Below are 57,671 nucleotides of genomic sequence, written 5' to 3' on the forward strand. Positions count from 1 at the left end.
TTCGGCAGCCGTCAACGACACCTTGTATTTCTCCTATCTAGGATTCAAACCACAGAAAGTAAGGGTCACTAACGATATGTTCAAGTTTAAGGATACCAAGATATCCCTTACCGAGTTGGCCTATGCGCTGGAGGAAGTCATCGTTACGCCTTACCAGCTCACGGGATATTTGGAAATCGATGTAAAAAATCTACCCATGAACGATTCCTATCAATACAGTATATCCGGACTTTCGGTAGGTTACGAGGCAGGCAATAAAAGTCCAAGTGCCGTAACCAAGGTATTAGGGGCCATTTTAAATCCTGCCGATTTGCTCCGAAACTTGTTCGGAAAACAGCCGAACCAGATGAAAAAATTACGAAAAATAAAGGAGGAGGATGAGATACGGGACCTTTTGGCTACTAAGTTCGACCGGGTTGTCCTAATGGAACTTCTTCAGATAGAAAAGGTCGATATCGAAGATATTCTCAATAACTGCAACTATTCCAAGTCGTTCATCACGACCGCCAACGACCTTCAGATATTGGACGCCATCAGTAGTTGTTACGAAGAGTTCAAGGTACTGAACCGGGAAAAATAAATTTTCTATTTCCCTACGCATTTTATAGCTTTAGGCAAAATTATCGAATGTGCTCTCGGCACGTTTCCCCTTTACCAGAACAAAGCCTGTATTCCATGACGAAAACCTTCATTGCCATTTCCCTCTTTTTTCTATTTTTTGCCTGTAAGGAAGAAAATAAGGAATCAACAAAACAACCATTGACGGTCGCCGATACGATTCCTACGACACCAAAAAAAGAGGTGCCTTTCGTTTGGGATGGGGCAAATATTTACTTTTTATTGACGGACCGCTTCAATAATGGAAATCCCGATAATGATGTAAACTTTGAACGTACGGATTCTACTGGAGTCTTGCGCGGGTTTATGGGGGGCGATATCGCAGGAATTACGCAGAAAGTAAATGAGGGTTATTTCACCGATCTTGGTGTCAATGCTATCTGGTTCACCCCAGTGGTAGAGCAAATACACGGCGCTACCGATGAAAGCACCGGAAATACCTACGGCTATCACGGCTATTGGGCAAAGGATTGGACAGCTCTTGATCCCAATTTTGGCACCAAAAAGGAGTTGGAAACCTTGGTTAAAACAGCTCATGCACAAGGAATACGGGTTTTGATGGACGTTGTTCTGAACCATACGGGGCCCGTCACCGATAGCGATCCGGTTTGGCCTTCGGAATGGGTAAGGACCAATCCTACCTGTCAGTTTACCACCTACGAAAACACCACGGCCTGTACGTTGGTAGACAATCTGCCCGACATCCTCACGGAATCCGATGCACCGGTCGAACTTCCGGATGCCCTATTGGCAAAATGGAAGGAAGAAGGTCGATTAAGCAACGAGCTGGATGAGCTACAATTATTTTTTGAGCGTACCGGATATCCTAGGGCCCCGAGATTTTACATCATTAAATGGCTCGCCGATTATGTAAACGATTTTGGCATTGATGGGTTTAGGGTCGATACGGTCAAGCATGCCGACGAAAAGGCTTGGGCAGAATTATACAAAGAAGCCTCCCATGCCTTTGAAACCTGGAAAAAAAGAAACCCGGACAGCGTACTCGACGACAATGTCTTCTTCATGGTTGGCGAGGTATACAACTATGGTATTTCAGGGGGAAGGGAATTTGACTTTGGCGATAAGAAGGTGGACTTCTTCGATTATGGGTTTCATAGTCTTATCAATTTCGAACTGAAACAGGATGCCCAGAAACCATACGATGAGATTTTTGCCAAATACAATACCCTTCTGCATACGAAGTTAAAAGATAAAAGTGTGTTGAATTACCTCACTTCCCATGATGATGGTGCCCCTTTTGACAAAGAAAGGAAAGACCCTATCAGAGCCGCTAATGTATTGTTACTCACCCCAGGGGCCTCTCAAATATACTATGGTGACGAAACAGCGCGAAGCTTGACAATCGAAGGTACACAAGGTGATGCTACCCTGAGATCTTTCATGAATTGGGATGAACTCGACAGTGTACCTGAACTCAAAAAAGTGCATGAACATTGGAAGAAACTGGGAAAATTTAGGAGCGACCACCCTGCTGTCGGTGCCGGAAGGCACAAGCGTTTGGCCAAAAAGCCCTATGTGTTTAGCCGCACGTATGTCGATGGCGATTTTAAAGACAAGGTGGTGGTCGGTTTGGAGCTTCCTAAAGGAAAAAAATCCCTCTGGGTCAAAGGTTTCTTCGGGGATGGCACCAAATTATTCGACACGTATTCGCAGACCCCGGTAGTAGTTCAAAATGGCAAAGTGGTGCTTGATAATGAGTACGATATTACCCTATTGGAATTAGCCCAATAAAAAGTTTATTGGTTTGAGTGCAGCGCAATTCGGTTGCCCTCACTATCCTTCATCAGGGCCATAAACCCATGACCGTCCCCTATTTGCGTCTTTCCCTGCATGATGGTACCTCCGGCGGCCTCTACCCTACCCAACTCATTCGCCACATCAAGACAGGAAAAATAGATAACCACCCCATGGGTAGCGCTTGGGATGTAAGAATCATGTTGCACCAAAGAGCCGGTAGCGCCTATTTTATCCGGATGCATCGGAAACCACCCCATTTTAAATTCACCCAAGTCATGAAGGGAAATAGAAATATCAAAAACTTCCTCATAGAACTTTTTTGCCCGATTCATATCGGTAACTGGTATTTCAAACCAACCTACCACGTTGTTACGTTCCATATCGTTGTCTTTTAAAAGGTGTAAAGAAGAATGCCAATAAATGAAAATTTTAAAAGCGATTGATTCAATTTCAAAGAGGGAGGGCTATAGGTGGATGTCAAGTCTTTTTCATCAATGCCTCCTCGCCGCCACTTATTACAGTCATTTCTCCATTACCGTTTTCAAATTGACCAAACCCTCTTCAAAATCCTTTCCAACCATTTTATCCATACTTACAAAAAGGCCAAATATGCTCATAGGAAATTTATTCTTTCCAGCGAATCCCCAAGTAACCCTGGTTTTTCCGTCTCCGGCATCAGCTACGTCGATGTAACAATCAGAGGTGGATTTCCATGGTTTTAAAAATCGGAGTTCCGACTCGATTCTTTCTCCGTCGACAATCTTAGTGATTTCCTGTTCTCCCTCACCCACATCTTTATTACCGTTCCAATAGCTTATAGCACCAACTTCCCCATCGGTCCCGGTGAATTTCTTTTCCATGTTCGGATCTTTTTTAGCCCAAGGTGACCATTCATCCATTTTTTTCAACGATTTTAAATACTCAAAAACCTCGGGTTGTGGTCTTGATATTTCCGCCGATCTAAATACGTGATAGCTTTTTGGGGCGATGAGGGCCAATAACACGATTAACCCGATTATCCCCACAAGAATGTAGAGTAATGTAGTCATTTGTTTATCAATTAGTTAGTTGTTACTACAAGATAACCAAAAAATCAATCCGTACCGTTAAATCGGCCCAAAATATCGTCGATACTTTTAATTGATTTCTTGGTCCAATCCAGTTGCTTTTCCAATTTCTCAGTCAGCGATAAACGCCAGGGCAGCTCTGTAATCCGGAGCTTTGCCGTAATATCATGAAGAATAATGGCCGCGGAGACCGAAATATTGAGGCTTTCGGTAAAGCCCGCCATGGGTATTTTAAGGTATCCATCCGCCTCCTCAAGCACTTCTTGGCTCAACCCTTCCTTTTCGGTTCCAAAAAACAGGGCTGTCTTATCAATGATTTCGAAATCGTGCAATAGGCAAGAATCATTGTGAGGGGTAGTCGCGATAATACGATAGCCCTGTTTCCTCAACGTTTGGATGCACTCTTTCGAACTTTCGTAGCGATGCACATCTACCCATTGTTGCGCTCCCATAGCGATGTTCTTATCCAATCGTTTTCCAAAACGCCCCTCGATGACATGGGCTTCCTGAAGACCAAAGACCTCGCAACTACGTATCACTGCACTGGTATTGTGCATTTGAAAGACATCTTCGATGGCAACGGTTACAAATTTGGTACGCCTCTCCAAGACCTCTTCAAAACGGCGTTTGCGTTTCGGAGTTATAAAACGCTCCAAATAGGACAAAAGTTCTTGGTCTGTCATGAATCTAAAGTAATAAAAAGTCTATTTTTAAGGGTATTATGTGCAAAAGATGAAAAGAATAGTTGTTTTAACAGGAGCTGGTGTAAGTGCCGAAAGCGGTATTAAAACCTTTAGGGATGCCGGAGGATTATGGGAAGGACATGATGTAATGGAAGTAGCCTCTCCCCAAGGATTCGCCAGAAATCCGGAATTGGTACTCGAGTTTTACAATCAAAGAAGAAAACAATTACTGACCGTTGAACCAAACCCCGCGCACAAGGCATTGGTTCGACTGGAGGCATCCTATGATACCCAGATCATCACCCAAAATATCGATGACCTACACGAACGTGCAGGAAGTAGCCAAGTACTTCATTTACATGGTGAACTGTTTAAAGTGAGAAGCACGCGAAACGAACACACCGTTATGGATTGGAAAAAGGACCTTCACCTGGGGGACCTTTGTCCGGAAGGGTATCAGTTGCGACCTCATATTGTCTGGTTCGGTGAAATGGTTCCACTTTTGGAAACAGCTGCACAGCAGGTTCAGTGCGCCGACATCATCCTTATTATCGGAACCTCGATGCAAGTCTACCCAGCGGCCGGCCTTATCGATTATGCACCTAGGCATGCCGCTATTTATTTCATAGACCCAAAACCGAGCGTATCCCAACAAGCATATGCCAACCTGACCGTAATTCCCGAGACTGCGGCAAGGGGAGTACCTACGGTAGTTGAAAACTTACTTCACGAGGTCTACTAGTGTCTTCGGGCGATTCGCTGTATTCCCGCGTGACGGGCATTAACCATTGGTTTTCACTAGCATCCTCTTCCCTCTTCGAGACTATGATTGGCCATTCCCATATGATATCCCATGCTTTCGGGCCACCGTTTTGTAGCTGGCAACGTTCGCCATCCCCGACGACCATTCCCGAAACCTTATTTTTCAAATGCCCCGGTGTTATCCTCGCCCCGAGGCCATCTGGTGCATCGAATCATTTTTAGTACTTTCATGCTCTGATTTTAACCTAAAAATAAAGCACGATTTGTGGACAAAAGCGAGTTATACCATTCTCTAAATTACGTCGACCATTCTAGACGAAAAAGGATGGAAATGGCCCAGCTGGTCGTTCAAGATCCCGAGCTGGTAGACCCGTTGCTGGAAATTGCTTTTGAAGTTGATGACCCTATATCTAGCCGAGCATGCTGGGTGCTTGAGTTCACCGCGAAGGAACATCTTTTCTACATTTTTCCCTACTTGGATTCGTTTGTGCGGAAACTGGGGCTGGTACACCTAGACTCCTCTGTGAGGCCCATTGCCAAGATATGTGAGTATTTGGTGAAATCTTATTTCTCAAAAACAGATAACGGTATCCGGTCGGCACTTAAGGAACATCATCTGGAACATATAGCCACTGCCTGTTTTGATTGGTTGATAAGCGAACAAAAAGTGGCCGCGCAGGCGTATTCAATGACCTGCCTGTTGTTGCTGGGTCGAAAATTTGATTGGATCCATCCCGAGTTGAAAATGATTTTGCTGCAAAACTATGCTTCCGGAAGTGCAGCCTACCAGGCCCGTGCACGATTGACGTTGAAAAAACTGAAGTGACCAGGGGACTTTCGGATGATGATGGTCAGGGTTTTAAAATGTCAATCCCATAAACCATGCGTATTGAACCATCGATATAATAGCGTAAAACAATCCGCCCATCAAACTTTTAAACTCTACTTGTAATAAGTATCTTTGGGCCGTTCAAAAACAACCAAATTTTAGATACATGTCCCTGACTCCATTAAACGCCATCTCGCCCATCGACGGGAGGTATCGCAATAAAACCGTCGGTTTGGCTCCTTATTTCTCCGAAGAGGCGTTGATAAAGTATCGGGTAAGGGTTGAAATAGACTATTTTATCGCGCTCTGCGAAATTCCATTGCCGCAATTAGCAACATTTGATTCCTCAAAATTCGATGCACTTCGTACCATATATAACTCCTTCAAACCTGAAGACGCACATGCTATAAAGGAAATAGAAAAAACGACCAACCACGATGTAAAGGCAGTAGAGTATTTTATCAAAAAACAATTCGATTCGCTAGGGTTGCAAGCGTATAAGGAATTCATCCATTTTGGCCTAACCTCCCAGGATATCAACAATACGGCCATCCCATTATCATTAAAGGAGGCAATGAACGAGGTCTACGTTCCGCATTACTTCGAATTGTTGGATACATTAAAGCAACTGGCAGCGGATTGGGCAGCCATACCAATGTTGGCGCGGACCCATGGGCAGCCCGCCTCCCCTACACGATTAGGTAAGGAAATCGATGTTTTCGTAGAACGATTCAAGGAACAGTTCAATCTATTGAACGATATTCCCAGTGCCGCAAAATTTGGTGGCGCTACCGGAAACTACAATGCCCACAAAGTTGCCTATCCCGATATCGACTGGAAAGCGTTCGGACAACAATTCGTACAGGAAAAACTCGGCCTGCACCACTCGTTCCCCACCACCCAAATAGAACACTACGACCATATGGCCGCCCTTTTCGATACCTTAAAACGTATCAATACTATTCTACTGGATTTGAATAGGGATTTCTGGACCTATGTTTCTATGGATTATTTTAAACAAAAAATCAAAAGGGGCGAAGTAGGATCCTCGGCCATGCCCCATAAGGTCAATCCCATAGATTTTGAGAATTCTGAGGGAAACCTCGGCATTGCCAACGCAATTTTTGAACACCTATCGGGTAAGCTACCGGTGTCAAGGCTACAGCGAGATTTAACCGACAGTACCGTTTTAAGAAATGTGGGGGTACCTTTTGCACATACCCTTATTGCATTTCAGTCTACCTTAAAGGGACTCAACAAACTATTGCTCAACAAAGAGAAGTTTGAACAAGATCTGGAAAACAATTGGGCGGTGGTCGCCGAAGCCATACAGACCATCCTAAGACGCGAAGGATACCCGAATCCGTATGAGGCCTTAAAGGGACTCACCCGCACCAACAAGGTAATCGACCAAGCTTCGATTGCCAATTTTATAGACACCTTGACAGTATCGGAAGCAATTAAAGACGAGTTGAAGAAAATTTCACCGGATAATTATACCGGAATCTAAGGGAAGTCTGTGGAACGATAAAAAAAAGACCTTTTTCCAAAGGTCTTTTTTTACTGCAAGTTTGATTAACCTTTTTTCTGAATTTCCACTTGATGTGGGTACGGAATTTCAATACCCGCTTTATCCAGCGCCAGTTTGCAACCTTCCAAGGTTCCAAAGTAGACATCCCAATAATCTTCCGGTTTGCAAAACGGACGCACGGCAAAATTTACGGAGCTATCCGCTAACTCGGATACGTTCACCGAAGGGGCGGGATCGTTCAGTACCTTGGGGTTCGAAGTAAGCACCTCGAGCAGTACCTCCTTGGCCTTTTTAATGTCTTCCCCGTACCCGATGCCTATCGTCGTATCGACACGCATTTTGCCCTCGGCCGTATAATTGATAATATTACCGTTTGCCATGGCGCCATTCGGTATGATGGCTAATTTGTTTTGAGGAGTGGTGAGTTTAGTGGTAAAAATCTCAATTTCCTTTACCACACCCAGAACGCCTTGGGCTTCTATCAAATCACCAATCTTATAAGGCTTAAAGATAATGATGAGAACACCTCCTGCAAAGTTAGACAGGGAGCCTTGCAGCGCCAATCCAATGGCCAAACCTGCCGCAGCGATAACAGCCGCAAGACTTGTTGTCTCCACTCCCAAAGTGGAAATCACCATGATTATCAGGAAAATCCGTAAGGTCCATGAAAAGAGGTTAAGCAGAAACTTTTGAAGGGATTCGTCGTAGTGTCTTGCGAGCATTACCTTTTTTAAAACCCCCACAATCTTTTTAATGACCCATGAGCCAATGAGGTAAATGAGAATGGCCCCTAAAATCTTTGGGCCATATTCGGTGATGAAATCAATACCTTTGTTCATCCAAATTTGAGCGTCTTCCATGTCAGTATTTTTTAGGTTAGTACCTTGTTTATAGTATTCTAGCGAATATATGAATTCGTTCCTGAAACAAAAAAACTATAGTTCGGTTTGCGATGCTGCTGCTCTATCTAACCAAAAAAACTCCCGTACCTTAAAACAAGTACGGGAGTTTTTATAATGATTCTTTTTTGTTTACCCACGGATAAACTCACCAAGTTCCCCAAGGCCTTCGCCTTTGTAATCGGATTTTTGAACTGCCTTTATAAACTGCGCCAAATGGGCAGGATTCATATCGTTTCCCAAAACCCTTACCAATAAAAATCCTTTATCATCACTATCGCCATAGATGACGACCTCATCGACTGCATCGTCATCGCCAAGATACTTTATCGTAGCTCTCCCATATTGGGTATTCATGCGCATTAGTTCATTGAACTTTTCGTCTTTCAGAATGGCCTTTACCTTCGTTTTCTCAGCCTTGTATTCGGCATCGTTGGAACCGTTCTTCTTGAAGGCCAACACGTTAAGCTTTCTCAAAGATTCCAAAGCTGCCCTTTCCTCCGTTGTTAGATCGGCTTCTTCCAAATTAAGCAAGCTTACAGGAAGATCCAACGATAAAAAGTTGGGATTTTCCGTACTATCCACATAGTACTCTTGCAGACTTTGGGTCGAAGAACAAGCTCCGAACAACACTAGAAACGCGAGGCTCAAAATTGATACTACTGTTCTCATATTTCGCAATTTAACCGGATAATTTTGTCCAAACCATCCGTTTATTTATTATTAGTTATTGTTTCAGCCTACTCTCCTTTTTCAGCTTTGTTCAGCTCTTTTGGAAGATTCATTTTCTCGGTCAATGAGCCAATTTTTCTCAAATCGATATCTCCGGTCAGGGTAACCAAAACCGTTTCCAATTTTCTCCCGTTGATGTCCAGGTCGGTATTTTTAATTCCTGACACAAACATGAGAAGCTCGGTCACATGATTGTCATCTTTCCCGTTTTTTACATAAAACTTTACGTTGACATCCTTATCTTTTACCCGCATCAGTTCTTCCAGGTCGGCTGATTTAAGGTATTTTTTAACAGTTGCCCGCATATCCGCGGAAACCCCTTTATCCTCGGTAATAAATACCTTTATGCCGTTAAGGCCCTTAGCCAATTCGATGAACTCTTCCGTTTCTTGGTCGCCTTCCACTTCAACGGAGCTAACAAGATTTATAAGACCTTTGTTGATAGTAACGGCCGCTACATGATCCATTTCGCCGTACTTGTCAAAAACTGATTGGGAAAATCCTGCGAGGGGAAAAATGGCTATTAAAAATACTACAAATATTTTTTTCATGACTGTTGTTTTTTGTTTGAAACCCCCTAGTTATCCTTTATGGAGGTCCGAAGATTAATTTCTAGATTGATTGATGATGGTTTCTTTGTCAATTTCGGTTACCAAGTGCTTCATAGAACTTGGCAACCGCCAATCGACCTTTGATTACTAATTATCCTTTATTTTTTTCTCCTGCCTTACCCAATTGCTCGCCTCCGGGCAAATCCATTTTTTGGGTCAATTTTGAAATATTCCGAAGGTTGATGTCACCGGTAAGGGACAATAAAACCGTTTCCAACTTTCTACCATTGACCTCGATATTCTGATCCTTCATGCCGGTCACGAACATCAAAAGTTCCTTTACGTGATCATCATCCTTTCCTTCCTTCACATAGAACTTTACGTTCGAATCACCATCGCGTACCCGCATCAATTCCTCAAAAGAAGAACTTTTCAAACGGGTAGTCACCCAACTACTTACATCTTTTGAAATAGCAGCATCCTCGGTAGTGATTACCTTAAAACTTGTTATCGAATTCACGAGGTCAAAAAACTCCTTTGCTTCCGGGTCATCCGAACTTACGCTCATTTTACCAAGCATTTGGAACATTTTGGGCTGCATCGCCACAAAGGTGACCTTGTCGTTATCCTCATACTTGTCAAAAATATCCTGACCGTAGGAGAGGATCGGGGAAACGGCCAAAAGGATGACTAAAATTATTTTTTTCATGATTTTTTTATTCTTTAGTTAAAAATTTGTTTGTGGTTTTCTCGAATTCTTCCAAGTGGGACAGCTGTGCGGTGCCCTTTTGGAAATTCACTCCGAGCATGGCCAGGGCCTCCTGGGCAGACTCGATTTCCGCTTGGGTGTACACCTCTGCCAAATCGGTGGGATCCGAAGATTTTGAGGGTTGGCCAAAATAAAGACCTATTAAAAGAACCCCTACAGCAGCTACAGAAACCCATTTGATATAGTTTCTTCTAGGTTTTAATGGGACCTGTTTGGTGAAGCGTTCTTCCTTGGCATTGGAAAAATATTGAAACATGGGGGCATACTGCTCTAGATGTGTTGGCACACTTTCCTGGGAGAAATATGTTCGTAAGGTTTCCTCTTCGGCGACCGTGGTGGCGGCCTCAAAATACTTTTCCAATAATTTTTCGATGTTATCCAATTCCATAGCGATGTTTTTGTAATAGTTTGTCTCTTACTAATTTTCTTGCCCTCGACAAGGCCACGCGAACAGCGGTGGGTTTCATATCGAGCATTTCTCCTATCTCGTCATAATCGTACTGCTCCACATCCCTTAACTGCAATACTAATTTTTGTTGTTCGGGCAGTTCCTCCATAATTTTCTGTACCCAGTCGACACTATCCCTTGCCTCTATTTGTTTTTGCAAGCCCGAGCTTTCCTCGGCATAGTTACTATGAACCAATTTCAAGTTGCCGGCTTGTTTTGACTTTAGTCGGTCCAAACAAAAATTTTTGGTCATCGTCATGGCAAAAGCTTCAACATTATTATACGACTCCATCATTTTCTTCTTGGACCAAAGTTTCAGCAATATTTCCTGAGTGGCATCCTCAGCTTCTTCAGTAGAGACCAGCAAACGCTTTGCCAATCTGTAGAGCTTATCCTTAAAAGGCATGACCACATTTAAAAATTCTGACTGCTGCATTCTGGTTGGGTTGTTTTCAAAACCATTATTAGCGGTTTACACAATCAAGACGACCGATAACTAATTTTGTTACAAAAAATTTTTTATTCCTATTTATGTAAGTAATTTAGGCCTTTGTTTACTAATTTTTCGGCTTTTCGACGGATACTATGATAACTTCCTTTCCCCGTTTATCAAAAATGGTAGGGTTTTTGTTCGATGGGTTGTTATTCAAAGAAAATCAAATAGTCCGTTTGGCTGAAAAATTCGTATGTAAATTCTAGTGGGAATCACTTAGACACGATTCCCAAGAAATGAGACGGAAATGACCCTTTTGCAAAACCTATCCGTTATAAAAGGCGAATTACATGAACCCCCTAAAATTAAATTAAGACGCATGAAAAAGTTTTTAGTATTGTTCTTGGCCTCCGGCCTTTTGTTTACCAGTTGTAATAAGGATGATGATGGCGATATCCCAAATCCCACAAATCCCAATCCGGACCCTGCTGCCGATGTTACCGTTCAGGACTTTATGTGGAGTGCCATGAATATCTGGTATTTTTGGCAAGAAAATGTGCCTAATTTGGCAGATGATCGATTTCCCAACACTACCGAAGGGTCCGAAGCCTATACGGAGTTTTTGGCCTCTGAACCCGATCCCGCGAAGTTTTTTGATGATAAATTGACCTTTAGTGAAGATCGTTTTAGTTTCTACTCCGACGACTATGAGGAATTGACAAAGGCTTTTGCCGGGGTTTCCAAAAGCAACGGATTAGAATTTGGTCTGGTACGTTTCTTTGAAAGTGATGATCTTTTCGGCTATGTACGGTATATCGTACCTGGCTCTGATGCCGCTACAAAAGATATTCAAAGGGGAGACATATTCACTGGTGTAGATGGCCAAACATTGACCATTAATAACTATATCGACCTGCTTTTCGGGGATAATGATACCTACACCCTTAACATGGCCGATATTGCAAACGACCAAATTAGTCCGAATGACCGGGAAGTTACCTTGACAAAACAAGTTGATTTGGCTGAGAATCCCGTGTTCTTGGATAAAATCTTTGATATCGGGGGGCAAAAAATAGGGTATTTGGTCTACAATAGCTTTACAAACGAATATGACGAAGATTTGAATGCCGCTTTTGGGCGGTTCGTAGCCGGGGGAGTAACCGACTTAGTACTTGACCTTCGCTATAATGGTGGAGGTTCCGTGAATACCGCACGATTACTATCAAGTATGATTTACGGTACCAATACCAGCAATCTTTTTCTAAGACAACGTTGGAACCCCAAGATCCAAGCCGCCTTTGGGGATGAAAATTTAGAGGATTACTTTGCTGACCAGACCAGCGCCGGTACACCGATCAATACCTTGAATCTTAGCAGGGTGTATATATTGGCTACTTTAAGTTCGGCCTCCGCAAGTGAATTGGTAATGAACGGGTTAGATCCCTATATGGACGTTATACACGTGGGTGAGACTACTAGGGGCAAAAATGAATTCTCTTTGACGTTTGTCGATGATCCGAACAGGGAAGGCGCTCCCTTCGTATACAGCCCGGAAAGAGAAAGCTCGATCAATCCCGATAACCGATGGGCCATACAGCCGTTGGTCGGCAGAAATGAGAATGCCGATGGCTTTTTCGACTATACTTCTGGATTTACCCCGGATATCCCATTGGAAGAAGATTTGGCCAACCTTGGCGTTTTAGGGGATGAAAATGAGCCATTGCTCGCTAGGGCGCTTCAAGAAATCACCGGTGCCTCCGCAAAAATTGATTTTACGGTTGAAATGCCTGCAAAAGCGTTTAACGATTCCAAAATGTTCTCCCCCATGAAAGACAGAATGATATTGGACAAGCCCTTGAACATCAACATCGACTTGAAAAAATAGTAAAAAAATATATCGGAAAAAGGCCTAGGGAAACCCGGGCCTTTTTTATGTCCCAATTTGCGATTCCAGTTTACAAAGAAAGGCTACATCCAACCCTAACATTCCGCCCCCTGGTGGTAAATCCAAGAACCTCCGTATAGGCCTGGTTAAACAGGTTGTTTACATTTAGAAATAGTTTCAGCTTATCCGCCAACAAAAAATGCCCCAGGTAGACGTCCACCAAGGAAAAAGAATCCAATGGCACATCGATTGTCGGAAATGATCTAAAATCGGAATCCGATCGTTCTCCGGTAAGGGTATAGCTTACCAAAGCGTTCGTTCTATCGGATATCCGATAGGCAAGAGAGGTGTTTATTTTGTGTTTAGGGATTCGGATGGCGTTATCGCCTTTGCGTTCCGTAAAGGTGTAATTCGCCGCAATCGTAAGCGCTTTTAAAGGGTTCCAGTTCGTTTCGAGCTCAACACCTTGGGCATCAATCGTGTTTTCGGCGTTGATACTTATAAAGTTTTGATCAAAGGTGATGAAGTTTTCTTCCTTACGGCTAAAATACAAGGTACTCACCCTAAGCTTTTTGTCAACGCTATATTCCAGTCCTCCCTCGATGGTTCGATTCTCCTCTGGCTCCAAATCGGGATTTGCACCAAAGGCACCATATAGTTGTGTTAGGTTGGGTGTAATATAAGAAGTGGCGTAAGAACCCAATACTTTTACATAGCCATTATCGGTCTTTAATGAAAATGAGGGATTCACATTGTACACCAAATGGGTACCGTATTCGGAATGATTGTTGACGCGTATTCCCGCGTTGACATTCAACCCAAAATCGGAAACATAAACCATATTGGCATAGGGGTCTACCAAAGTCATTTGCTCCGTCACTTCCAAATCAGCCTTGTCCTGAATAATATTAAGTCCTACAATGGTGTAGAAACGGTCGTTCACATTGTATTTGTTGTACAAGTCGAGCACCCAGTTATTTGACTGGAAAGTATCTGGAAAAGCACTACGATTTTCGGCATCATAGTCGCTAAAGGCGGCGTTTATTACAACAGTTCCTTTGCTATATGTATAGTTTGATGAAAGCCCCACTCGATGCTGTCGGCTTATAAATTCATAAGGGGCATCTACCAGTCCGAAGGATTCATCGAAAGCATTGTTCAACTTTGTTTGGTTCCCGTAGAGTCGTATTTGGAACGATTTGGTAATTTGATACCCAAACTGTATATCGGTGCTTACACGGGAAAATGGATCTCTTTCATTTCCCGGGGTCACGATGGCGGATAACCCATCGGTATAGGTGTTCGAAAAACCGACCAAGTATGAAAAATCGGTAAGCGTACCACTCATGCTCACGGCATTGGAAACCCTGGAAATATTGTAATTCTGATTATCAACGGTTTGATCGGTACCAAGACTGGATTCAACGGCCAGAGCGATTTTTCGTTTGGAGGTCTTCCTTGTCACTATATTGATGACCGCAGTGGCCGCATTAGTTCCATACAACGTACTGGCAGCACCCTTGATGATTTCCACCGACTCCACGTTGGCACTCGACAACAATCGCAAATCGTACTCCGACGAAAACGAGGATGGGTCCGAAACCCGTACCCCATCGATAACGATTAAGACTTGGCGACCCCGACCACCTCTCGCAAAAACTCCGAAAATGGCACCTTCCCTTCCGCGACTTCCGGCAATTTCCAACCCACTTTTGGTATTAATGACCTCAGCAATCGATTTTCCCTGATTTTGACGCAGTTCTTGCGATGTGATTTTGATGACCGTTTTTCCGGAGTTCTCCCGTTTCAATCGAAAACGGGAATCACTGACAACCACTTCCTCCAACTCCTGAACCGACAGGGAATCATTCTGTCGGGTTTGTGCAACAAGCCCAGTGCTTAGCCAGGCGGTAGCACAAAGGCATAGAAACCTTTTATTCATTTTTAAATCTCTAATCGAGCGAATAGTATGTCTTTACCCATACATAAACCTTTATCCCGAAAGTTTAAGAATTGTCGTTTGAATATGGCAGGTCTCCTGGCTTGCGTCTTATTACCCACCTTCCCGCTCCTATTGGTTTCTCCCAATAGCTACCAAAACCGATTCGGTATGTGCAGTGGTTTGAAGTTTGTAACAAGCATCCTCCCTTTTGGGGCGAACGTAGCTTACAGTTGCGGGAACAGCTCCAGATTTTTCCAAGGAAGCGATTGAAAGCGGTATTTGCTGAATTCATCCACTCCTTCAAATCACTGGATTCCCTTTTAATCCCATTGCTATCATAAACAATGGAAACCATGATTCCCGACGAAAGTAAACATTTTGTTTAATCTTTTAAGCTAAAGATGAAATAATCTTACTTTTGGACCATCCTTAAACGATTCCCTTGAAAAACCCGTTTTTACTTATCTTTATTTTGTTGTTTTTCAGCTGTAGATCCGAGAAAAAAGAGACCTTCCATTCTTCGGGAGGATCAATACCGCTACAAATTGATTACGCCCAGGGGTTCAGCTTGGAAAAATCCCCATCAGGATTTACGGTGGTCAAGGTAAGTTCTCCATGGCCCAATTCCGAAACTACGCTCACCTATGCGTTGATACCGAAAGAAAGGATGGCCCGAACGATAGTCGACAAAGATGAATTCGACGCAATTGTTGCGGTGCCCGTTGAACGCATTGTTGTCACTTCGACCACCCATATTCCTTCGTTGGAATCTTTGGGAGTAGCCGATCGACTCGTGGGTTTTCCCGATACAAAATATATTTCCTCCAAAACCACCCGAAAACGTATCGATAAGGGTTTTGTAAAAGAACTGGGGACCAACGAATTGATCAACACCGAAATGACCTTGGCCTTGAATCCAGAGGTCTTGGTGGGGTTTGGGATCGACGGTCAAAACAAAGCGTATGAAACCCTTAAAAGTTCGAACATCCCAGTGGTTTACAACGGTGACTGGACCGAGGAAACGCCTTTGGGAAAAGCGGAATGGATCAAATTCTTTGCTCCTTTCTTTCAAATGGAACAAAAAGGGGATAGTATTTTCAAGAAAATTGAAACGGCTTATGTAGAGGCCAAAGCCTTGGCAGCGAAGGCTGAAAACATCCCGACGGTAATGAGCGGTGCCCTGTACAAAGATGTTTGGTATCTCCCCGGTGGCAAAAGCTGGGCGGCCCAATTCATCTCGGATGCAAATGCCGAATACCTTTGGAAAGACTCCCAGGAAACAGGAAGCCTTTCATTGAGTTGGGAAACGGTGTTGGAGAAAGCTAGGGAAGCCGATTATTGGATATCCCCTTCCCAATTCGCTACCTATGACCAAATGCAACAAGCCAGCCCCCACTATCGGCAATTCAAGGCGTTCCAAAGAAAAAAGGTATATACGTTCGCCCATACCCTTGGCGACACCGGTGGATTGTTATACTACGAATTGGCTCCCCACAGGCCCGATTTGGTAATACGGGATTTGATCCATATTTTTCATCCTGGGTTACAGCCCAACCACCAACCTTTCTTTTTTAAGCCCTTACAATAATTGGGAAGCCAAAAAACATATCGAATTTCATTCTTACTGCTTCTCATCGTTCTGGTCGCCAGCTTCGTGCTGAATACAAGTTTGGGTTCCGTTTCCATACCAATGTCAGCAACGCTCCACACTGTTTTTGGCGGTAGCCTTGACAACGATTCATGGGAATACATTATTTGGAACTACCGAATTCCCAAGGCTTTCACCGCTAGTGTGGTCGGTGGGGCACTGGCCTTGAGCGGATTGCTGATGCAGACCTTGTTTAGAAACCCCTTGGCGGGCCCCTTCGTACTGGGTATTAGTTCAGGGGCGAGCTTGGGGGCTGCCTTACTGATTATGGGGTCCTCCATTTTCTCTGGAATCCTGACCCTGGGCTGGGTGAATGATATTTCACTGGCCATTGCCGCGAGTGCTGGAAGTTTTTTGGTACTGCTGGCCGTGATGGTGGTGGCATCAAAGGTAAAGGACACGATGGCCCTTTTAATTATCGGGTTAATGTTTGGAAGTATCACTGCCGCAGTGGTAAGCGTACTGTCCTATTTCACCAAAGCCGAACAGTTACAACAATTCGTTTATTGGTCCTTTGGCAGCGTAGGGAATCTATCTTGGCCACAATTGTGGCTGCTCCTGGCAATTATCGGTATCGGTATCGTGTTGAGCATTCTATCTATAAAAGCATTGAATGCGCTGCTTTTGGGAGAAAACTATGCCCGCAGCCTTGGGGTGCCCCTTAAAAAATCACGTTACACCGTTATTCTGGCTACGGGACTGTTGGCGGGGAGTGTTACCGCTTTTGCCGGGCCCATCGCTTTTGTCGGTCTCGCCGTACCCCACCTCACACGTCAGTTATTCGATACTACCGAACATAAGATATTGGTGCCGGCCGTGTTGATGTACGGGGCCATTTTAATGCTTCTTTGCGATACCGTGGCGCAGTTGCCCGGCTCGGCAAACGTATTGCCGATCAATGCCATCACAAGTATCCTAGGCGCTCCGGTCGTCATTTGGCTGTTGGTACGAAAACGGAAGATGGTATTTTGAAAAACGAAGTATACAGTACGAACCATGAAAATCAATCAAGAGGATAAATCTTGCCACGGCGTCTTCCCCCGCAGCCAAAGCAAACAATTGCTACATTTACATAGTGATAGTGCCTAAAACAACATATACCGCCTTAGAAGTAACCGATTTATCCATCGGATATGCATCAAATGAGATCGCTAACGCTATCAATTTTAGCCTGTCTGCAGGTGAATTGACCGCCATCGTAGGTGTCAATGGCATTGGGAAATCTACCTTATTGCGAACCATAGGCAATGTACAGCCCAAATTGTCGGGGAACATCGACTTGGAGGGAACGCCCCTCGAAGCACTTCACTCCAAGGCCTTGGCATCAAAAATCAGCGTTGTATTGACAGAACCCATCGCTTCAAAAAACATGACTGTCGTGGAACTGGTCGCCCTGGGAAGACAGCCCTATACCAATTGGATAGGTTCCTTATCCCCAAAAGATAAAGCTAAGATTACCGATTCCCTAAACCGGTTGGAATTACGGCATTTGAAAAACAAGAAGTGTTATGAATTGAGCGACGGACAGCTACAAAGGGTCCTGATCGCTCGCGCCTTGGCCCAGGACACCACCATTATGTTGTTAGACGAGCCAACCACCCACCTGGACCTCTATCATAAGGTACAGATTTTAAAGCTGTTGAAATCCATTGCACATGAAACCAATAAAACCATCCTTTTCACAAGTCATGAAATCGAGATGTGCATTCAACTTTGTGATACCATGCTTTTGTTGGACGGAGCCAATAATCCCTTTGGGCAACCTTGTGAACTGATCGGGAGTGGTGCCTTTGACAAACTGTTTCCCTCCGATACGGTCTCGTTCGATGCTACCTCGGGCTCGTTCCGAATCGAAAAGTAACTTGTGGGTGCACCTTCTGTTTTGTCATCAATCTTGTATCTTTACTTCAAACTTGATAGCTCATCAATGAACGAATATTTGATATACCTTTCGGTCGGCCTCCTTTGCTTGGGACTTGGCTATTTTTTGGGCGCCTACATTCAAACACTAAAGAGAAAGTCCGATCAAAGTGCTTTGGAAGAACGGGAACAACAGCTTCGCCAAACGGTCGCTAGCTTAGAGGGACGATTGAGTGATAGCGAGGAACAGAAAAGTCTCTTACAAGCTGAAAAAGAACAGATGGGGAACCGGATTGTCCGTTACGAAGCCGATATGGAGAACTTACATCTGAAAAACAGGGAACAAAAGGAAGAAGTAGAAAAACTCCAGGAAAAGTTTACCAAGGAATTTGAGAATCTGGCCAATAAAATACTGGAGGAAAAAAGCCTAAAGTTTACGGAGCGAAATGAAAAGAATATCAAAGACATTCTGACACCGCTCAATGAAAAAATACAGCTGTTCGAAAAAAAGGTCGAGGAAAGTCAAAAGGAAAACATCAGCATTCACTCCGCCTTAAAAGAACAATTATTGAATCTACAAACTCAAAATCTCAAGATTACCCAAGAAGCCGAAAATCTGACCAAGGCCCTAAAAGGGGACAGTAAAATGCAAGGAAACTGGGGCGAATTGGTACTGGAACGGGTACTCGAAAAATCCGGTTTGGAAAAAGACCGCGAATACACGGTGCAACAAAGTTTTAAATTGGCCGATGGAACAAGGGTACTACCCGATGTGATCATTCACCTTCCAGACGGCAAAAAAATGGTCGTCGATTCCAAGGTATCCCTTACCGATTACGAACGTTTCGTCAATGCCGAGGAAGAGGATGTACGGGATCGTTTTTTAAAGGAGCATATCAATTCCCTCCGAAAACATGTCGATCAACTTTCCGCCAAAAAATACGAAGATCTGTACGAAATGGAAAGTCCCGATTTTGTTTTGATGTTCGTGCCCATAGAACCTGCCTTTGCCATTGCAATCAACAATGATAGCACCCTTTATAACAAGGCTTTCGAGCAGAACATCGTTATCGTGACCCCCTCTACCCTGTTGGCTACCCTACGGACTATCGACAGCATGTGGAACAACGAAAAACAGCAGCGAAATGCCATCGAGATTGCGCGACAGGCCGGGGCGTTGTACGATAAGTTCGAAGGCTTTGTAAATGACCTTACCAAGGTGGGTAAAAAGATGGACGAGGCCAAATCGGAATACAAAGGGGCCATGAACAAATTGGTCGAAGGCCGAGGCAACATCATCATCAGTATCGAAAAACTGAAAAAAATGGGAGCCAAAGCGAAAAAGTCCATTCCCGACCCTATATTAAAGCGTGCGCAGGAAGATGATTACGAGGAGGTTTCCAGTGGACAGTGACCAATAAACCGGCGGCAGTTGGCGGTTTGAAAAAAGTTGGGTTGCGCTTGAATTGCTTTGGTATGGATTGATAGCGCGAGCAGGTAGGTATTATTATTTTAATTTCCTCTATGAAAAAAGTATTGGTCATCGGAATCGTCGGAGTCGTCTCCGTCCTCGCGTTGTATTACGCCTTTATCTATTTTGTGCCCTACAGCCAGGGGGTGCGTTCCGGCGAATTGATCAAGATCAGTAACAAAGGGGTATTTGTCAAAACCTGGGAGGGTGAAATAAGCCAAGGGATTTCGGGGGCACAGATTTTTGCATTTTCGGTATTGGACAAGGACCAGGAGGTTATCGACAAGTTACAGGAATACCAGGGGAGGTATGTGAAATTGCATTATACCGAACGCTTTGCGACCTTTTTCTGGTTGGGGGATACCAAATATTTCATTACCAAGGTCGAGCCCGAACAATCGCCCCATATGCGCAACTAAGGCTATGAAATGCAACAGGGCCATCTTCGAATCCAACCGGGATAGTTGAGGGCGAAATACCTCCCACCAATGGAATGCAATAGAGTAGAGACAGATGAAAAAATTCAAGACCGCTAGGGAGTCCAGGGTGTCGATTACGCAATTGATGCTACCCTCCCACTCCAATTTTGGGGGAAAAATCCATGGAGGACATATTTTGGGGTTAATGGACCAGATTGCCTTTGCCTGTGCCTCGAAGCACTCCCGGAAGTATTGCGTCACCGCCTCTGTCAACCGGGTCGATTTTTTAAGTCCGGTAGAGGTAGGGGAACTGTTGACCTTGAAAGCCTCGATCAACTACACGGGACGCACCTCCATGGTGGTCGGGGTTCGCGTAGAGTCACAAAACGTGACCACGGGTAAAAAACGCCATTGTAATTCCTCTTATTTTACGATGGTCGCCAAGGATGAAAATGGAAACAGTTCCCCCGTACCGGGGCTCTTGGTCCAAGACGAGCATGGTATTCGTAGATTCGCCAGAAGCAAGTTTCGAAAAGAAGCCGCTTTTCGTCGGGATACCCAATTTGACGAGAACCACTTCAATATAAAACAGTATATGGGCAGTTTGAAAACGGAAAATATCAAGATTGAACTCAAGTAAGCAATCCTGCTGCAGCCACATCTAAAAACCAAAGCAGCTTTCCCGAAGTCGGACGGACCAAGCTAGCGGGATAATTTGTGAACTCCCCCACCCCATTGATAATTTCCTTGACCTTTCGGGCCTTGTTTTCTCCCGTGACCAAAAATGTGACAATGTTCGCATTATTGATGATACGGCCGGTGATGGTAATCCTTTTTTGACCGGACTCGGGATGCACGGCAACCTCGCAGTTTTTTCGGGACTCCCATAACTGTATTTGATGCGGGAATATGGAAGCCGTATGGCCATCGTCGCCCAGGCCCAAAATGACCAAATCAAACCTAGGCAAACCGTTTTCCGTTGGCAAGCTCGAATCGAGCAGTTGACCGTACCGTTTGGCTTCGTGTTCCGGGGTGTTCTCCCCATTGATCGGGTGGATATTCTCTGCTGGGATATCGATTTTGGAAATCAAATGGTCTACCGTCATTTTAAAATTGCTTTCCTCATGGGTAGGTGGCACACAGCGCTCATCGCCCCAATACAATTGTACTTTGGTCCAATCGATATCGGGCTGGAAGTTGGCTGCTAATTCGTCGAAGACGACGGTCGGGGTACTACCTCCCGATAAGGCAATGTGCACCTTATCCCGGGCAGCGATCAATATCGCCAAATATCGGGCGAAATCGACCGCTACCTCTTGCTTGGTTTTTGAGATTTTCAGTTTCATGTACAAAGAATGTTTAACAGATGACACAAAATCCGGGATTGTCGGCCAAGTTCGCCCCGGGATTGCGCCACATGCCCAGACCCTCGATGAGTTCATCGGCGTTTTCCGGACCCCACACTCCCGCGGAATATCCATACACCTTGCTATCGGAGGTCTTCCAATACTCTAGGATAGGGTCTACAAATTCCCAAGCCGCCTCTACCTCATCTGCCCTTGCATACAAGGTAGCATCGCCCTGCATGGCATCCAACAGCAAACGTTCGTAGGCCTCCATCACACGGGTTTCGGCAAGACTGGAATAATAAAAATCAAGATTGGCCCGCTCTACCTTAAAACCCTGCCCGGGAACCTTGACCCCAAACTTTATGAGAATACCTTCATCGGGCTGTATACGGATGACCAGCTTATTGTCCTTTCCGTTCATGCCGGAATCCTTAAAGATGTGATGGTGCGGCGTTTTAAAATGGACCACGACTTCCGTGACCTTGGTAGGCATCCGTTTGGCCGTACGCACATAAAAAGGCACATCGGCCCATCGCCAATTATCCACGAAAAATTTAATGGCGGCATAGGTCTCCGTGGTCGATTCGGGGTCTACTCCCTCCTCTTCCCGATAGCCTTTGACCTTTTTCCCACCGATCATCGAACTTACATACTGGGCGCGAATCGTATTTTCCCGAAGGGTCTTGTCGTCCCTCATGATTCGGAGCGATTTCAACGCCTTTACCTTTTCGTTTCGAATTTCCTCCGCATCGGCACCGATAGGAGGTTCCATAACGACCAAGGATACGATTTGGAGCAAGTGGTTTTGAAACATATCTCGCAACGCACCGGACTTGTCATAATAACCGCCCCGTTTCTCTACGCCCCCGCTTTCGGCATTGGTAATCTCTACATGATGAATATAGTTCCGGTTCCAGAGCGGTTCAAAGATGCTGTTCGCAAACCGCGTCACCAAGAGGTTCTGCACGGTTTCCTTCCCCAAATAATGATCGATACGATAAATCTGCGATTCCTTAAAATATTCGTGTAGTCCGTCATTAAGCTGTCTCGCGCTCTCCAGACTATACCCAAACGGTTTTTCAACGATCAGCCGTTTCCAACCATTCTTCTCGGACGCCAATCCCTGCTCACAAATATTCTTGGCGATGGCTTCATAAAGACTGGGAGGCGTAGATAGATAAAAAATATAATTGTTATCGGTCTGAAAGCGGCTGTTCAATTCCGATATACGTTCCGCCAAGTCCGAATAATCGGTGTCATACTCCTTCCCCAAATCGGTATAAAAAATCTTCCCGGAAAAGGTTTGTATCGCTTTGGAAGTCCCGTTTTTGATTTCCTCCTCCAGATACTTGCTTTCCAAGACCACCCGTCGGCGAAAATCCTCATCCGATAGGTTTGAACGGCTGGCGCCCAGTACCACAAAGTTTTCGGGAAGATGGCCGTTTTTATAGAGATTAAAGAGTGCAGGCACCAGTTTGCGAGCTGTAAGGTCGCCCGAGGCGCCAAAAATAATCAGCAATTGATTTTCTGTATTCGTCATTCTTAGGTTTCCGTTTCTTAGGTTTCTAAATATAGCCATCCTATCGGAGTTTCCAAGACAAAGCGGACCGAAACTGAATATTTTCAGTTATTTTTGATTGCATCGGTTTATTAATGAACATATCTTAAAAATACATGGAGCAACAATATGATTTTGGATTGATCGGCCTCGGGGTAATGGGGCGTAATTTTATACTCAATGTGGCCGATAACGGCTTTACGGCTTATGGCAACGATCTGGACGAAGAGAAAGTAAATGCGCTGAAGGAGGAAGGCGGGGATCTCAACAAGGTAAATGCCACTACGGAGGTCGCTACGTTTGTAAAGGCCTTGGCCCGACCGCGAAAAATCATGATGCTCGTACCGGCTGGTAAAATTGTCGATACGGTCATCGAAGGACTGTTGCCCCATATCGAAAAGGGTGATATTTTAATCGATGGAGGAAATTCCTTTTTTACCGATACCGACCGTAGGGAAGCCCATTTAAGTGAAAAAGGCATCCATTTTTTTGGGGCGGGTGTCTCGGGTGGCGCCAAAGGGGCCAGAAAGGGTCCCAGTATCATGCCCGGGGGTTCGAAAGCAGGTTACGCGGCCGTACAGCCGATTTTTGAAGCGGTTGCGGCCAAATACAAAGGCGAGCCCTGTGTGGCCTATTTAGGACCCAAATCGGCTGGGAATTATGTCAAAATGGTGCATAACGGCATCGAATACGGATTGATGCAACTGACCTCCGAAATCTATGACGTCTTAAAAAAGGGCGGTGACTTCGATAACGATGAATTGCACCATACCTTTCAAAAATGGAACGAAGGGCGTCTCGCCTCGTTTCTAGTGGAGATTACCTCCGAGATTTTTGAACAGGAAGACGAACTGGGCGAAGGCCGATTGGTGGATCAAATACTGGATAAGGCAAAACAAAAAGGTACTGGAAAATGGACCTCCCAAAATGCCATGGATTTAGGGATTCCCGTCCCTTCCATCGATATCGCCGTGAGCATGCGTGAACTATCGGCCCTCAAGGATGAACGTGTAAAGGCCGACGATTTATACGACCGCCCGGAGGTTGAAATGATAGACCAAACGGTTCTCGAAAAAATGGCCGAGGAAGCCCTCTACTTTTCTTTTATTGTTACCTACGCCCAGGGATTGCACCAACTGGCCGATGCCTCGAAAGAATACGGTTATAATTTGGATATCGCCACCATCGCCAAAATCTGGCGGGCGGGCTGTATTATCCGTGCGGGGCTCTTGGCAGATATCACCAAAGCGTTCCAGACAGATGCGGCCCTACCCAATTTACTTTTATCGTCTTCCTTTGTCGATAAAGTCAAAGGCACCGTTGCCTCTGCCAGGGAGTTGGCGGCCTACGGGGCTAAAAATGGGATTCCACTCCCAGGCCTATCCAACTCCCTCACCTATTTCGATGCTTATACCTCGAGTCGATTACCATTAAATCTTATCCAAGCGCAACGGGATTATTTCGGGAGCCATACTTACGAACGACTCGACCGTGAAGGAATTTTTCATACGGAGTGGGAATCGTGACTATTAGAATAAAAGGGTTATGTAATCACTGATGATATTTCAACATTGGTGTCAATTCCGGATGATTTTAAGAAAGAAAAAATTCTTAAAAAAGCATGAAAAGACAACAAATCATCCGAGAAATTAACATCCTAAAAAACAACACCTAAACAGGATGCACGAGTTACAAAAATGGTATTGGCATCGTTATATCCCCACTTTGTCCATAAAGTTGTAATAAAGGCAGGACCAAAGGGGAATTACATCAGGTAATAGAATGGTTGTCGTGGATTGATGACAAATAACCGAAAGGATAGATTAGCCGAAAAAGCAACTTTTGAAACATTCTTTGAACAAGGTAACATTGAATCCGAGCGCCCAATTGATAAAAGGAGGTATTTGTGGTTATCGGATAGAAGAAATCGAAACCCCTTTGCCGATACAAGCTAGCTACTTGGACAAGTTGGTGGACGGGTTGGCGAAAGGTGGTAAAATGGGGAAGACTTTAAGAAAAGCGAAAATCAGACCTATGAAACTCCGCGGAATTCCGTAAGACCTTATTCAAATCAAAAGCTGACGTATAAATTTTCATGCACCATACGCTTTTTTCTTCGAGTGAATCGGGTTTTCATTCAGTTTGATGACAGCGTTGATGTAGTACAGAAAAATCAAAGTGACCATAACAAAGAGGGGGGTTTTTGGAATACTCACCAGAGAGCCAAACAGACGCACATCGGACTGTAAGAGTTGAAACAATAGTAGGGTTGCCAGGAGCACCAGGATGATAGAGGCTATAACCACGGGTATAAATGACCACCATAAAGGGATTCTTTCAACCATTTGCTTCTTTTCAATGGTACTCATCAAGGTATCTAGAAACTCATCAGAAGTCTCCAATGTACTTTTAACCATTATTTTTTTAAGCTGCTCCTCTGTCATAACAAATAGTTTAAATCATCACCCAATAACTGTTGTAAATGGAAATGTAAATTTTCGCGACCCCGGTGCAAATCGACTTTTATCTTTGAGGCATTGAAACCTGTGATTTCTTCTATTTCCCTAATTTTCAGTTCGCCTAGGTAAAATAGCCGCATTATCAACGATTCATCGGGTCTTAATTTTTCCAAGGCCAGGTGGATATATTTCTTTTGATCGTTTTCACTAAGGGTATTGCTATCAGTCGATTCGATCTCCAAAACCTGCTCGACCGACACTGAATTGGTCTTTTGCCTTTTTAGTTCATTATAGCTCGTATTGACCACGATTCTGTACAGCCATGTGGTAAAGGTAGCATTGTACTCAAAGGTATGAAGCTTCTGATACACCTTTATGAATACGTTCTGCAACACGTCTTCGGCCAGCATTTGATTCCTTAAAATCGAATATGCAAGAGAAAGCGAAACATCCTTATGCGCCTGGACCAACTCCTTGAAAGCAGCAATATCACCAGCGTTTATCCTTCGTATTAAATCGTAATCCCTCGTTTTAGGATTATTTTTCAAGCCGCTTTCTTATAAAATGAGCCAATACCAATCCTCCTGCCCCAAAAATCAGAATGGTTCCCCAGATTAATAAATCCATCGTATCCTCGGTCAGTTCCATGGTGGTGAATATTGAGGAAGCAACCAATCCTATACCGAGCCCAAATGCAATACACCCAATGTCCAAATATTTGAACCTATCATTATTTTGATTTAATACCACCCCTCTTTCTATCATTGCCTTTTTAACCAAATAGCTATACCTCGTGATTATAAACACCATTAGTATTGCTGCCACGACCACGGTCAATACTACCAATAATTCGTTTAACTCCTTCATAATTTGTCTTTGTTTATTTAAAAGTGATCGCCTAAAAGTTGTTCTATGGATTCAAGTAACGGAAACAGGTTGTTAGAGTTACCGAACATTACAAAACCATACTCCTGTTCTGGAATGAACATGGCATATGCCTGATAATCCTGGTTGTTTCCCGTATGTAGATGCATTAGTCCAAAAGGGGTTGGTTTCTGGGCAAAACCTAGACCCCAACCTGTTTGCCCTGTTTCCTTCAATAGTTGGCTATCTGGTTTAAAATGATTGTGTTCCCTTAACATTTCATCACGCGTAGCCGTCTTAATATTTTTAGGATGCATCATTTCGACTAAAAATAAGGCATAATCCTGAGCATCTGAATGTAAACTAAAACCCGGGCCTACCTTTTTAAATCTGTTTACTTCCGGATTCATTTGTCCGTCGATATGACCTCTAGCCACATCGTTTTCATACTTGGGATCCCAAGTGTAAAGGCTTCTGTCCATTCCAATGGGGTTTGCAGCTTCCTTTAGAAAGAGGGAATCCAATCGATCGCCCCAACCTATTCCAAGTTTTGTGCCAAACGCGGCCCCCAAATGTTGATACGCTTCCCCTGAATACGAAAAATCCGTTCCCGGCTCAAAAGAAATTTTTATAGGCTCTCCCCGAACCCAATTCGGTATTCCCGTACCATGGGACAATATAATACGCGGAGTCAATTTTTTATAGGCTTCAAGTGATTCAGGAGCTACGGTGCCTTCCGGAAAGATAGGTTCAAGAAAAGGATAGATAGGTTGATCCAAATCCAACATTCCCTTTTCGACCATCTTCATTAAAAAATAGGCAAACAAAGGTTTGGAAAGCGATGCCCCTTCGAACAACGTCTGCTTGGTGACGGGCTCCATGGTTTGATTATTGGTTACCCCGAAGGTACCGTGATATACAATACGATCACCATTGACGATCGCCAAGGAAAGCCCGGGTACGCCAAGGGAGTCCATCGCCTTTTCTATGCACTCATGCAGCACCGCGGATGCTACTTTTCTTCCATCCGGAACTCTGACGTATGCTGATCTGGACTGACCAAACGACCCTACTAAACCAAAGGTAACTGCCAGTAACAGGCATAATCGAATCTTTTGCTCGAATTTTGTCATTTAAGAACTATTTGGGGTTATTAAATAGGTTATTTCACACGTACATGTATTAGACAAGACAGCTGAAAAAAAGGTTACAAAATAAATTATGACAATTCTTTGGATGGAAAAACAGGCAAAAGTCAATGGGGTGTTCCCAGAGAGAAACCCACTACCGATAGGCCTCAACAAATTATTATTTGGTATGGTACCAAGGCCGTCAATAGGGCTCTATTTGATTAATTAAAAATAAACTTGTCAAGAAAGCAGTACTTCATTTTGACATTGGCTGCAGCGACCTATAGGAGACTATTTCACCTAACAAGGAGGTGATAAAATGGACATTGACCAGCATGGGAATTCGGCTATCATCGCAATCCGGACGTAAAAATGCATTCCTGGTCATATCCACAAACTAGGGAGCGAAGAGCCTCCGAAGTATACTACCATCTATATGGAGACCGTTGCACATGGTGCAGACGTAAAAACGGTCGAATACAATGGCGAGAAGGTATTGGTTCATCGTACCCACTGCCCGATGGAAGACAATTTGCCTGGTTTGGGCACGTGGCCGTGAATACGGTAGGGTCCATAGCGCCAAAATAAACCGGGAGAATGTCGCAACGGCACAAAAGCCACACGTCAACCGATTGATGATATAAAGGTAAGATACATAAGAGGGCAAGCCTGAAGGATTGGAAGATTGTTTTCGTAACATTACAATTCAGTCTGCCAATTCGACAACTGGGTGCCTTTTTCTTCCAACAAATCGTTTTCCACTATACCTTGAAATTAAAATAGCTGACAATGATCTCAAACGCAACAGGAATGGTGCATCTAGTAGCATCCGTCATCGCCCTGATTACTGGCACCATGGTGTTGATAGGAACAAAAGCAACCAAAAAACATCAAAAAATAGGGTATGTCTACTCACTATCCATGTTGGTGTTGCTCGCTACCTCTTTCATGATTTATCGGTTACATGGCACCTTTGGCGTGTTACATGTGTTTTCCGTGATTAGCGGTGCTACCCTATTGGCAGGAATGCTACCGATGTTCGTAAAACGACCCAAGGACTATTTACAATACCACTTTAGCTTTATGTACTGGAGCGTTATCGGACTCTATTGCGCCTTTGCCGCGGAGATCTTTACCCGGATTCCTATCCTATTCGAACTGGGAAAAGACATCACGGTCACCTTTTATGCCCTAGTAGGCCTCTCGGCAGCCGCTGTGGGTGGAGTTGGTTCGATTTATTTCAGAAAATACAAGGACTCTTGGAAGGCCTTGTATCAAAATAATTGAGTATCGAATGTTTCTGCAGGTATTTTTTGTCTTTTCCCAAATCCAAATAGGAAGATATCAATCGGTTTTGCACCCAAAACATACTTTTTCAATTTTAGCCGTTGTTTGCAATTCATGTAAAGCCCAAGTCACTTAAAAAATTTACTAACCCCCATCCCAACTACTATATGGGCTGTTTTAAAAATCCGCTAACGAATGGTTCAAATCCTTGATTTTTAATTAAATTGTAGGGAAAACGATGCATGAGAAAAATTGTTCCCGCATTGGGCACACCGAAGATCAGGGTTTTAATTTTAGCCATAGGGATTGTTATAGCCTTGGGTTTCGACCAAGTAAATCAAAACAATCCCATTTTAGAAAGGATTTTGGGCAAGTTGGCGATATATGCTTCTACCAATAGCCCTGAAAAAATTTATATCCATACCGACAAGGATATTTATACCGATGGGGAAACCATCTGGTTCAATACCTATCTAATAGATGGAATATTTCACGGACCCAGTGACAAGAGCGAGGTGGTGTATGTAGAGCTTTTGAACGAAACAGATAGTCTGGTTGCCTTTCGAAAATTACGGATTGATCGGATGACCGCTCCTGCAGACTTCCCTCTGCCCATAGGTCTAAAAGAGGGGAACTATCTTTTACGAGCCTATACCAAGTACATGCTGAACGAACAGGACCCGACCGTTTTTCAAAAGGTAATCCCAATTTACCGACAAGAAGTGGACGCCCTACACGACCTCTCTACTTTCAATTCCAATGCGAAAGCAACCTCCGCACCGCTGTACGATCGGAGTACTGAAAACCGTAATCCCAAACAGGTGCAACTATACCCAGAAGGTGGTGATTTGGTAGCTGGTTTGTCCAGTGTGTTAGGAATCGAGGCTTTGGATAAAAATGGTGAAGGACTTGCGGTAAGCGGAACCATTGTCAACGATTCCGGCAAGCCCATGGCTTTTTTCAATACGCATGAAAGTGGCCTGGGAAAGGTAAGCTTTACTCCGAAACCGAACGAAAAGTATTATGCACAAGTCATTGTAAATGATGCCGAAAAGAATTTTCTGGTCCCTAGGGCATTACCATCCGGCTTTGTGATGAGCATCCGCAACAACGGCGACCATTTGGTATTAAATATCAGTACCAATATTGCCCATGGCTTAGAGGGTAGTTTTGTAATCGGTCATTTTAGGGGAGATACCTTCTTTAAACGTCAAGGCACTTCGGAAGATGCTGATTCCTACACAGTTAAATTAAAAACCGATAGGCTTATGGACGGGGTCGCCCATTTTACCCTTTTTAGCAAGGAAGGGCAACCTATTTGTGAGCGCCTGGTTTTTGTAGACCATCCCGACAATGATAAGCGTCTTCTGGTAGCACAAAATGCCGAAAAGTACGGTACCCGGCAAAAGGCAGGCGTTGCGATCAAGGTAACTGACTCAGATGGTACCTTGTATAAGGGAGATTTCTCCATGTCGGTGGTGACCAAAAGCAATCAACTGCCAAAGAACATGGCGAAATCGGATATCAAAAGTTGGCTTTTACTCGATTCCGATCTGGGAGGAACGGTCAAGGATCCAAGCTATTTTTTCGAGGACGTGTCAAGCGAAAGAAAATTTCTTTTGGATGCATTGATGCTTACCCACGGTTGGAGAAGATTTGCATGGAAAGATTTGGCACAAGAACAGGTCAACAGAAAACCCACTTATAGCCCTGAAAAGGCCGAAGGGATTACGCTCAGTGGATATACCGCCTTGAACAAAAATCCCGACGTACGAAAACAGGCGACCGTGGCCTTAAGAATACCAGAGAGAGGAATAAGCGAAACGCAGATCACCGATGCGCGAGGCAGATTTAGTTTTGGGCCCTACCCGCTCGAAAACGGCGAGAAAACCTATTTGGAAGTCGTTGAGTCTCCAAAAAAAAGACGAAGCAATCATGGGACTATCGCTATTTTTCTTGATAAAAACCGGCCCGAGGTTCCGGTGACTAGAGTAGAAAAAATCAGATTTTCCCAGTCGAAATTGAATCCAGAGATCATAAAAAAGGGTGTTGACCCCAATTCTAAGCAAAGTGATATCAGCACTTATTTAAGGCAATCGTACACCAAAAAGGTGGCCGATTTTCAATACGACCCTACCGTTACCCAATTGGACGAAGTGGCTGTAAGCGCCCAAAAAAAAGATGTTTACGATAAAGTCGATACACCTTTGCTGGTAACGAATCCCAACGTACGGCTGTTCCCTGATTCCTTGGACACTGGCATACCGGTTACTGCAATGGACATCATCGCACGCGCTCCCGGTATTACGGTTTCGGGAATTCCCCCTAACCAAACCCTGAAGATAAAAACGTTTTCAGGGCACGGCAACTCTGGAGGGATTCTCTACCTGGTAAATAACAGTGAGGTACCGTTGGAATTCATTCAAACTATGGATCCTTCCGATATTTTGTTTGTCGATGTGCTACGGGGCGTGGAAGCAGCCGCCTACGGAAGCCGGGCAAGCAAGGGAGCCGTTGTGATAACGACACGCTCAAGGAAAAGTGATGAAAAACCCCGCCTGGATTACGATAAGGATCCCAACCTGATTATTCCCAACTTCTATAAAGAAAGGGAATTTTATACACCCACCTATTCTACCGAGTCGCAGAAAGCTGCTGTAAAACATGATTATCGCACCACCCTATTATGGCGGCCGAACATTACCATCGAAGACTCTGGAAGCACATTGGTCAACTTCTTTACCGGTGATACTAGGGGGGATTTTGTCATCAAGGTGGAAGGTATCACAAGAGACGGAAGCGCAGTGGTTGGCTATAGCGAGTTTACGGTAGAATAACACTTCTCAACACTTCGCTCAGTAATCCGACATGAAAACCTACTACCAAGTCTACGTCATCGAACTCTCCAAGAGGGTCTATACCGAAAATAGACGCTTCCGGGAGGCCAATCCACAATTCAATGGCGTATTGCAATGCCTATATGTAGGCATGACGAGCAAGTCTCCCAAGGAACGATTTGAGCAACACAAAACTGGCTATGTGAACAAAAAAGGCCATAAGCTCTCTGCCAATATTGTCCAAAAATACGGGATGTATCTACGGCCCAGTCTCTACAACCATATTGCACCCGTATCTACCCGGGAGGAAGCGCTAAAGATGGAAGAAGCGCTCGCCCTGGAGTTACGGCGAAAACGGTATGCCGTATGGTTCAATTGAACAGTATGGTGGTAGTTGATAATTCTTTTTAAATGAGTAACTTTAGGGAGATCCCTACTGGGACAAACCATCAAACGCTAAAGCTAAAAAAGTACCTATGGAAGGTTTAATGATGCACTACCCGCTAACGACCACTACCATTTTGGAATATGGCAACAGTGCCTTCCATCATAAAAAAGTCATAAGCCACCTACCTGATGGTAGCCGACACGAATATAGGTTTAGTGACCTATATAAACGTACCAAGCAGTTGGCGAATGCCCTGACCAAAAAGCTGGGCGTCACTAGAGGGGATATGGTAGGGACCTTTGCATGGAACCATTACCAACATTTGGAACTCTATTACGGGATACCTGGAATCGGAGCTATTTGCCATACCATCAACATCCGCCTGTCTTCACAACAAACGGAATTCATTATCAATCATTCGGAGGACAAGGTGATATTTGTCGATGCCACCTTGGTCCCCTTGCTAGAAAAAATTGCGGCCCAGTTGGAAACCGTTGAAAAATATATTATTATCAATGCTCCCGAAGGATTTACCACTACCCTACCCGAGGTGCTGCATTACGAAGACCTGTTAAAAGATAATTCGGAGGAGTTTGAATGGCCTGCATTGAATGAAAACGATGCCTGTGGCATGTGTTATACCAGTGGTACCACTGGGCTGCCCAAAGGGGTGTTGTATTCCCATCGCTCTACCTATTTGCATGCCTCGACCATCCTTTCCCCGAATGCGGCCAACTGTAGCAATCGGGATGTGATGCTATTGATCGTGCCCCAATTTCATGTGATGGCCTGGGGGTTCCCCTATATGTGCATCCTGGCAGGCGCCGATATGGTAATGCCCTCACTGCATCTTCAGCCAGAAGCGATTATACGTATTTTGCAGGAAGAGAAAGTGACCAAGGCCAATGGGGTACCCACGATATGGCTGGGGGTTTACGAGGCGATGAAGAAAAATCCACCTAAGGAAAAACTGGTGCTCGAGGAATACTTGGTGGGCGGTTCGGCCCTCCCGGCGAGTCTGATCGAAGGGTTTGAAAGGGATTTTGGTATACGGGGCGTACAAGCATGGGGAATGACCGAAACCTCACCATTAGGTACGGTTGCGAGGCTGCAGCCAAAACACGAGTCGCTCAGCGAAAAGGAGAAACTGCACATCAGGGCCAAACAGGGCATCGAATTTCCCGGAATAGAAATGCGAATCGTAAAGGATGATGGTACTGTGGCCCCGAGGGATGGGAAAACCATGGGAGAACTCCAGGTACGAGGCGCTTGGGTGCTCCGCTCTTACTTCAAAACGTTGAACCAAGAGAACTTTTCCGAGGACGGATGGTTCAAAACGGGAGATGTAAGTACCATCGACGAAGACGGCTATATGCATATTACCGACCGTACCAAAGACCTCATCAAAAGTGGTGGTGAATGGATATCCAGTGTCGCATTGGAATCCGCCCTGATGTCGCATCCCAAAATCAAGGAAGCCGCGGTCATAGCTATTCCTGATGATACCTGGTCCGAACGACCTTTGGCAAGCATCGTGCTCGCCGATGCAAACGAAAAGGTCACCAAGGAAGAAATGATGGAATTTCTCGCAAGGGACTTCGCCAAGTATCAAATCCCGGAGCATTACGTATTTATCGACCAAGTACCTAGGACGAGCGTTGGAAAATTTGATAAAAAAGAAATCCGTAAACGCTATGCTGAAGGAAAACTAGGTTAGGGTATCACTTCTCCAACGACCCATAAATTGCATCGGGAAAAAAATAGTATCCACATAAAAGTCCCAAATTCCAAAAGTAGGTATGCCAATGGAATTTGGGATTTTGTACTTGGACTTTTCCCAGTATTACTTCGAAAGATACATCTTCCGACGATGGTACAGTTCGTAAAACTGGTCATCCTTTAGGTCATCGATAAACAGAATGCTTTCACCCGTACTCTTCATCTCGGGCCCAAGATTCTTATTCACATTTGGGAACTTGTTAAACGAGAATACGGGTTGTTTGATCGCAAAACCTTCCAATTGCGGTTTAAATTCAAAATCCTTTACTTTATTTTCACCGAGCATCACTTTGGTGGCGTAGTTCACATAGGGCTGGCCGTAGGCCTTGGCAATAAAAGGTACGGTTCGGGAAGCCCTTGGGTTGGCTTCGATGATATACACCTGATCATCCTTGATGGCAAACTGAATATTGATGAGTCCGACCGTATTCAGGGCCAAGGCGATTTTCTTGGTGTGGTCCTTTATCTGCTGCATTACGAATTCCCCGAGGTTAAAGGGTGGCAAGGTAGCGTTCGAGTCCCCGGAGTGGATACCACAGGGTTCGATGTGTTCCATGATTCCTATGATCTGTACCTCTTCCCCATCGCAAATCGCATCGGCTTCCGCCTCGATAGCACCATCCAAGTAATGATCCAAGAGAAGTTTGTTATTGGGAATCTTACGAAGTAAATCCACCACATGGGCCTCCAAATCCTCCTTATTGATGACAATCTTCATTCCCTGGCCGCCTAGTACATAAGAAGGTCTTACCAACAGGGGAAAACCAAGTTCATCGGCCAATTGCGATGCCTCATCGGCGGTTTCGGCAACCCCAAACCTTGGGTAGGGTATATCATTCTCCTTTAATAAACGAGAAAAACTTCCCCGATCTTCGGCCAAATCGAGCGATTGAAAGCTGGTACCGATAATCTTGATACCGTATTTATCCAACTTTTCCGCAAGCTTCAGTGCCGTTTGCCCTCCCAATTGAACAATTACCCCCTCGGGTTTTTCATGGCGAATAATGTCGTAGATATGTTCCCAGAAAACAGGTTCGAAGTAAAGCTTGTCAGCGGTATCAAAATCCGTGGAGACCGTTTCCGGGTTGCAATTGATCATGATGGTCTCATAACCGCATTCCGCAGCGGCCAATACCCCGTGCACGCAGCAGTAATCAAACTCGATTCCTTGACCGATCCTATTCGGGCCCGAACCCAGTACCACAATCTTTTTCTTTTCGGTCACAATACTATCGTTCTCTACGTATCGATTGCCATCGGCCGTTTCGATATCGGCTTCAAAAGTGGAATAATAGTAGGGCGTCAAGGCCTTGAATTCGGCCGCACAGGTATCCACCAATTTGTAGACTCGATTGATGTTCATGGCCGTACGCTTATTGTACACTTCACTTTCGTAGCAATCGAGCATATAGGCAATCTGTCGGTCGGCAAACCCTTTTTGCTTGGCCTCCAACAAGAGATCTTTCGATATGGTGGCAACCGTATATTTGGAAATCTCCTTTTCTAAAAAATGTAGCTCTTCGTATTGTTTCAGGAACCACATGTCTATTTTAGTAATCTCGTGGATCCTACTCAGTGGGATACCAATCTGTATGGCATCATAGATTACAAAAACCCGGTCCCAACTGGGAACGGTCAATTTTTCAATAATCTGTTCGTAATTGGTATAGCCTTTCCCATCGGCACCCAGACCATTACGTTTAATTTCTAGGGATTGCGTAGCTTTATGTAGCGCTTCCTGAAATGACCGGCCGATGCCCATAACTTCCCCAACCGATTTCATCTGTAGCCCCAGTGTACGGTCAGATCCTTCGAATTTGTCGAAATTCCATCGAGGTATTTTTACGATAACATAGTCCAAGGTCGGTTCGAAAAGCGCCGAGGTGGATTTGGTGATTTGGTTCTCAAGTTCATCCAACGAATATCCAATAGCCAACTTGGTCGCCACCTTCGCAATGGGATATCCGGTTGCTTTGGAGGCCAAAGCAGAGGATCGCGAAACCCTAGGGTTGATCTCAATGGCAATAATGTCCTCTTTTTCATCCGGACTAACGGCAAACTGCACGTTACAACCGCCTTCGAAATCCCCTATACTACGCATCATTTTTATGGCCATATCCCTCATACGTTGAAAGGTACGGTCCGATAAGGTCATCGCAGGGGCCACGGTAATGGAATCCCCGGTGTGGATACCCATCGGATCCATATTCTCTATGGTACAAATGATAACGACATTGTCGTTTTTATCACGGAGTAACTCCAACTCGTATTCCTTCCAACCCATCAAGGCCTTATCGATCATCACTTCATGAATGGGTGAAATCTCAAGCCCACGGCTCAACAACTCATCAAAATCTTCCGGTTTGTAAACGATGGAGGCTCCGGCACCACCTAAGGTATAAGAGGCCCTTATTACCAAGGGGAAGCCAAATTCCTGGGCAATCTCCTTTCCCTTCAAGAACGAGGTTGCAGTAGCTTGGGGCGCCATTCCCACCCCTATTTTCAGCATAAGCTCCCGAAATTTTTCACGATCTTCGGTGATATTGATGGCATCGATATCAACCCCGATCAATTCTATCCCAAAATCTTCCCAAATTCCTTTTTCATCCGCTTCGATACAGAGATTCAATGCGGTTTGACCACCCATCGTGGGCAATACTGCATCGATCTGCGGATGCTCCTTTAAGATTTCGACGATCGATTTGGTGGTCAAGGGTTTCAGATACACATGGTCGGCCATGGAGGGATCGGTCATAATCGTCGCCGGATTACTGTTGATTAAGATGGTTTCGATACCATCTTCCCTCAGCGAACGTAGCGATTGCGAACCAGCGTAGTCGAACTCACAGGCCTGACCGATTACAATGGGGCCTGAACCGATGATCAAAATCGAATTTAAATCTTTTCTTTTGGGCATTTTAGGAATAGCATTTTTAAGTTAGTATTCTGTATTTGCTGAAACAACAGCGCAAAAAAAAGGTGCTACTTTGTGAAAAGTAACACCGTTTGTATTTATTAATGATTGGAACCATTTATTTTTTGTGTCTCGGCTCTGAGGATACGGTTAACTTCTTTCTTCCCTTCGCCCTTCTTCTGGCGAGCACCTTTCTTCCATTAACGGTCGCCATACGCTCCCTAAAACCGTGTTTGTTCCTTCTCTTCCTTTTGGATGGCTGATATGTTCTTTTACTTCCCGGCATTTTTTAAACCTTTGTGTTAGTGAATCGTTCCACAAACCGTCTGCAAAACTGGGCGCAAATATACGAAGAGTTTTTGCTTTGGCAAATGCATTTAAAAAAATGTTGGGCCTTTATAATGCTTTTCCCATATCTGGAAAAAAAGGGTGAATACCGACTATGATTTCAACCATCCTATTAATGGTTTAAAAAACCATATGGAACGCAAAAACAAAAGCCATTTTAATCAATAACTACTCCCTCCAAAAACAAAGGGTTTCGATTTGTTTTTATTACTTTTGCCGTGATTTTTAAGCACTATCGGGGCTCTCTATGAAATATATAATACACTTCGTTTGTTTAGTGGTTATGGGGTCGGTTTCCCCTGCCCAGACCAATCTGGAATATCATCTCGAAAAAGACGATGTCTTTACCATAAAACAAGATGCCCAGCAGATCATTACGCAAAATATGGACGGAGCCGTTCACGAAATTACCAATAATGTCAATGGTATTTTGGAATTCAGGGTCATGGGCGAAAAAGAGGGAAATTATGAAATAGCCTTGCGTTTTAAGGACTTAAATATGAGGATGACCTCAAGCATTCAGGGAGAATTAATGAACGTGAATGCGAAAGAAGCCGACGAAGGCGATATGCAGTCCATGATGTTCAATAGCTTGCTCGAAATCCCGGTGACAATGGTTCTGGCAAAAAACGGTGATATACTGAAGGTCATAGGCGGAGACAGTTTGGTAGGAAAAATGGCCGAAGCATCCGGTCTCGAAGATGAATTCTCGATAAACATGATGAAAAAATCCTTGGAAAAGGAATTTGGTTCCGAAGCCCTTTCGAACAGCTATGAGCAAATGACGTATATCTATCCCACGGAAGACGTGCAGGTTGGAGATACCTGGGAAAATGAATACTCCGGTAAATTAAACGCCAAAAACCAATGGACTTTGGATGCCATTTCCGATACCAATGCCGAAATCAGTGGTTCCGCGGATGTAATAATGGAAGTTACCGAACCCACCACAACCATGAAATTAAACGGTGCACAACAAACCTCCGTTATCACCGAGCTAGCCTCAGGTTTTATAAAGTCAATGACAGTGGAGGGACTGGCCGAAGGCTGGACCACGATGGTACAGTTGGGTGATCAAGAAATACCAACCAGCATAAAATCGAAAGTAACTTACCAACTAATCAACAAATAACATGTTCAACAAAAATATTAAATTGGTCATTGCGGGATTGATTATTGCCTATGCCATCTACCAATTCGTCGAAGGAAATATAGGAAACGGCATCTTTTTGATACTGCTATCACTGATTTTCGTTTTCCTCTATTTTAGGAACGAGATGATTCTTTTGGCTTTTCTCCGGATGCGAAAACAGGACTTGGAAGGTACCCAAAAGTGGCTGGACAAAATTAAAAATCCAGAATCGGCGCTCATTGTAAAGCAACAAGGATATTACAACTACCTGCACGGAATTATCCATTCCCAGAAAAACCTTACCCAAGCCGAAAAATACTTTAGAAAAGCGCTGAAGTTGGGGCTCACCATGGACTATGACATCGCGATGGCCAAGTTGAGCCTAGCGGGCATCGCTATGCAAAAACGGCGTAAAAGAGAGGCCACTACCCTTTTGCAGGAAGCCAAAAAACTCGATAAGAACAATATGCTTACCGAGCAGATCAAAATGATGCAACAACAAATGAAAAAAATCTAATTTCGGCATTCACCGATAGTACGCGTCAAACAGCGAAATCAAAATTCAAAGGCTCACTTCCTTGAAATTTACTTGTAGTATCCCTTGTTCGGAATTTCGATGGTATACTTCTTTCTTGAGGCGTTGTTCAGATGTGGTTGTCGCAACCATGGGTTATGGCGCTTTAAGACTTTATAATTGATTTCGTACTGCTTGGCGAAATCGGCGAAGCTCAAAATTGGTTCGTTCACCTCAACCTTAAAGGTAGGTACCGCTTGGTACATGTCTTCCTCATCTATACGAAAACCATACTTTTCAGGGCTGCTAAGAATCTCCTTGATCGCCATGATGCGAAATACATATCGGCCTGTTTCTTCCCCTAACAACAAATCATAGTAATTCTCTGCTTTCTGAATTCCCATGAATTTGTCAATCGATCCGGGACCTGCATTGTAGGAAGCTGCGGCCAGGGTCCATGTACCGAAACGCTCCTTTGATTTTTTAAGATACCTACAGGCGACTTCAGTGGCCTTCTCCAAATGATACCGTTCGTCGACATTGGAGTTGACCTCCAATCCGTATTCCTTTCCCGTAGTTTTCATAATTTGCCAGAAGCCCGTAGCACCCGCAGGGGAAACAACATTTTGAAGACCGCTTTCCGCAACGGCTAAATATTTGAAATCGTCGGGGACACCATTCTTTGCCAAGATAGGTTCGATAACAGGAAAGTATTTGTTCGCCCTTTTCATCAACAACACGGCGTTGGACTGCCAATAGGTATTTACCAAGAATTCCCGGTCGACCCTTTCCATGACCTCGGGATCTTCCAATGGAACGGATTCCCCCGCAAAATTCAAGTTTTCCGGAATATCGATAGCCGTAATCTGATAGCTCGTCGTTTCCTTTACCGTGTTGACTTCGGCAACATCGGTTTCATCGACTTGACCGCTCTGCACAGCAAAAATCAAGGTGCTTATTACGAAAAACACCCCTAATAACATCAAAATATTCTTTAAAATTCTCATGGCACAATCATTCTTGGTTCATCAAAGTTATTAATACAACTGTGTTATTGCAAAATAATTGTGGGTAGATGCTCATTAAACCATTTTGCACGGTGAATGATCATTGTATGGGTCCCATTCTGCACTGGAATACAGTTTTTTATGTTCACGATGGGAAAAACAGCGTCTTTTTCCCCGTGAATATGAATCAAACAGTCCGGGCAGTAAGTCTGTTTCCAGTTGACAATTTGATCAATAGACCAATCGATATAGTACTTATCCCTTATCGAAAGATATTCTTCGTACAACTGCAGGCGTTTTGTTACCGTTTCCCCAAAGGCATATTTTGCCAAAAGCTCCACGTTGTTCACCAAACCGGTAGGTAACAATCGATGTATTTTGGTGTATTTGGCAAATAGCATACGTTTGGGCAACTCGGACTCGTGTTTTACGCTTGAGACCACGATTATCTTCTTGGTTTTTAGATACCGGGCCATCTCCTGCACCAAAAGCCCTCCAAAGGATACCCCTACCAACACCGGGTTTTCATGTGTAACGTTTTTGACCATCTCCAAGGCGTACTCCCCAAGGGTCATCCCCTGGGTGGGAACAAACCAAGACAACAGATGTTGTTCGAAACGTTCCCTTGGAAGGTCAATATTTTTGAAGATGGATGGATTGGCCGCCATACCCGGCATAAAATAAACATGGATCTTATCATCCGACATTTTGGGAAGCTTGCTATTTTGCTAGGAATTTAGCATTTTTTTTAGTACTTTTGCAGTCTAAGTTAAGATAACTGCGTCTTTTAACTTTTCTTGAAAATTTTCAAATTACGGTGAGAGCATATCGTAATTTTTTTGTCTAGGACCAATTTTAAAATCACACTATATGAATGAAGTAGAAATTAAGGATAACAGTTTCTTGCGCCAATTTGAAACGAAGGTTAACGGACATTTAGCTAAAATTGAATATTCTTCGCAGGAGCGAAAGGTCTTCTTGACAAAGTTGGTAATTCCTGACGAAATTGAGCAAGAAACCTTTAAGGAAGATTTCATCAAGTCGGTACTACACCACATTCAGGACAAAAATCTACGCGTGGTCCCTACCAGTCCGCAAATAGCCGGATTTCTAAGAAAAAATAGACAGTACAAGGAAATGTTACCGGTTGGTATAAGAATCTAACCAGCCTCCAAAAAAGTTAAAACCTCCCATCGTGGAGGTTTTTTTGTGAAAATACGTGGTGGGTGCCCTTCTTATACCTCAACTCCCTTCTTAACGAACTCGAAACGGACCAGGCCGTCTTCATCTATTTTTGTTAATTCCACCTGATGTAAGGTGTTGACAAGATTTGGGTTCCAAGGTGCTTTTACTTTGACATAATTCTCCGTAAACCCGTTTATATATCCCTCTTTATTTTCTCCCTCAAAAAGTACAGTTCGAACCGTTCCCAATTGACTTTCATAGAAAGCCCTCCTCTTTTTAACCGACAATCCCCGTAACATCTTACTTCGTTGGCTCCTTATTCTTTTGGGAACCGTACCAGCCATAGTCGCCGCCGCCGTGTTGTCGCGTTCCGAGTAGGTAAAGACATGCAAATAGGAAATATCGATTTCGTTCAAAAAATGATAGGTTTTCAAAAATTCGTCATCGGTCTCCCCAGGAAAACCTACAATGACGTCTACACCAATACAGGCATGGGGCATTACCGATTTAATCCGCCGAACACGATCGACATACAAATCGGTCATATAACGTCTGCGCATTCGCTTTAGGATCACATCGCTTCCGCTTTGTAAGGGAATATGGAAATGCGGCACAAAAGAATCACTTTTTGATACAAAATCGATGGTTTCGTTTTTTAAGAGATTCGGTTCGATGGATGAAATACGTAACCGTTGAATTCCTTCCACCCCATCCAGTGCCTTGACTAAATCCAAAAACGTATGTTCGTGCCTTTTATTTCCAAACTCCCCTTTTCCGTAATCCCCGATATTAACGCCTGTTAGCACAATTTCCTTGATTCCTTGGGATGAAATTTCCGCGGCATTTTTTAGTGCATTTCCCAAGGTGTCACTTCTGGAGATACCGCGTGCCAATGGAATGGTACAATAGGTACATTTATAATCACAGCCATCCTGGACCTTTAAGAATGCCCTGGTACGATCACCGATGGCATAACTACCCACATAAAAATCAGCTTCCTCGATTTCACAGGAGTGCACCTCCCCAAAATCGTTCTTGGTGAGATCGTTGATATAATCGGTAATCTTGAATTTTTCGGTGGCGCCCAACACCAAATCGACCCCGTTGACTGCGGCCAATTCCTGTGGTTTCAGCTGCGCATAACAACCTATCGCAGCCACAAAAGCTTCGGGATTTCTCTTTTGCGCCTGTTTTACGATTGTCTTGAACCGCTTATCGGCGTTCTCGGTGACCGAACAGGTATTGATTACGTACATATCGGCATGCTCTGAAAAGTCGACCCGTTCAAAACCCTCCTCCTGAAAGCCCCTTGCGATCGTCGAGGTTTCGGAAAAGTTGAGTTTGCATCCCAAGGTGTAAAAGGCCACTCTTTTTTTCATACGGACTGAAATCTAATTTTGGGATTGCAAATATAGGGCAGTAATTCAAGTTCCACTAATTTCCTATTCCAAGTTCTTCATTATCAACCCGAAACGCAGGGCGGATTACCGGCATGGGCTTTCAATACTTTCTCCAGCTCTTGGTAAGTTCGAACACATGTTCCAGAATACGAGCTTCCGTTTCATCGAAAGTTACCCCTCTACGCGCCATCATGACTTTGGCGGTTTCGAAAGCTTTAGACGTAGGATATACCGAAAAACCGGACGCTCCGCCCCAACTAAAGCTTGGAACAAAATTTCTGGGAAATCCCGGTACATAGATATTGCAATTTACTCCAATGACCGTTCCCGTATTGAACATCGTATTGATAGCGGTCTTGCTGTGATCACCCATCATCAAACCACAAAACTGCAGCCCCGTTTGCTCGAAGCTTTCGGTGGCATAGTTCCACAATCGCACCTTGGCGTAGTTATTCTTTAGGTTGGAGTTGTTACTGTCAGCGCCGATATTACACCATTCCCCGAGCACTGCATTTCCCAAATAACCTTCATGCCCCTTGCTAGAGTACCCGAAAATAACCGAATTGCTTATTTCGCCGCAAACCTTACCGTAGGGACCAACGGTGGTAGGTCCGTATATCTTGGCCCCCATTTTAACCACTCCGTTGTTACAGAGTGCAAATCCCCCGCGAATAAGGTTACCTTCCCAAACCTGGGAATCTTTTCCCAGGTAGATAGGGCCTTCCGTGGCGTTTAGGATGCTATGTTCCACCGTGGCGCCTTCCTCCAAAAAAATATTCTCAGGATGTATCAATCGGTTGGTATTCGAAATCGGGGCACTTTTGCGTCCCCTGGTCAATAGGTCGAAATCGGCCTGAAGCGCTTCCCCATTCTTGGAGAAAATGTCCCATGTATTTACAATACGGAGTATATCCCCCTCGAACTCGATTTGTTCGTAGAAAGAAAAGTCAACTTCCTCCTGTGTATCTTTTGTATGGAATGCTATGACCTCTTCCCCCTGAAAAATAGCCTCGTTCGCCTTCAATTTCTTCACTGAGGTCGCCAGGGTCGGATTCGGAAGAAAGGAAGCGTTGATCAATACGTTTTCGGACATTTCGACCATGGGATACTTTTCGGACAGATACTCCTCGGTAATGGTGGTTGTGGTGTTTCCCAAATACTTTTCCCATTTCTCCCGAATGGTCATAATCCCAATTCGAATATCGGCCACCGGTCTAGTAAAGGTAAAAGGCAACAGATTGTTCCTCACAGGTCCGTCAAAAAGAATATAGTTCATGTATTTGGATATTTTGCGACAAAAATAGGCAATATCAAAAAGTTGATTCCAAGAATTGGATGAATTGGAAGATAAATCTGGCTGTAACGCTCAAACTACCCATGTATCATTCATGTGCCACCAAGGAAACGGCATAAAAAAAGCGCCTTCGAAGTTCGAAAGCGCTTTCAATATCGTTAAGGACATTTTATTCTTCCTCTTTACCGGCATCGGCCTCCTTGGCTTTTGCAGCAGCCGGTTTCTTGAACTTATCGTATTTGCTTTTGAACTTGTCGATACGGCCGGCGGTATCCAAGAATTTGGCTTTTCCGGTATAGAACGGGTGGGACGTTCTGGAAATTTCCAACTTCACCAACGGATACTCCACTCCTTCGACCGTTAAGGTCTCTTTTGTTTCCGCGGTCGACTTGGTTATAAAGACGTCATCATTCGACATATCCTTAAAGGCAACCAATCTATAATTTTCTGGGTGAATCCCTTTTTTCATTGTATTTACACTTTTACGCACCCATTCCAACAGGCACTATTTAGGCGTGCAAATATAAGGAATTTTCGGAAATGCGCAATTTTAATGTCCAAAAAAAGTGAAACAAAATTCCGTATCTTTAATCGTAACAATTTACTTGTTTAAACAACTAACCGATTAAATAATCAAAACAATCTCAACGATGGAAGAAATTCAACCAAAAACCGGAAAATTTGCTTTGAACTTTGGCGTTATTCTCGGTGCCCTAAGTATCGTATTTGCCCTGATGCTCTATTCTATGGATATGCAATACGAGCAAGGGTGGGGCATCTTTCTGGTAAATGTATTCATTATGGCAGCGGTCATCGTAATCGGAATTATTCAATTTAAAAAAGCGAACGAGGGTTTTTTGACGCTGACCGAAGGAATTAAGGTAGGAATCGGGATTGCCCTGGTCGCCGCCATTATCGGGGTCGTTTATCAACAAATATTCATGAACCTCATCGAACCTGACTTTTTGGAAAATATACTCCAAGTAAGAAAAGCCGAAATGATTGCCCAGAATCCAAATATGACCCAGGAGCAAATAGCGAATGCAGAAGAAATGATGAAGAAATTTTCAGGACCTGGTATAAGTGCAGCCATTGCCTTGATAGGTGGTCTTTTTATAGGACTCGTAATTTCTTTGATTTCTAGTCTGATCCTAAAAAAACAAAGACCTACTTATTAGTAACAAAATTGTACTTTTGAACAGATTTTCAGAAGTACCGCATGAACCTGTCGATTGTCATCCCCTTGCTTAACGAAGAGGAATCCCTTAAAGAACTGCATGATTGGATTGTTGGTGTCATGCAAGCCAAAGGTTATACCTATGAGATTCTTTTTATAGACGATGGCAGCTCCGACGGTTCCTGGGATATGATCTCTGAACTTGCCGCCGAAAATACTTCGGTAAAAGGTATTCGTTTTCAGCGAAATTTTGGGAAATCACAGGCCTTGCATGCAGGATTCAAAGCCGCCCAGGGCGATGTAATCATCACGATGGATGCCGATTTGCAGGACAATCCGGAAGAAATACCGGAGTTGTACCGGATGATCAAGGATGAGGGATACGATTTGGTATCGGGATGGAAAAAAAAGCGCTTCGATTCGGTTATTTTTAAAAATATACCCTCAAAACTATTCAACTGGGCAGCAAGACAAACGTCGGGTGTAAGACTGAACGACTTTAATTGCGGATTGAAAGCCTATCGAAAAAATGTGGTCAAGACCATCGAGGTATCGGGAGAGATGCATCGCTATATTCCTGTCCTAGCCAAGAGTGCCGGCTTCTCGAATATAGGGGAAAAGGTGGTGCGACACCAAGCACGTAAATATGGAAAGACTAAATTTGGCATGGAACGATTCATAAATGGTTTTTTAGACCTGATTACCATTTGGTTCGTCTCCAAATTCGGAAAACAACCGATGCATCTATTCGGGGCGCTTGGCGTATTGATGTTCATTATAGGTTTTGGTTTTGCCCTCTACTTGGGAATCGACAAACTCTTCATTCATCCGACAGGACGGCTGATCACCGACCGTCCCCAGTTCTTTATAGCACTGACGGCCATGATCATCGGAACCCAATTATTTTTAGCAGGATTCCTAGGGGAGATATTGATACGTTCCAAGAAAGATAAGGCGCACTACACCATAGAGAAAACGCTGAACGATTAGCGTTTTAGGGTGAAGTGTCCCGTTACCACCCTACCCTCTGCCAAGCTTAGTTTGTACCAATAATCCGCCGATGGCATTTCCATACCGCGAAACGTTCCGTCCCAACCCGGCAATGTTGCATCAAATGAGGTCAGAAGTCTTCCATAACGATCGAAAATCGACATCTGAAAATTCGGGAAAAACTCCGTATTTGACAGTGTCCATACATCGTTGAACCCGTCGTTGTTGGGGGTAAAGAATGGGGCGGTGCCCCCTACCACGATTGTTTCGGTCCTTTCTGTGCATTCGTCACTGATGACCACCCTGTAAAGGCCTGGTTGGACATCTGTGAAAGTATTTGATTCCTGAAAGGTACTGCCATCATCCAAGGAAAAGCGAATATTGGATATCTCTTCACCGCTTATAACGATGGTGACCGTGTTGTCCCGTCTAAAATCGTTTACCACAATTTTGTCCAGATTTATCTCAGGGCTTTGCCGAACGGTAAAGGATTGGGTATACTGGCAGGCCCCCGAGCCAAAGGTAACTTCATAGATACCGGGCATGTTGACCGTGATATTTTGGAATGATTCCCCAGAGGACCATATATAGGTGTCAAAACCTTCCGGTGCAATTAGCGCTGCCCTGGAATTGCAAAGAAATACCGTCGGTTGCTCCTCAAATTCCGGTGGCTGTATAAGGTCCAGATCAATTCTTCCTATAAAGTCACATCCTCCGTTATCCTCGATTCTAAAGTAAAAAACCACCTCTTCACGAATATCAAACTTTGTTGGTTCCCTGGTAACCGGCTCTATTTCCAGAATTGCACTTTCGTTTGTTTTAAAAAGTTGAACGCTGCCCCCTCCGAATTCGTTTTCGAGTAAATCAAATGCTGCATTCGTATCGACTTCAACGAAAAAACCACCGCTATTAGTAATACATACCGGGACGATATCATACAAGCCTAAATCTGATGATGAATTGACAGAAAGTACAATCTCTACAATAGAATAACATTCGGCGTTTTCAAAAGCCCTTGCGTAGATGACCTGTCCGTTTACCAAATTGCGATAGCCCATAGGGTTCAATTGATTCATGTTGGCCTGGGCATCCGCTATTGTCTCAAAAAAAAGCGCACTAATATCCTGGTTTCCATTATTAAAAATAGCAATTGCCTCATTCAGATTGAAGTCTGCAAAACCATCTTCCTGGCCATCGGCGTCGCACTGAACGAGGTCGACCCGGGTAGCTACTTGCGGAACTTCCGCAATCTCCACAAATTCGGTGAACGTTCTCATGGAACCGTTTTGATAGGTAACCTCCATTTCCACCGTGAAGACCCCAAAAGATGAGAAAACATGGCTAGGACTTAGTTCCGTCGAGGTATTGGCGGTACCTGAGGCAGGGTCATCAAAATTCCATCGAATGCCGCTTACGGGTCCGGTAGAATCTGTTGTGAAGGTGGTAAGATCACCCTCACAAAAGTTTTCGATGGTAACAATCGTTTCAAAAAAGGATTGTATAAAGGGCGGCAATCCATAGGAGGCGGTGCGATCGCCCAAATCAATTGAAAATTCCCTAAAATCGCAGTTGATACCCCCTAAGTTAGGGGTGCGTATCACCGATAGTCTTTCGTTGGGAACGGCGTGATATATTTTCTTGTCGATAGCAAGTTGCAAAGCACCGGAAATAACCCCGACGCGCCCTCCTTCGTATGTGTTTACCAAATAAACGGACCCAGGAATATCGGTTGCCTCCAAATCGAATTGTACAACTTCCAAATTTCCCATATCGTTAGCACCGCGAATAGCAAGACCACTTGCATAAAGTTTTGAGGAATCGGAAGAAAACTCCACCCCATAATACACCCTATCACCATTCAAAAGCCTTGGGGTACTCACTGTTCCTGTTGTACTATCAAAATCGTAAAGAAAGAGATTTCCCTGATTAACAGGTTTAACGGTGGTATGGGCGATGGCCAATTTTGTACCGTCCGGAGAAATTTTGATACTTCCCCTGAAATTCTCATAATTGCTAATATTCGGGCCAACACGGGAAATTACCGGTTGTAGGTTCACACCATTGCCGTCAACCCTGTAAGCATAAAAACGATCTTGATAATGGGTCAGCACCCAATAAAAATCACCTTCAAAATTGCGTACCGCAGTTACATTCTCAGCAGCGCTTTCCAAGAGGTCTACGTTTTTTACGGTAACGGTACCACGACCGGCATCACCTGCCATATCGATAACCGAAAAATTAAATCCGTTCGATTGGGTAACTCCCGATGGTGCCTCACCCGTACCGAGTCCGTATGCCAACACATCATCGGGTGTAAAAACATAGTAGATATTTTGCAGCACAGGATTGGGTACCACCAACGCGGATTGAGAGGTCGAAAAACTTCCTTTTAGTCCATCGCCGTTCTGCATCGGTTGATGAAATCGGTTCCAAAGGGTTTTTCCGTCTGTATAAAAAAGGAGATTCCCCTCTTGATCGGAAAAGCTTTCACAGCCCTCCAAGGTCTCCACTTGCCCATTAAAAAGTGGCACAGGGGCGCCCGAGTTAAAGTCTAGGCCTGCATTATTCCCGAAATACCAGTTGGCCGCCTCCCGTTGCCCGAGAACGGGCAAGGCGCATATACAAAACAGGAACAGCAACAAGAATCGCATTCGCACAAGATATGGTAAATGGTCGATAAGTAAAAATAATTACAAAATACGAAAGATTAAAGGATAAAAGTGACCGCTTATCGGCGTTTCGTGCTTAATGAAAACTTTCGAATTTCATCTTTGTTTCAATTTTCTAACGTAATTTTGGGCTTACCAAAAAATTCCCATGGATACCATTTTAGATACCGCCAAAAGTTGGTTGACCGATTTTTTCGATTCGGAAACCAAAAAAGAAATCGAAAATCTCATTGCAGGCAATACCGAAGAACTCGAAGATAGGTTTTACAAGGATATGGAATTTGGTACAGGCGGGATGCGCGGGGTAATGGGTGTCGGTACCAATCGCATAAACAAATACACTTTGGGAAAAAGCACCCAGGGACTCAGCAACTATCTCAATAAAGTGTATGAAGGGGAGGATATCAAAGTAGTCATTGCCTACGATTGCCGTCATAACAGCGATACCTTGGCCAGAACCGTGGCGGAAGTATTTTCGGCGAACGGTATCAAGGTATTTTTGTTCTCGGAGCTGCGCACCACCCCTGAGCTATCGTTCGCCGTACGGTATTTGGGTTGTCATGCCGGTGTTGTATTGACCGCTTCGCATAATCCGCCCGAATACAATGGTTACAAGGTATATTGGACGGATGGCGGACAAATTGTACCCCCCCAGGACAGGGAAATCATTGCGGAAATTAATTCACTGTCGTACGAAGATACTAATTTCAACGCCAATGAAAGTCTTATAGAGCTGATCGACAAGGAATTGGATGAGGCCTTTATCTCGGCTTCGGTCGCCAACGGCAATTTTGATGCCCAAGGGAAAGATGAATTCAAGATTGTTTTTACCTCCTTACATGGGACATCGATAACCGCTATTCCCGAAGTATTGAAAAGGGCCGGGTATAGGAATGTGACCATCATCGAGGAACAGTCCAAACCGGATGGAAACTTCCCTACCGTCGAATCACCGAATCCCGAAGAAACAGAAGCGCTATCCATGGCAGTCAAAAAAGCCGAGGAAATCGGTGCGGATATGGTAGTCGGAACCGATCCCGATAGCGACCGTTTGGGAGTCGCAGTACGAAACCTTGAGGGTAAGATGGAAATCCTCAACGGAAACCAGACCATGGTGCTGATGACCAAGTTTCTCCTGGAAAAACGAAAAGAAAGAGGTTTCAAGGGGAACGAGTTCATTGCGACCACCATTGTTTCCACCCCCATGATGGAAGTTATGGCCGATGCCTATGGCGTGGAATTCAAAACCGCCCTGACCGGTTTTAAATGGATCGGCAAGATGATCAAGGATTTTCCCCAATCCCAATTTATCGGAGGCGGCGAGGAAAGCTTCGGATATATGGTCGGGGATTTTGTAAGGGACAAAGACGCTGTGACCTCGACCCTGCTCGCCTGCGAGATTGCCTCCCAAGCGAAGGCCAATGGAGGTTCTATGTACAAAGATTTGATCGATTGCTATGTCGACTACGGGTTTTATAAGGAAGAACTTATTTCCATCACGAAAAAAGGAATGAGTGGTGCGGAGGAAATCAAACAGATGTTGAAAGACTTCAAGGAAAATCCGGTGGTATCGGTGGCGGGTTCCAAGGTGAAATACATCGAGGATTATAACGTCTCAACCATAAAAAATGTCCTGACAGGGGAAGAAAAACCCATCGATATTCCTAAAAGCAACGTCCTTATCTACGAAACCGAGGACGGAACGCGAATAGCGGCAAGACCCAGTGGCACGGAGCCTAAGGTGAAATTCTATATTAGCACCAACGCCCCATTGCCACGGGCCGAAGACTTCCAAAGAGTAGCTGCCGATTTAGATCATAAAATAGCGCAGATCCTTAGCGAACTGAAATTGTCTTAATGGAATATTTCAAGAAAATCCTTCGCTTTGCGAAACCCTACAGCAAATACGGTTATCTGAATATTTTTTTCAACGTGCTTTACGCTTTGTTCAGTGCACTGTCCTTTGCCGCGCTGATGCCCATGTTGAATGTTCTTTTCGAGAAAGACAAACAACTTTTCGAGCCACCCGCCTATCAAGGATTGGGGAAATTAAAAGACTATTTCATGGATTACATGAATTATCAGGTAACCCAGTTCGCCGCTGATGATAAAATGAAGGGTCTCATATTGGTTATTGGTTTGGTGCTTGTCCTGTTTTTATTAAAGAACCTGTTCAATTACCTTGCGATGTATTTCATTACTTTTCTTCGCAACGGTGTTTTAAAGGATATCAGAAATGCCCTTTACGGAAAGATAACAGATTTACCTATTTCATTTTATTCCGAAAAAAGAAAGGGGGATGTCATCGCCAGGATCACCTCGGATGTCTTGGAGATTCAGCATTCCTTCCTGTCGATCTTGGAGTTGATTGTACGGGAGCCGCTCACCATACTCTTCACAATTATCGTAATGTTCTTGATCAGTGCAAAACTGACCATTTTCGTTTTTATCTTCATTCCTGTTTCCGGGGCGATTATTTCCTGGATCGGGAAATCGCTTAAAAGGCAATCGGATAACGTTCAACGTGAACAAGGGGAGTTTCTATCGATTGTCGAAGAAACCCTTGGCGGCCTACGGGTAATCAAATCTTTTAATTCCGAATCAAGGTTTTACAAAGTTTTTTCGGCCTCTACGGACCGATTTTTTAAATTTAGCAATAGCTTGCTGAACCGTCAAAACTTGGCTTCTCCCTCCGGTGAGTTTTTGGGGATATTGACCATCGGCGTATTGCTATGGTTCGGGGGGAAAATGGTTTTGGTCGACAAAACACTCGATGCTGCTTCTTTCATTGCCTACATGGGACTTGCCTATGGTGTTCTGACCCCGGCGAAATCAATTAGTAAAGCGTCTTACGGGGTGAAAAAAGGAAATGCTGCCGCAGAAAGGGTTTTGGAAATATTGGAGACCGAAAACCCGATTTCGGAAATCGAAAATGCCATTGAAAAACTTGACTTTGATTCCGAAATCAAATTGAGGGATGTCTCATTTAAATATGAGGAAGAATATGTACTTCGTAATTTCAACCTTACGGTGCCCAAAGGTGATACGGTGGCACTGGTCGGGCAATCAGGAAGCGGAAAAAGCACCATCGCGAATCTAGTTACCCGTTTCTATGATGTAAATGATGGCCATATCGAAATCGACGGTGTAGATGTTAAAAGTATGACCAAAAGATCTCTCCGAAACCTAATGGGATTGGTAACCCAAGACTCCATTCTGTTCAACGATACAGTACGGAACAATATCAGTTTAGGAAAGGAAAATGCTACGGACGAAGACATCATCGAGGCGGCGAAAATCGCTAATGCCCATGATTTCATTCAAGAATTGCCTAATGGTTACAAGACCAATATTGGGGATAGTGGTAATAAACTAAGCGGTGGACAGAAACAACGTTTATCCATCGCCCGGGCCGTACTTAAAAACCCTCCCATCATGATATTGGACGAAGCTACTTCAGCGCTGGATACCGAAAGTGAGCGTTTGGTACAGGATGCCCTTGAAAATATGATGCGCAATCGTACTTCCATCGTAATCGCCCACCGCCTGTCTACCATTCAGAACGCGAATACTATAATAGTGCTACAAAAAGGGGTCATCGTAGAGCAGGGATCCCATCCCGAGTTGTTAGCTAAAAATGGAGTGTATAAGAAATTGGTCGAGATGCAGTCACTAACGTAGGCCTCTATGGTTGGCAAGTGGATTTCCTACTTTGTGCTAGCTTCTTTCCGTGCTACCGGTTCGGGTGATTCAAAAAAAGATTAAACCTTTTGCTAACTTTAACGTCAAAGAATCGAATTCAAGCAGAGACCTATTGCTGACCGAGGAAACCTTAATTGACCAGTTAAAAGACCGGAAGACCCAATCCCAGGCCTTTGAGGTGTTGGTTGATACCTATCAGAAAAGGTTGTATTGGCATATCCGTAGGATTGTGTTAGATCATGACGATGCCGACGACGTTTTACAAAATACGTTCATTAAGGTTTATAGAAATATCGAAGGGTTCAAAGGGGAAAGTAAGCTATACTCGTGGATGTATCGCATCGCTACCAATGAATCGCTTAATTTTTTAAGAAACAAATCGAAAAAGCTAGGGCTCAGTGATGGGGAATTGCAAGATCGAATGATAGACAATCTGGAGGCCGATGTATACTTTGAGGGAGAAGCCATACAGTTAAAATTGCAGAAAGCGATTGCTACGCTTCCCGAGAAACAGAAGTTGGTTTTCAACATGAAATATTTTGAGGAGCTGAAATATGAGGAAATTTCCGAAATTTTGGAGACTACGGTAGGTGGACTAAAAGCTTCCTATCATTTGGCGGCAAAAAAGATTGAAGCATTTTTAAAATCAGGGTGATAACCCTTTTGGAGATTTGAAAAAGTCAAACCAAAACCATGAAAGAACTGAACAATTTAAAGAAAAAAGACGGCTTTAAGACCCCGGAAGGCTATTTCGAAGGCTTTCACGAGCGGTTAATCGCCAAAATGGAAACAGAGCCGGCCAATCTGCCCAAAGACGAAGGTTTTAAAGTGCCGGAAGCTTATTTTGACGGATTGAACAAAAACATCCAAGAAAAGCTTAAACAAGAAAAACCAAAGGTTGTAAAACTACAGGCGTATCGGAAATACTATTTTGCGGCCGCTTCCATCGCAGCGCTGTTAGTGGTACTGATCGCGTTAAATTGGAAGACCGAGAAATCGGTCACGTTTCAAGATATTGCCAGTTCGGACATCGATACGTATTTCGAAAACCACGAAATAGGGTTGAGCCCCTTTGAGATTGCAGAAGTGCTGCCATTGGAAAACCTTGAAATAAATGACTTATTGAAAAATCAAATCAAAGAAGAAAATATCGTCGACTATTTGGATGAGAACATCGATGATTTTGAAGAACTAAACCTTGAAGACAATGAAGTTTATTAAAACAATGGCCTTTATGGCTTTGTTCCTCACCTGTAACCTATTTTTTGCCCAGGACCGGCCAGGCAGGGACAAAATAAAGGCGCTGAAAGTTGCGTTCATAACAGAACGCATAGGTCTTACCAGCGGTGAAGCGCAACAATTTTGGCCAATTTACAACGAGCATGAAAAGGTGATGGAAGACCTGCGAATTACCGAACGTACCGAAATCAGGGCAAAACTTAGGAATTTGGATGCCGTTTCGGGTAACGAAGCCAACAAGCTTTTGGAACGTTTTCTGAACCTTGAGGCTGAAAAGCAAGCGGAAAACGAGAAGTTTATCAAAAAAGTGAACGAGCTATTAGCGGCAAAGAAAACAATTCTTCTCCTAAAAGCGGAAGAAGATTTTAAAAGGGAACTTATAAAACGATACCGGCAAAACAGGGGTGGACAGTGAAAATAAACCCTTGTTTCGACCAAATACAGAAAAAGAGGCTAAAAAGCCTCTTTTTTTATTAAACCCTAGGCCCAAATCAAAGTCAAAAAGATAGAAACAACCCCTGACCAAATCCAGGGCATTAAATTTAATCCTTATGAAAAGTTTAAAAGTAATTTTGGCATCATTGGTACTATTGGGAACCATCCTTTCAGTAAATGCCCAAAGAAGAGTAGTCAAAGTATATCCCAAACATGGAACCGTGGTTACCACTATACATAAACCTAAGGTGGTCATACATAAAAATGCCAGGTTTCATTTTGCCAATGGTGTATGGTACAAAGCACGAGGAAGAAAATATGTCGTTTGTGCCGCACCGCTAGGTATCACGGTGCGACACTTACCTAGGGGCAACAAAGTGGTTCATATCAATGGAAGAAAGTTGTACAAATACAAGGGTGTTTGGTACAAAAAGAAAGGACGTGGTTTTGTAGTGGTAACGGCGTAATGTATGTTATTATACCTCGTAGGGACTTTCCCGTTCTTTTCGGATGATAAAAATCGAGATGCCATATAGTTTTATAGCATCTCGTTTTTTTTATGAACAAGCAATCATGCTTATCTCCAAGTCAGTTTTGCGATTCGATTCTTACCGGCTGCGTAGGCAACCGAATCGTTTAAAAAACGAAAGGTGTAAAATGATTCGTCTGAGAGATGTGTCCATGACTTGCCCATATTACTGGAATAGTCTATTCCTTCAAAACCAAGCGCTATAATGCCCGTACCGTTGGTATTTGGTACAAACTGAACACAGCTACGATATCCGGGAGGATTCCCCTCGTTGATAGGATACCATGATTTACCACCATCTTTGGTCATTGCCTTATTGTTCCGTGAATTCCGTGGTCTGGTATAATCCCCTCCGAAGGCAATGCCTACATTCTCATCATAAAAATCAATGGAGTAGATTCCGGAAGTTGTTTGTTCCGCTTCAATGGGCGTATGCATTACTTCCCAAGTGTTTCCTTTATCCTTAGAGTATAAAACCCTCTTGGTGGTCGCGATCCATACTTGGTCACCTATGGTTTTGATATTGGTGTTACTGGCAGCAAAAGCCCCTTCCCCTTCGATGGCTTCCGGTAAGTCTGTACAGGGGATTTTTTGCCATGAATTTCCACCATCCCTTGTAATGATGATGCTCAAACATCCATCCACGCTGTCCCCTACCGCAACCCCTTCCTTGTCGTTCCAAAATGTCATGGCATCATAGAAAACGCCCTCTCCTTCTTCCATGTACACTAGGTCCATTCTTCCCTGCCCTCCTGTTTTGTATAGGAGCCCCGGATTACCGACCGAAAGCATAAAAAAATCGGTAGCGGTATGCGCAACAGCGCGAAACTCTGGAATTATGGTATGGTACTTTTTCTCATTTGTCCGCACCTTCCCGTCCTTTAGGTCAATTGCACCGAAGGTTCCTTTATTGGCGGCAAAAGCCAAGCTGTTTCCCATAATTTCAATCGCCCGGATACTGATGGAGTCTTCATACAGAATTTCAATTTGCACGGAAGTGAAAGGAGCTCTTTTTTCAGTAACGGAACACGAACAAATGCCCAGGAAAATCAAACAAAACAAAAAGCCACGCATCGTATAAAGTTTCCCAAATGTAAATGGAATCCTATGGAATACCATACCTTTGCACCCTTATTTTTGTTAGATGAAATTGCACAGAAACTTGGTGTTTGCCGTAATCGATGCCTTGAATTTGATTTTCAATGAAGGGGAGTACGCAGACAAGGTAGTTCAGAAGGTGTTGAAGTATGACAAACGTTGGGGTTCGCGAGATCGCGGCTTTATAGCGGAGACAACCTATGAAATGGTTCGCTATAAACGTTTATACGCCGAAATCGCTACTGTAAAAGCACCTTATAGCCGTCCCGACCTGTTTCGTATGTGGGCGGTTTGGGCCGTTTTAAAAGGAATCCCATTGCCCGATTGGAAACAAATAGAACCCACCCCGGAACGTCGTATAAAAGGTAGGTTCGATGAGCTTTCCAAAATCAGGAAATTCCGGGAAGCCGTTCCCGATTGGCTCGATGAGCTTTGCGCCAAGTCATTAGGGGAAAAATTGTGGTCGGCCGAAATCACGGCTTTGAACCGACCGGCAGAGGTCATCTTGCGGACCAATACCTTAAAAACCACCAAAGAAGAACTGCGCAAAATGCTGTCGCAGGAAAACATTGTCGCGGAGCCTATTAAAGGCTACCCATATGCACTTCGTTTGCCCGTACGCGCCAACGTCTTCGTAACCGAGGCCTTTAAAAAAGGGCTTTTCGAGGTACAGGATGCCAATTCACAACTCGTAACACCGTTGTTGGATGTTAAACCTGGCCAACGCGTGGTGGATGCCTGTGCAGGTGCCGGAGGAAAATCATTACATTTGGCCGCCTTAATGGAGAATAAGGGACAGTTGATAGCGATGGACATCTATGGTAGCAAGTTGAAGGAATTGAAACGCCGTGCCCGAAGAAATGGAATACACAATATCGAACCTCGTGAAATCGACTCGACAAAGGTCATCAAGAAACTATACGGAAAGGCAGACCGGCTACTGATCGACGCCCCCTGTACCGGTTTGGGTGTCATTCGAAGAAATCCGGATACCAAATGGAAGTTACAACCCGAGTTTCTTAATAAAATTACTAAGACCCAACAAGAAATTCTCCGCAATTATAGTAAGATGGTCAGACCAGGCGGAAAAATGGTTTACGCCACCTGTTCCATTCTTCCACAGGAGAACAACGATCAGGTCAAATCATTCTTGGCCGCCGAGGAAGGCAATGATTTCACCTTGGTAGAAGAAAGGAACATCTATGCCTCTAAAAGTGGGTACGATGGCTTTTACATGGCCTTGTTCGAGAGAGGCGAGTAAGAGTCACTTCCGAACCTTTTTGGTGTGATGGGTCGATAGATGGCGTTCAAAAACCTCCTAAAAAGAGTAGATTAGGCGTCGTAGCGCAAAAACAGTCTTCGCTACCCTTAGCAAATTAGAGATAAGCCTTGATTTCCGGTTTTCTTTCCAAGGGCCTTACCATTCAATCACAGCGATCGCAGTAATCAACAATTCCCCCAAAAAACTGTTGATTTCTAATTTCAATAGAATTGATAAACAGCATTAGAATTTAAGGCGAATGACGTAAATTTGTGCTTTGTCAATCGTAACAACCCTCAGACCCTATGATTCACTTTTTCGGGGAGCCCACCACCAAAGTTTTTGCCGTACAGACTATTCAGGAGCTATCACAACAAGACATAGAAAAATTGAGTTGGTTGTTCGGCAACCAACCCAAGATAGATACGGCGTCACTTGACGCCTTTTTTGTTGGACCGCGTGCGGCCATGATTACCCCCTGGAGTACCAACGCTACCGAAATTACCCAAAATATGGGGGTCTCGGGTATTGTGCGCATAGAGCAATTCGAAAGGGTCGCTAAAGACCACAGCAACTATGACCCCATGCTTTCCGAGAAGTTTTCGGCTTTGACACAGAATCTTTTCAATATCGATGTGGTACCGGAACCTATTTTGGAAGTTGACGATATTGCCTCCTACAATGAAAGGGAGGGGTTGGCCTTGAGTTCCGAGGAGGTAGCCTACCTTAACGAACTCTCTGCAAAAATCGGTAGAAAACTGACCGATTCCGAGGTGTTTGGGTTCAGTCAGGTGAACTCCGAGCATTGCAGGCACAAGATT

At 44.1% G+C, this 57,671-nt stretch carries 56 protein-coding genes and 1 riboswitch (2 of these 57 running past the window's edge); of the genes, 31 read left to right on the forward strand and 25 right to left on the reverse strand.

Annotated features, from left to right (window positions below; all coding sequences use genetic code 11):
* Positions 1-580, forward strand: the 3' portion of a protein-coding gene (locus tag FK220_RS08430) for a carboxypeptidase-like regulatory domain-containing protein (protein ID WP_152573874.1). It extends 200 nt beyond the left edge of the window; the window shows 580 of its 780 coding nt (coding positions 201-780); the start codon falls outside the window, past its left edge; it ends in the stop codon at positions 578-580.
* A 95-nt stretch (positions 581-675) separates the two neighbouring features.
* Positions 676-2,370 (forward strand): alpha-amylase family glycosyl hydrolase, encoded by a 1,695-nt coding sequence (locus FK220_RS08435; protein ID WP_152573875.1) that lies wholly within the window; start codon positions 676-678, stop codon positions 2,368-2,370.
* A 5-nt stretch (positions 2,371-2,375) separates the two neighbouring features.
* Here FK220_RS08435 and FK220_RS08440 read toward each other — a convergent pair whose 3' ends face one another.
* From FK220_RS08440 to FK220_RS08450, 3 genes are all read right to left on the reverse strand, one after another.
* Positions 2,376-2,756: a VOC family protein gene (locus FK220_RS08440; protein ID WP_152573876.1), complete on the reverse strand. Its 381-nt coding sequence runs from the start codon at positions 2,754-2,756 to the stop codon at positions 2,376-2,378.
* A gap of 141 nt (positions 2,757-2,897) precedes the next feature.
* Entirely contained in the window at positions 2,898-3,425 is a 528-nt protein-coding gene (locus tag FK220_RS08445) for an SRPBCC family protein (RefSeq protein ID WP_152573877.1), read from the reverse strand.
* Positions 3,426-3,469: 44 nt separating this feature from the next.
* Positions 3,470-4,126 carry a TrmH family RNA methyltransferase gene (locus FK220_RS08450; RefSeq protein WP_152573878.1) on the reverse strand — a complete coding sequence of 219 codons (657 nt, stop codon included), beginning with the start codon at positions 4,124-4,126 and terminating at the stop codon, positions 3,470-3,472.
* A gap of 49 nt (positions 4,127-4,175) precedes the next feature.
* Here FK220_RS08450 and FK220_RS08455 point away from each other — a divergent pair, with 49 nt between their 5' ends.
* The 3 genes from FK220_RS08455 to purB all read left to right on the forward strand — a co-directional run bounded on the left by FK220_RS08455 (position 4,176) and on the right by purB (position 7,227).
* Positions 4,176-4,868 (forward strand): SIR2 family NAD-dependent protein deacylase, encoded by a 693-nt coding sequence (locus FK220_RS08455; RefSeq protein ID WP_152573879.1) that lies wholly within the window; start codon positions 4,176-4,178, stop codon positions 4,866-4,868.
* A gap of 351 nt (positions 4,869-5,219) precedes the next feature.
* A complete protein-coding gene (locus tag FK220_RS08460; RefSeq protein ID WP_317168315.1) occupies positions 5,220-5,714 on the forward strand; it encodes an adenylosuccinate lyase in 495 nt (164 codons plus the stop codon).
* A 169-nt stretch (positions 5,715-5,883) separates the two neighbouring features.
* Positions 5,884-7,227, forward strand: a complete 1,344-nt coding sequence (gene purB / locus FK220_RS08465; RefSeq protein ID WP_152573881.1) for an adenylosuccinate lyase — start codon at positions 5,884-5,886, stop codon at positions 7,225-7,227.
* A 65-nt stretch (positions 7,228-7,292) separates the two neighbouring features.
* Here purB and FK220_RS08470 read toward each other — a convergent pair whose 3' ends face one another.
* The 6 genes from FK220_RS08470 to FK220_RS08495 all read right to left on the reverse strand — a co-directional run bounded on the left by FK220_RS08470 (position 7,293) and on the right by FK220_RS08495 (position 11,083).
* Positions 7,293-8,108: a mechanosensitive ion channel family protein gene (locus FK220_RS08470; RefSeq protein WP_152573882.1), complete on the reverse strand. Its 816-nt coding sequence runs from the start codon at positions 8,106-8,108 to the stop codon at positions 7,293-7,295.
* Between the two features lie 171 nt (positions 8,109-8,279).
* On the reverse strand, positions 8,280-8,819 hold the full coding sequence (locus tag FK220_RS08475; protein WP_152573883.1) for a DUF4252 domain-containing protein: 540 nt from the start codon (positions 8,817-8,819) through the stop codon (positions 8,280-8,282).
* A 68-nt stretch (positions 8,820-8,887) separates the two neighbouring features.
* Positions 8,888-9,430, reverse strand: coding sequence for a DUF4252 domain-containing protein (locus FK220_RS08480; protein ID WP_152573884.1), 543 nt, complete (start codon positions 9,428-9,430; stop codon positions 8,888-8,890).
* 151 nt (positions 9,431-9,581) lie between these two features.
* Positions 9,582-10,139, reverse strand: coding sequence for a DUF4252 domain-containing protein (locus tag FK220_RS08485; protein WP_152573885.1), 558 nt, complete (start codon positions 10,137-10,139; stop codon positions 9,582-9,584).
* A 7-nt stretch (positions 10,140-10,146) separates the two neighbouring features.
* Positions 10,147-10,587, reverse strand: coding sequence for a hypothetical protein (locus FK220_RS08490; protein ID WP_152573886.1), 441 nt, complete (start codon positions 10,585-10,587; stop codon positions 10,147-10,149).
* A complete protein-coding gene (locus tag FK220_RS08495) occupies positions 10,574-11,083 on the reverse strand; it encodes an RNA polymerase sigma factor (protein ID WP_152573887.1) in 510 nt (169 codons plus the stop codon). The genes FK220_RS08490 and FK220_RS08495 overlap by 14 nt, the downstream gene beginning before the upstream one ends.
* Before the next feature lie 376 nt (positions 11,084-11,459).
* On the opposite strand from FK220_RS08495, the gene FK220_RS08500 reads away from it, so the two are divergent.
* Positions 11,460-12,965, forward strand: coding sequence for a S41 family peptidase (locus FK220_RS08500; protein WP_152573888.1), 1,506 nt, complete (start codon positions 11,460-11,462; stop codon positions 12,963-12,965).
* Between the two features lie 70 nt (positions 12,966-13,035).
* Here the strand turns inward: FK220_RS08500 and FK220_RS08505 are convergent, their stop codons facing one another.
* Positions 13,036-14,907, reverse strand: a complete 1,872-nt coding sequence (locus FK220_RS08505; RefSeq protein ID WP_152573889.1) for a TonB-dependent receptor plug domain-containing protein — start codon at positions 14,905-14,907, stop codon at positions 13,036-13,038.
* A 69-nt stretch (positions 14,908-14,976) separates the two neighbouring features.
* A riboswitch (cobalamin riboswitch) is annotated at positions 14,977-15,278 on the reverse strand.
* A gap of 71 nt (positions 15,279-15,349) precedes the next feature.
* Between FK220_RS08505 and FK220_RS08510 the strand changes: the two genes are divergently transcribed.
* From FK220_RS08510 to FK220_RS08535, 6 genes are all read left to right on the forward strand, one after another.
* Positions 15,350-16,495 (forward strand): ABC transporter substrate-binding protein, encoded by a 1,146-nt coding sequence (locus FK220_RS08510; protein ID WP_152573890.1) that lies wholly within the window; start codon positions 15,350-15,352, stop codon positions 16,493-16,495.
* Positions 16,496-17,527 (forward strand): FecCD family ABC transporter permease, encoded by a 1,032-nt coding sequence (locus FK220_RS08515; RefSeq protein WP_152573891.1) that lies wholly within the window; start codon positions 16,496-16,498, stop codon positions 17,525-17,527.
* A 109-nt stretch (positions 17,528-17,636) separates the two neighbouring features.
* Complete coding sequence (locus FK220_RS08520; protein WP_317168316.1) at positions 17,637-18,416, forward strand: ABC transporter ATP-binding protein; 780 nt, start codon at positions 17,637-17,639, stop codon at positions 18,414-18,416.
* A gap of 66 nt (positions 18,417-18,482) precedes the next feature.
* Positions 18,483-19,829: a DNA recombination protein RmuC gene (gene rmuC, locus FK220_RS08525; RefSeq protein ID WP_152573892.1), complete on the forward strand. Its 1,347-nt coding sequence runs from the start codon at positions 18,483-18,485 to the stop codon at positions 19,827-19,829.
* Between the two features lie 110 nt (positions 19,830-19,939).
* Positions 19,940-20,305 carry a 6-phosphogluconate dehydrogenase gene (locus tag FK220_RS08530; RefSeq protein ID WP_152573893.1) on the forward strand — a complete coding sequence of 122 codons (366 nt, stop codon included), beginning with the start codon at positions 19,940-19,942 and terminating at the stop codon, positions 20,303-20,305.
* Between the two features lie 94 nt (positions 20,306-20,399).
* A complete protein-coding gene (locus tag FK220_RS08535) occupies positions 20,400-20,945 on the forward strand; it encodes an acyl-CoA thioesterase (protein WP_152573894.1) in 546 nt (181 codons plus the stop codon).
* Here the strand turns inward: FK220_RS08535 and pgl are convergent.
* A complete protein-coding gene (gene pgl / locus FK220_RS08540; RefSeq protein WP_152573895.1) occupies positions 20,938-21,651 on the reverse strand; it encodes a 6-phosphogluconolactonase in 714 nt (237 codons plus the stop codon). The genes FK220_RS08535 and pgl overlap by 8 nt on opposite strands.
* A gap of 13 nt (positions 21,652-21,664) precedes the next feature.
* Entirely contained in the window at positions 21,665-23,194 is a 1,530-nt protein-coding gene (gene zwf, locus FK220_RS08545; protein ID WP_152573896.1) for a glucose-6-phosphate dehydrogenase, read from the reverse strand.
* A gap of 134 nt (positions 23,195-23,328) precedes the next feature.
* Here zwf and gndA point away from each other — a divergent pair, with 134 nt between their 5' ends.
* Together gndA and FK220_RS20240 are read left to right on the forward strand one after the other, a co-directional pair.
* Entirely contained in the window at positions 23,329-24,738 is a 1,410-nt protein-coding gene (gene gndA, locus FK220_RS08550) for an NADP-dependent phosphogluconate dehydrogenase (protein ID WP_152573897.1), read from the forward strand.
* A gap of 316 nt (positions 24,739-25,054) precedes the next feature.
* Positions 25,055-25,270: a DUF2200 family protein gene (locus FK220_RS20240; RefSeq protein ID WP_317168317.1), complete on the forward strand. Its 216-nt coding sequence runs from the start codon at positions 25,055-25,057 to the stop codon at positions 25,268-25,270.
* Positions 25,271-25,305: 35 nt separating this feature from the next.
* Here the strand turns inward: FK220_RS20240 and FK220_RS08560 are convergent, their stop codons facing one another.
* From FK220_RS08560 to FK220_RS08575, 4 genes are read right to left on the reverse strand one after another with little or no spacing between them, the layout of a single operon-like run.
* The gene (locus tag FK220_RS08560; RefSeq protein ID WP_152573898.1) at positions 25,306-25,656 is read right to left on the reverse strand and encodes a hypothetical protein; all 351 of its coding nucleotides are present in this window, start codon (positions 25,654-25,656) and stop codon (positions 25,306-25,308) included.
* A complete protein-coding gene (locus tag FK220_RS08565; RefSeq protein WP_152573899.1) occupies positions 25,653-26,219 on the reverse strand; it encodes an RNA polymerase sigma factor in 567 nt (188 codons plus the stop codon). Before FK220_RS08565 ends, FK220_RS08560 begins: the two co-directional genes overlap by 4 nt.
* Positions 26,209-26,538 carry a hypothetical protein gene (locus tag FK220_RS08570; RefSeq protein ID WP_152573900.1) on the reverse strand — a complete coding sequence of 110 codons (330 nt, stop codon included), beginning with the start codon at positions 26,536-26,538 and terminating at the stop codon, positions 26,209-26,211. The genes FK220_RS08565 and FK220_RS08570 overlap by 11 nt, the downstream gene beginning before the upstream one ends.
* Before the next feature lie 17 nt (positions 26,539-26,555).
* A complete protein-coding gene (locus tag FK220_RS08575) occupies positions 26,556-27,668 on the reverse strand; it encodes a serine hydrolase domain-containing protein (RefSeq protein ID WP_152573901.1) in 1,113 nt (370 codons plus the stop codon).
* 786 nt (positions 27,669-28,454) lie between these two features.
* On the opposite strand from FK220_RS08575, the gene FK220_RS08580 reads away from it, so the two are divergent.
* The 4 genes from FK220_RS08580 (at position 28,455) to FK220_RS08595 (ending at position 33,894) form a co-directional block, all read left to right on the forward strand.
* Positions 28,455-28,952, forward strand: a complete 498-nt coding sequence (locus FK220_RS08580) for a DUF2306 domain-containing protein (protein WP_152573902.1) — start codon at positions 28,455-28,457, stop codon at positions 28,950-28,952.
* A gap of 242 nt (positions 28,953-29,194) precedes the next feature.
* Positions 29,195-31,789, forward strand: a complete 2,595-nt coding sequence (locus FK220_RS08585) for a TonB-dependent receptor plug domain-containing protein (protein WP_152573903.1) — start codon at positions 29,195-29,197, stop codon at positions 31,787-31,789.
* A 31-nt stretch (positions 31,790-31,820) separates the two neighbouring features.
* Positions 31,821-32,168 (forward strand): ribose-5-phosphate isomerase, encoded by a 348-nt coding sequence (locus tag FK220_RS08590; RefSeq protein WP_152573904.1) that lies wholly within the window; start codon positions 31,821-31,823, stop codon positions 32,166-32,168.
* 97 nt (positions 32,169-32,265) lie between these two features.
* Complete coding sequence (locus FK220_RS08595; protein ID WP_152573905.1) at positions 32,266-33,894, forward strand: long-chain fatty acid--CoA ligase; 1,629 nt, start codon at positions 32,266-32,268, stop codon at positions 33,892-33,894.
* 126 nt (positions 33,895-34,020) lie between these two features.
* Here the strand turns inward: FK220_RS08595 and carB are convergent, their stop codons facing one another.
* Together carB and rpmH are read right to left on the reverse strand one after the other, a co-directional pair.
* Positions 34,021-36,873, reverse strand: a complete 2,853-nt coding sequence (gene carB / locus FK220_RS08600; RefSeq protein WP_152573906.1) for a carbamoyl-phosphate synthase large subunit — start codon at positions 36,871-36,873, stop codon at positions 34,021-34,023.
* A gap of 115 nt (positions 36,874-36,988) precedes the next feature.
* Complete coding sequence (rpmH, locus tag FK220_RS08605; RefSeq protein WP_152573907.1) at positions 36,989-37,156, reverse strand: 50S ribosomal protein L34; 168 nt, start codon at positions 37,154-37,156, stop codon at positions 36,989-36,991.
* A gap of 309 nt (positions 37,157-37,465) precedes the next feature.
* On the opposite strand from rpmH, the gene FK220_RS08610 reads away from it, so the two are divergent.
* Entirely contained in the window at positions 37,466-38,350 is an 885-nt protein-coding gene (locus FK220_RS08610; protein ID WP_152573908.1) for a DUF6263 family protein, read from the forward strand.
* 1 nt (position 38,351) lies between these two features.
* On the forward strand, positions 38,352-38,867 hold the full coding sequence (locus FK220_RS08615) for a DUF2892 domain-containing protein (RefSeq protein WP_152573909.1): 516 nt from the start codon (positions 38,352-38,354) through the stop codon (positions 38,865-38,867).
* A gap of 68 nt (positions 38,868-38,935) precedes the next feature.
* Here FK220_RS08615 and FK220_RS08620 read toward each other — a convergent pair whose 3' ends face one another.
* Together FK220_RS08620 and FK220_RS08625 are read right to left on the reverse strand one after the other, a co-directional pair.
* The gene (locus FK220_RS08620; RefSeq protein ID WP_152573910.1) at positions 38,936-39,871 is read right to left on the reverse strand and encodes a lytic transglycosylase domain-containing protein; all 936 of its coding nucleotides are present in this window, start codon (positions 39,869-39,871) and stop codon (positions 38,936-38,938) included.
* A 44-nt stretch (positions 39,872-39,915) separates the two neighbouring features.
* Positions 39,916-40,578, reverse strand: coding sequence for an alpha/beta hydrolase (locus tag FK220_RS08625; RefSeq protein WP_152573911.1), 663 nt, complete (start codon positions 40,576-40,578; stop codon positions 39,916-39,918).
* A 163-nt stretch (positions 40,579-40,741) separates the two neighbouring features.
* Between FK220_RS08625 and FK220_RS08630 the strand changes: the two genes are divergently transcribed.
* Positions 40,742-41,035, forward strand: coding sequence for a GNAT family N-acetyltransferase (locus tag FK220_RS08630; RefSeq protein ID WP_152573912.1), 294 nt, complete (start codon positions 40,742-40,744; stop codon positions 41,033-41,035).
* 71 nt (positions 41,036-41,106) lie between these two features.
* Here the strand turns inward: FK220_RS08630 and mtaB are convergent, their stop codons facing one another.
* The 3 genes from mtaB to FK220_RS08645 all read right to left on the reverse strand — a co-directional run bounded on the left by mtaB (position 41,107) and on the right by FK220_RS08645 (position 44,219).
* On the reverse strand, positions 41,107-42,435 hold the full coding sequence (gene mtaB, locus FK220_RS08635) for a tRNA (N(6)-L-threonylcarbamoyladenosine(37)-C(2))-methylthiotransferase MtaB (RefSeq protein ID WP_152573913.1): 1,329 nt from the start codon (positions 42,433-42,435) through the stop codon (positions 41,107-41,109).
* Between the two features lie 121 nt (positions 42,436-42,556).
* Positions 42,557-43,732 (reverse strand): GlmU family protein, encoded by a 1,176-nt coding sequence (locus FK220_RS08640; protein ID WP_152573914.1) that lies wholly within the window; start codon positions 43,730-43,732, stop codon positions 42,557-42,559.
* Between the two features lie 187 nt (positions 43,733-43,919).
* A complete protein-coding gene (locus FK220_RS08645) occupies positions 43,920-44,219 on the reverse strand; it encodes a type B 50S ribosomal protein L31 (RefSeq protein WP_152573915.1) in 300 nt (99 codons plus the stop codon).
* A 181-nt stretch (positions 44,220-44,400) separates the two neighbouring features.
* Between FK220_RS08645 and FK220_RS08650 the strand changes: the two genes are divergently transcribed.
* Positions 44,401-44,928 (forward strand): DUF4199 domain-containing protein, encoded by a 528-nt coding sequence (locus FK220_RS08650; RefSeq protein ID WP_152573916.1) that lies wholly within the window; start codon positions 44,401-44,403, stop codon positions 44,926-44,928.
* Positions 44,929-44,969: 41 nt separating this feature from the next.
* Positions 44,970-45,917, forward strand: coding sequence for a glycosyltransferase family 2 protein (locus tag FK220_RS08655; RefSeq protein WP_152573917.1), 948 nt, complete (start codon positions 44,970-44,972; stop codon positions 45,915-45,917).
* Here FK220_RS08655 and FK220_RS08660 read toward each other — a convergent pair.
* Positions 45,914-48,568, reverse strand: coding sequence for a T9SS type B sorting domain-containing protein (locus FK220_RS08660; RefSeq protein WP_152573918.1), 2,655 nt, complete (start codon positions 48,566-48,568; stop codon positions 45,914-45,916). The genes FK220_RS08655 and FK220_RS08660 overlap by 4 nt on opposite strands.
* 166 nt (positions 48,569-48,734) lie before the next feature.
* Between FK220_RS08660 and FK220_RS08665 the strand changes: the two genes are divergently transcribed.
* The 6 genes from FK220_RS08665 (at position 48,735) to FK220_RS08690 (ending at position 54,429) form a co-directional block, all read left to right on the forward strand.
* Positions 48,735-50,444 carry a phospho-sugar mutase gene (locus FK220_RS08665; protein ID WP_152573919.1) on the forward strand — a complete coding sequence of 570 codons (1,710 nt, stop codon included), beginning with the start codon at positions 48,735-48,737 and terminating at the stop codon, positions 50,442-50,444.
* The gene (locus tag FK220_RS08670; RefSeq protein ID WP_152573920.1) at positions 50,444-52,267 is read left to right on the forward strand and encodes an ABC transporter ATP-binding protein; all 1,824 of its coding nucleotides are present in this window, start codon (positions 50,444-50,446) and stop codon (positions 52,265-52,267) included. The genes FK220_RS08665 and FK220_RS08670 overlap by 1 nt, the downstream gene beginning before the upstream one ends.
* 133 nt (positions 52,268-52,400) lie before the next feature.
* Entirely contained in the window at positions 52,401-52,943 is a 543-nt protein-coding gene (locus tag FK220_RS08675) for an RNA polymerase sigma factor (protein WP_152573921.1), read from the forward strand.
* Between the two features lie 38 nt (positions 52,944-52,981).
* Positions 52,982-53,509 carry a hypothetical protein gene (locus FK220_RS08680; protein ID WP_238718957.1) on the forward strand — a complete coding sequence of 176 codons (528 nt, stop codon included), beginning with the start codon at positions 52,982-52,984 and terminating at the stop codon, positions 53,507-53,509.
* The gene (locus FK220_RS08685; protein WP_238718958.1) at positions 53,496-53,942 is read left to right on the forward strand and encodes a hypothetical protein; all 447 of its coding nucleotides are present in this window, start codon (positions 53,496-53,498) and stop codon (positions 53,940-53,942) included. Before FK220_RS08680 ends, FK220_RS08685 begins: the two co-directional genes overlap by 14 nt.
* Before the next feature lie 136 nt (positions 53,943-54,078).
* The gene (locus tag FK220_RS08690; protein WP_152573923.1) at positions 54,079-54,429 is read left to right on the forward strand and encodes a DUF6515 family protein; all 351 of its coding nucleotides are present in this window, start codon (positions 54,079-54,081) and stop codon (positions 54,427-54,429) included.
* A gap of 110 nt (positions 54,430-54,539) precedes the next feature.
* On the opposite strand, the gene FK220_RS08695 is transcribed toward FK220_RS08690, so the two are convergent.
* Positions 54,540-55,565 carry a WD40/YVTN/BNR-like repeat-containing protein gene (locus tag FK220_RS08695; RefSeq protein WP_152573924.1) on the reverse strand — a complete coding sequence of 342 codons (1,026 nt, stop codon included), beginning with the start codon at positions 55,563-55,565 and terminating at the stop codon, positions 54,540-54,542.
* 70 nt (positions 55,566-55,635) lie between these two features.
* Between FK220_RS08695 and FK220_RS08700 the strand changes: the two genes are divergently transcribed.
* Positions 55,636-56,850 carry an RsmB/NOP family class I SAM-dependent RNA methyltransferase gene (locus FK220_RS08700; protein WP_152573925.1) on the forward strand — a complete coding sequence of 405 codons (1,215 nt, stop codon included), beginning with the start codon at positions 55,636-55,638 and terminating at the stop codon, positions 56,848-56,850.
* A gap of 305 nt (positions 56,851-57,155) precedes the next feature.
* Positions 57,156-57,671: the 5' portion of a phosphoribosylformylglycinamidine synthase gene (gene purL / locus FK220_RS08705; protein ID WP_152573926.1), read on the forward strand. The gene runs 3,147 nt beyond the window's last position; 516 of the gene's 3,663 nt are visible here — the first part of the coding sequence; its start codon is at positions 57,156-57,158; the stop codon falls past the right edge of the window.

This window comes from Pelagihabitans pacificus (assembly GCF_009371985.2).
In the GTDB taxonomy this organism is placed as follows: Bacteria; Bacteroidota; Bacteroidia; order Flavobacteriales; family Flavobacteriaceae; genus Pelagihabitans; species Pelagihabitans pacificus.

Bases quoted from the DNA above. Each gene is read 5' to 3' on its own strand.
- FK220_RS08455 (WP_152573879.1), top strand. From the start codon at position 4,176: ATGAAAAGAATAGTTGTTTTAACAGGAGCTGGTGTAAGTGCCGAAAGC.
- rpmH (WP_152573907.1), bottom strand. From the start codon at position 37,156: ATGCCGGGAAGTAAAAGAACATATCAGCCATCCAAAAGGAAGAGAAGG.
- FK220_RS08630 (WP_152573912.1), top strand. From the start codon at position 40,742: ATGAATGAAGTAGAAATTAAGGATAACAGTTTCTTGCGCCAATTTGAA.
- FK220_RS08445 (WP_152573877.1), bottom strand. From the start codon at position 3,425: ATGACTACATTACTCTACATTCTTGTGGGGATAATCGGGTTAATCGTG.
- FK220_RS08475 (WP_152573883.1), bottom strand. From the start codon at position 8,819: ATGAGAACAGTAGTATCAATTTTGAGCCTCGCGTTTCTAGTGTTGTTC.
- FK220_RS08670 (WP_152573920.1), top strand. From the start codon at position 50,444: ATGGAATATTTCAAGAAAATCCTTCGCTTTGCGAAACCCTACAGCAAA.
- FK220_RS08640 (WP_152573914.1), bottom strand. From the start codon at position 43,732: ATGAACTATATTCTTTTTGACGGACCTGTGAGGAACAATCTGTTGCCT.
- FK220_RS08530 (WP_152573893.1), top strand. From the start codon at position 19,940: ATGAAAAAAGTATTGGTCATCGGAATCGTCGGAGTCGTCTCCGTCCTC.
- FK220_RS08645 (WP_152573915.1), bottom strand. From the start codon at position 44,219: ATGAAAAAAGGGATTCACCCAGAAAATTATAGATTGGTTGCCTTTAAG.
- FK220_RS08625 (WP_152573911.1), bottom strand. From the start codon at position 40,578: ATGTCGGATGATAAGATCCATGTTTATTTTATGCCGGGTATGGCGGCC.
- FK220_RS08590 (WP_152573904.1), top strand. From the start codon at position 31,821: ATGAAAACCTACTACCAAGTCTACGTCATCGAACTCTCCAAGAGGGTC.
- FK220_RS08595 (WP_152573905.1), top strand. From the start codon at position 32,266: ATGGAAGGTTTAATGATGCACTACCCGCTAACGACCACTACCATTTTG.
- FK220_RS08500 (WP_152573888.1), top strand. From the start codon at position 11,460: ATGAAAAAGTTTTTAGTATTGTTCTTGGCCTCCGGCCTTTTGTTTACC.
- FK220_RS08650 (WP_152573916.1), top strand. From the start codon at position 44,401: ATGGAAGAAATTCAACCAAAAACCGGAAAATTTGCTTTGAACTTTGGC.
- FK220_RS08575 (WP_152573901.1), bottom strand. From the start codon at position 27,668: ATGACAAAATTCGAGCAAAAGATTCGATTATGCCTGTTACTGGCAGTT.
- FK220_RS08665 (WP_152573919.1), top strand. From the start codon at position 48,735: ATGGATACCATTTTAGATACCGCCAAAAGTTGGTTGACCGATTTTTTC.
- FK220_RS08620 (WP_152573910.1), bottom strand. From the start codon at position 39,871: ATGAGAATTTTAAAGAATATTTTGATGTTATTAGGGGTGTTTTTCGTA.
- FK220_RS08435 (WP_152573875.1), top strand. From the start codon at position 676: ATGACGAAAACCTTCATTGCCATTTCCCTCTTTTTTCTATTTTTTGCC.
- mtaB (WP_152573913.1), bottom strand. From the start codon at position 42,435: ATGAAAAAAAGAGTGGCCTTTTACACCTTGGGATGCAAACTCAACTTT.
- FK220_RS08490 (WP_152573886.1), bottom strand. From the start codon at position 10,587: ATGGAATTGGATAACATCGAAAAATTATTGGAAAAGTATTTTGAGGCC.
- FK220_RS08460 (WP_317168315.1), top strand. From the start codon at position 5,220: ATGGCCCAGCTGGTCGTTCAAGATCCCGAGCTGGTAGACCCGTTGCTG.
- FK220_RS08535 (WP_152573894.1), top strand. From the start codon at position 20,400: ATGAAAAAATTCAAGACCGCTAGGGAGTCCAGGGTGTCGATTACGCAA.
- FK220_RS08585 (WP_152573903.1), top strand. From the start codon at position 29,195: ATGAGAAAAATTGTTCCCGCATTGGGCACACCGAAGATCAGGGTTTTA.
- FK220_RS08615 (WP_152573909.1), top strand. From the start codon at position 38,352: ATGTTCAACAAAAATATTAAATTGGTCATTGCGGGATTGATTATTGCC.
- carB (WP_152573906.1), bottom strand. From the start codon at position 36,873: ATGCCCAAAAGAAAAGATTTAAATTCGATTTTGATCATCGGTTCAGGC.
- purB (WP_152573881.1), top strand. From the start codon at position 5,884: ATGTCCCTGACTCCATTAAACGCCATCTCGCCCATCGACGGGAGGTAT.
- FK220_RS08470 (WP_152573882.1), bottom strand. From the start codon at position 8,108: ATGGAAGACGCTCAAATTTGGATGAACAAAGGTATTGATTTCATCACC.
- FK220_RS08495 (WP_152573887.1), bottom strand. From the start codon at position 11,083: ATGCAGCAGTCAGAATTTTTAAATGTGGTCATGCCTTTTAAGGATAAG.
- FK220_RS08560 (WP_152573898.1), bottom strand. From the start codon at position 25,656: ATGACAGAGGAGCAGCTTAAAAAAATAATGGTTAAAAGTACATTGGAG.
- pgl (WP_152573895.1), bottom strand. From the start codon at position 21,651: ATGAAACTGAAAATCTCAAAAACCAAGCAAGAGGTAGCGGTCGATTTC.
- FK220_RS08480 (WP_152573884.1), bottom strand. From the start codon at position 9,430: ATGAAAAAAATATTTGTAGTATTTTTAATAGCCATTTTTCCCCTCGCA.
- FK220_RS08655 (WP_152573917.1), top strand. From the start codon at position 44,970: ATGAACCTGTCGATTGTCATCCCCTTGCTTAACGAAGAGGAATCCCTT.
- FK220_RS08505 (WP_152573889.1), bottom strand. From the start codon at position 14,907: ATGAATAAAAGGTTTCTATGCCTTTGTGCTACCGCCTGGCTAAGCACT.
- FK220_RS08610 (WP_152573908.1), top strand. From the start codon at position 37,466: ATGAAATATATAATACACTTCGTTTGTTTAGTGGTTATGGGGTCGGTT.
- FK220_RS08695 (WP_152573924.1), bottom strand. From the start codon at position 55,565: ATGCGTGGCTTTTTGTTTTGTTTGATTTTCCTGGGCATTTGTTCGTGT.
- gndA (WP_152573897.1), top strand. From the start codon at position 23,329: ATGGAGCAACAATATGATTTTGGATTGATCGGCCTCGGGGTAATGGGG.
- FK220_RS08485 (WP_152573885.1), bottom strand. From the start codon at position 10,139: ATGAAAAAAATAATTTTAGTCATCCTTTTGGCCGTTTCCCCGATCCTC.
- FK220_RS08440 (WP_152573876.1), bottom strand. From the start codon at position 2,756: ATGGAACGTAACAACGTGGTAGGTTGGTTTGAAATACCAGTTACCGAT.
- FK220_RS08680 (WP_238718957.1), top strand. From the start codon at position 52,982: ATGAAAGAACTGAACAATTTAAAGAAAAAAGACGGCTTTAAGACCCCG.
- FK220_RS08570 (WP_152573900.1), bottom strand. From the start codon at position 26,538: ATGAAGGAGTTAAACGAATTATTGGTAGTATTGACCGTGGTCGTGGCA.
- zwf (WP_152573896.1), bottom strand. From the start codon at position 23,194: ATGACGAATACAGAAAATCAATTGCTGATTATTTTTGGCGCCTCGGGC.
- FK220_RS08660 (WP_152573918.1), bottom strand. From the start codon at position 48,568: ATGCGATTCTTGTTGCTGTTCCTGTTTTGTATATGCGCCTTGCCCGTT.
- FK220_RS08450 (WP_152573878.1), bottom strand. From the start codon at position 4,126: ATGACAGACCAAGAACTTTTGTCCTATTTGGAGCGTTTTATAACTCCG.
- rmuC (WP_152573892.1), top strand. From the start codon at position 18,483: ATGAACGAATATTTGATATACCTTTCGGTCGGCCTCCTTTGCTTGGGA.
- FK220_RS08700 (WP_152573925.1), top strand. From the start codon at position 55,636: ATGAAATTGCACAGAAACTTGGTGTTTGCCGTAATCGATGCCTTGAAT.
- FK220_RS08685 (WP_238718958.1), top strand. From the start codon at position 53,496: ATGAAGTTTATTAAAACAATGGCCTTTATGGCTTTGTTCCTCACCTGT.
- FK220_RS08580 (WP_152573902.1), top strand. From the start codon at position 28,455: ATGATCTCAAACGCAACAGGAATGGTGCATCTAGTAGCATCCGTCATC.
- FK220_RS08690 (WP_152573923.1), top strand. From the start codon at position 54,079: ATGAAAAGTTTAAAAGTAATTTTGGCATCATTGGTACTATTGGGAACC.